The sequence below is a fragment of the Terrabacter tumescens genome, assembly GCF_014646815.1.
In the GTDB taxonomy this organism is placed as follows: Bacteria; Actinomycetota; Actinomycetes; order Actinomycetales; family Dermatophilaceae; genus Terrabacter; species Terrabacter tumescens.
The window spans coordinates 792,869-847,427 of the sequence record NZ_BMNZ01000001.1; the positions used below are offsets into that span (position 1 = coordinate 792,869).

A 54,559-nucleotide genomic window follows, 5' to 3' on the forward strand; every position below is an offset into this window, starting at 1 on the left:
GCCTCGGCTTCACCGTCGGGCTCGTCAGCGGCGGCTTCATCGAGATCGTCGGCGAGCTCGCCGACGACCTCGGGATCGACCACGCCCGCGCCAACCGGCTCGAGATCGTCGACGGGCACCTGACCGGGCAGGTCGTCGGCGAGGTCGTCGACCGCGCCGGCAAGGCCCGCGCCCTGCGCGAGTTCGCCGACGAGGAGGGGCTGCCGCTCAGCCGCACCGTCGCCATCGGGGACGGCGCCAACGACCTCGACATGCTCGACATCGCGGGCCTCGGGGTCGCCTTCAACGCCAAGCCCGTCGTGCAGGAACAGGCCCAGACCGCGGTCAACGTGCCCTACCTCGACTCGGTGCTCTACCTGCTCGGGATCTCGCGCGAGGAGATCGAGGAAGCCGATCTCGACGACGGCACGCCGACCCAGGCTCCGCCCGTCCCACACGCCGGTCACTAGGCTGGCGCGATGCAGTCCGTCGCTCCACCGTCCACACCCCCGAATGCCAGCGGCGTCCGCCGCACGTTGCTCATCATCGGCGGTGCAGAGGACCGGATCGGTCGCTCGGTCGTGCTCAAGCGCTTCATCAAGCTCGCCGGGGGTCGGCGCTCGCACATCGTCGTCATCCCGACGGCCTCGTCGTACGCCGGCGAGGTGTCCGAGGCCTACCGCGACGTCTTCACCCGCCTGCGTGGCGGTGACGTCTCCGTCGTCCACCCCGAGACGCGCCGCGACTCGAACGACCCCGCCATGGTCGAGGCCCTCGACACGGCGACCGGTGTCTTCCTCACCGGAGGCAGCCAGGTCAAGCTCGCCCAGAACATCGTCGGCACCCCCGTCGGCGCCGCCATCCTGCGGGCCTACGAGCGCGGCGCCGTCATCGCCGGCACGTCCGCCGGTGCCTCGATCATGAGCCGGTTCATGATCTCGCTCGGCGACGAGGGCCTGACGCCCAAGCAGCGCGCCAGCCAGATCTCGGCCGGGCTCGGCCTCGTCGAGGATGTCATCATCGACCAGCACTTCGACCAGCGCGGTCGCTACGGGCGGCTCCTGTCGATGGTCGCCGCGTCGCCCAACCTGCTCGGCATGGGCATCGACGAGAACACCGCCGCCGAGATCCGTGACGGCAAGGTCATGTCGGTCATCGGGGCCGGTTCGATCTTCCTCGTCAACGCCCGCAACGCCATCACCGACGCCCCCGACGCGCGTCGCGGGGCGCCCCTGCTCGTTTCGGGCGCGGTCGTGCACTCGCTGCCCACGGGCAGTACGTTCGACCTGGACCACGTCGAGCTGACCGCCTTCGTCGAACGCCACCCGGACATCGAGGGCGCGGTCGTCCCCGCCAAGGTCCGTGCGGCGCGCTCGACAACGAGCAGCGCCGCTCACTGAGTCCCGCCCGCCCCGATCAGCACGTCGCACCAGCACGCCGCACCAACGGTCGGGGGCCTGCCGCACGGCACGCCCCGCACGACCCCCCGTAGGAGGAGACCCATGGCCGTCGAGGTACCCACCCCCACAGGACCGGCCCGACCGGACCTGAAGATCCTCGAGACCCGGATCTACCGCGGACCCAACGTGTGGTCCTACCAGCAGGCGATCCACCTCGTCGTCGATCTCGGCAGCCTCGAGGAGTACCCCACCGTCTCGCTCCCGGGCTTCACCGACCAGCTCGTCGAGCTCGTCCCGGGCCTCGAGCGGCACACCTGCTCGCTCGGCCGACGCGGCGGCTTCATCGAGCGCCTGCACGAGGGCACCTGGCTCGGCCACGTCGCCGAGCACGTCGCGCTGCAGCTGCAGACCCTCGCCGGCCACGACTCGCGCCGGGGCAAGACCCGCGCAGTCAAGGGCAAGCCCGGGCACTACAACGTCGTCTACAGCTACACCGACGAGACGGTGGGGGTGGCTGCCGGCAAGCTCGCGCTGCGCCTCATCAACCACCTCGTCGACGCCGAGGACGGCTTCGACTTCGAGACGGAGTTCAACGCCTTCCTTCGCCAGGCGGAGCGTGTCGCCTTCGGGCCGTCCACCGCGGCCATCCTCGAAGAGGCCGCCTCACGCGACATCCCCTTCATCCGACTGAACGCGGCCTCGCTGGTCCAGCTCGGCCAGGGAGTCCACGCCCAGCGCATCCGCGCCACCATGACCTCGAAGACCGGCGCCCTCGCCGTCGACATCGCGAGCGACAAGGACCTCACGACCAAGCTGCTCGGCTCGGCCGGCCTGCCCGTGCCTAAGCAGGAGGCCGCGCGGACGCTGCGGGGCACGCTCGACGCCGCGCGACGCATCGGGTTCCCCGTCGTCGTCAAGCCGCTCGACGGCAACCACGGGCGCGGTGTGTGCCTCAACCTCATGAGCGACGAGGAGGTCGAGAAGGCATACGACATCGCCAAGGCCGAGTCCCGACGCGGCACGATCATCGTCGAGTCCTTCGTGACCGGCCGCGACTACCGGTGCCTCATCGTCGGCGGACGCATGCAGGCCATCGCCGAGCGCGTGCCCGCCCACGTCGTCGGCGACGGCACCCACACTGTCGCCGAGCTCGTCGACATCACGAACGCCGACCCGCGGCGCGGCGTCGGTCACGAGAAGGTGCTGACGAAGATCAAGGTCGACGCGAACGCGATCGACATCCTCGCCGGCCAGGGGCATACGCTCGAGTCGGTGCCGCCCGAGGGCGAGATGGTCAAGCTCGCCCTGACCGGCAACATGTCCACCGGCGGCATCTCGATCGACCGCACCTTCGACGCGCACCCGGACAACGTGGAGATCGCCGAGGAGGCCGCGCGCATCGTCGGGCTCGACGTCGCCGGCATCGACTTCATCTGCCCCGACATCACCTACCCCGTGCGTGAGACCGGCGGCGCGATCTGCGAGGTCAACGCCGCCCCCGGCTTCCGCATGCACACGCACCCCACCGTGGGCGAGCCGCAGTTCATCGCCAAGCCCGTCGTCGACCTGCTCTTCCCGCCGGGCGCCCAGTCGCGCGTGCCGATCGTCGCCGTCACCGGCACCAACGGCAAGACGACGACCTCGCGCATGATCGCCCACATCTTCAAAGGCCTCGGGCGCAAGGTCGGCATGACCTCGACCGACGGCGTCGTCATCGACGAGCGCCTCGTCATCAAGGCCGACGCGTCCGGTCCCCGCTCGGCCCGCATGGTGCTGCAGAACCCGCGCGTCGACTTCGCCGTCATGGAGGTCGCCCGCGGCGGCATCCTCCGCGAGGGCCTCGGCTACGACCGCAACGACATCGCCGTGGTCACCAACGTCGCCCCGGATCATCTGGGCCTCAAGGGAATTGACACGCTGCGCCAGCTCGCCGACGTCAAGGCCGTCATCGTCGAGGCCGTGCCTCGCGACGGCTTCGCCGTGCTCAACGCCGACGACGTCAACGTGCGCAACATGCGCCGGCGCTGCTCGGGCGGCATCGTCTGGTTCACCATGGCCGAGCCGGGCAGCGAGGTCCGCGAGTTCGTCGACGACTACTGCCGTCGCGGCGGACGCGCAGTCGTGCTCGAGCCGAGCGACCGCGGCGAGATGATCGTCATCAAGCACGGTCGCCGAAGCATGCAGCTCGCGTGGACGCACCTGCTGCCCTCGACGTTCGGCGGCGCGGCGCGCTTCAACGTGGCCAACGCGCTCGCTGCCGCCGGCGCGGCGTTCGCCGCGAGCGCGCCGCTGCACGACATCCGACAGGGACTGCGCACGTTCGCGACGACCTACTACCTCTCCCCCGGACGCCTCAACCTCGTGCAGGTGGGCAACGCCGACGTCTTCGTCGACTACTGCCACAACGCCGCCGGCATGAAGGAGCTCGGCGCGTTCGTCGACCGCTACGCCGCCCAGCGGGAGGGTCAGTCCGACCTCGGCCGCAGCTCACGCATCGGCATGATCGGCGCGGCCGGCGACCGCCGCGACGACGACATGCGCGAGCTCGGCGCGGTGGCCGCCCAGCACTTCGACGTCATCGTGGTGCGGGAGGACGAGCGCCTCCGCGGCCGCAAGCCCGGCGAGACCGCCGCACTCGTGGCCGAGGGAGCCCACGCCGCCATGAAGGACGGCGCCCGCTGCCGTCAGGTCGAGGTGGTGCTCGACGAGCTCGAGGCCGTGCGCCACGTGCTCGCCAGGACCAACCCCGGCGACCTCGTCGTCATGTGCGTCGACCAGCACGCGCTCGTCGTCGCCGAGCTCGAGGAGCGCACCAAGCACGCCCAGGCCGGTGCCCGCATCGGCACGCCGGCTGCTGCGACGAGCGACCCCGACCTCGACCCGACCAGCCTCACCGAGACGGCCGAGGCAGAGGGCGAGGAGGCCGAGGGCGAGGCCCTGGGCGCCGTGCCGACGGACGCGCAGCCCACGCCGGCGGACGACACCGCCATCTGACGCTCGGTCGACGCCCGACCGACCGCCCGAATGGGCACCCCGGGAACTCCGCCTCGGCGGGGCTCCCGGGGTGTCGCGTTCCGGGAAGCAGCTCGACAGCGCCGCCGGTCAGTCGGCGGCGGGAGCCAGCTCGTCGGCGTAGGCCCGCAGGGCGCGGCGGTAGGCCTGCGTGTCGACGTCGGTGGTCGCCTCGAGCGTGGCGCGGATGAGGTCGGCGACGGCTTGGCGCTCCTGGCCGAGGTCTGCCTGCACGAGCGCCCGCAGCATCAGAGCCGCGGGGTTGTGCGGACGGGCCTCGAGCACGTCGGCGACGAGCGGCTGCGCCTCCGAGGCGCGTCCGACGACGCGCAGGCTCGAGGCGAGCTGGAGCTGGGCACGGTGGCGGTGCGGCTCGCGCAGGCCGCCCTCGAGCGCCTCCTCGTAGAGGCCGATCGCGCCCTGCTCGTCGCCCAGCGCGTCCTTGGCGCCGGCGAGCTCGAAGACGAGGCGCGGGTCACCGGGGTGTCCGTCGACGAGCCCCTGGGCCGCGACGAGGCGGGCCTGCTCGTCGGTCATCTCCCAGAGCGCCGAGATCTCGGCCTCGAGCTCGTGCTCTCCACGGGCGGCGACGACCTTGCGACGGATCGAACGCGCGTCGTCGACCTTGCCCCCGTGGGCGCGGATCCACGCGTCGACCTCGGCCCGCTCGGCGTGGCACATGAGCGCGATGACGTCCCCGCCCAGGGCGTGGGGCACGAGGGCCTCGAGGGCCTCGAGCTCGGTGTCGTGTCCCGGCACGTCGAGGACGCCGACCTTGGCGAGCCCCTCGCGGAAGAGACCGAGCAGCTCCTCGGGCTCACGGCCGCGCAGGTAGTGGCGAGCGATCTTCAGCGCCACCTCCTCGGCTCCCCGACCGGCGATCTCACCCATGGCGATGATGGCGTCGTCGGCGCGGTCGCCGGCGCAGCCCAGTCCGAGACGCACGGCGCCACCGGGCGCGGCGAGCCCGCGGGCGACCTCGAGCAGCGCCTCGAGCCCTGCCTCGTTGTGGGCCATGTCCATGATGACCGTGGCCTTGCCACCGCTCGGCAGCGGCAGGGAGTAGGTGTTGAGACGGCCCCAGTTGTGCTCGGGGTCCGGTGCGAAGGTGCGCAGGCCCTCGACGACGGCCGACCGCGGGACGCCGAGGCCGAGCGCCGCGGCAGCACCGGCCAACGCGTTGGCGATGTTGTTGCGGGACAGCCCGCTCAGCGTCATCGGGACGTCGACGATCTTGACGAGCCGGTCGGGGTCGCCGTTGGGCGAGAGCACGACGATCTCGCCATCCAGGACGGTGATGCCGCGACCACCGGAGTTGATCGACTCCCAGAGGGCCGGTGACGCCGGGTCGAGGCTGAAGGCCCACGGCTTGGCCTTGATGCCGAAGCGCATGGCCCACACGCGCGGGTCGTCGCCGTTGAGCACGACCCACCCCTGCGCCTTGGTCACCGTCGTGACGATGGCCTTGACCTCGGCGAGCTGGTCGAGCGTGTCGATGCCCTGCAGGCCGAGGTGGTCGGCGCTGACGTTGGTCACGACGCTGACGTCGTTGGCGGTGACGCCCATCCCCTTGAGGAGCATGCCGCCACGCGCGGTCTCGAGGATGCCGATGTCGAGACCGGGCGTCTCGAGGACCCCGCGCGCGCCGGCAGGCCCGGAGAAGTCGCCCTCCTCCTTGGTCTCGCCCATGACGACGACGCCGTCGGTCGAGCTCCACGCGGTGGTGAGGCCGGCGCTCATGCACATGTGGGCCATGAGCCGCGTCGTCGTCGTCTTGCCGTTGGTGCCGGTCACGGACGCGACGGGCACCGTGGGGGTGATGACGCTCGGCCCCGGACCGTCCGGAGCTTCGAGGATGACGGCGGCGGCCGCCTCGATGACCTCGTCGGCGCGACGTGACGGGTCGAGCAGCCCGGCCATGACGGCGCCGACCTGCTCCCCCGCGACGCGGCCGCGGGTGCGGTGCACCCACGGGAAGGCGAGCACGACGTCGTCGACCGTCTGACCGGCCCGCACGCGTACGCCCAGCCGTCCGGCACCGATTTCCGTGCCCACCCGACGCGTCACCGTGCGGATGACGCGCATGACGAACCGCTGGCGCAGGGCGGTGCCCCGCTTGCCGGGACGGGCCGAGCGCATGCCGAGTCTGCGGGCCAGCGCCTCGGCGTCCGTGCGCTTGAGCGCGAGGTAGCCGGGGACGTGCAGGATGACCTTGATCGTGGGCCGGGCGAAGTAGAGGTTGGGCCCGTCGAGCACCCGCACCTCGTCGACCCGCACGTCGGCCACGGGGGCCGGCACCGCCTCGGGGTGGTTCGTCGTCAGGGGGCTGGACTCGGTCCCGGCGTGAGGCATGGGCAGGACTCTAGCGAGAGCGCCGGAGGGCGGGCGACGTCACTGCCCCATGGCGTGGACGCCGCCGTCGACGTGGACGATCTCGCCGGTCGTCGCGGGGAACCAGTCGGACAGCAGGGCCGCGCAGGCCTTGGCCGCGGGCACCGGATCGTTGACGTCCCAGCCGAGCGGCGCGCGGTCGTCCCAGACCTTCTCGAACTGCTCGAAGCCCGGGATGGACTTCGCGGCCGTCGTGCGGATGGGCCCGGCGGCGACGAGGTTGCAGCGCACGTCCTTGGGGCCGAGGTCGCGGGCGAGGTAGCGGTTGGTGGACTCGAAGGCCGCCTTGGCGACGCCCATCCAGTCGTAGACCGGCCAGGCGAACTTCGCGTCGAAGGTGAGGCCGACGACGCTGCCGCCCTCGGACATCAGGGGCAGGGTGGCGACCGCGAGGGCCTTGAGGCTGTAGGCCGAGATGTGCACGGCCGTCGACACGTCCTCCCAGGTGCCCTCGAGGAAGTTGAAGGCGCCCTGCGGGGCGAAGCCGATCGAGTGCAGCACGCCGTCGAGGCCGTCGACGTGCTCGCGCAGACGCTCGGCGAGGGTGTCGAGGTGCTCCTGGTCGGCCACGTCGAGCTCGATCACGACAGGCGTCTCGGGCAGGCGCTTGGCGATGGTCTGGGTGATCTTCATCGTCCGGCCGAACGAGGTGAGGATGACGGTGGCACCCTCCTGCTGGGCGATCTTCGCGACGTGGAACGCGATCGAGCTGTCCATGAGGACACCGGTGATGAGGAGCTTCTTGCCTTCGAGGATTCCCATGCCTGCGACTTTCTCGTGTGGGTGGGGACGCTTGGTGCGCAACGCTGCTGACGGCATACGTGCGTATGCCGTGTAGTGGGCTCAGTGCCCCATGCCGAGCCCGCCGTCGACCGGGATCACTGCACCGGTGATGTAGGCGGCGTCGTCGCTCGCGACGAACCGCACGACAGCGGCAACCTCCTCGGGCGTCGCGAAACGGCCCGCGGGGATGTTGGCGAGGTAGGCCTTCTTCTGCTCGTCCGGCAGGACGGCCGTCATCTCCGTGTCGATGAAGCCGGGCGCCACGACGTTGGCCGTGATGCCGCGACCCCCGAGCTCGCGCGAGATGGAGCGGGCGAGCCCGACGAGGCCGGACTTGGACGCGGCGTAGTTCGTCTGGCCGGGCGAGCCGTAGAGGCCGACGACGCTGCTGATGAGGACGATGCGGCCGCGGCGCTTGCGGATCATGCCGGTCGCGGCCCGGCGGGCGCAGCGGAAGGCGCCGGCGAGGTTGGTGTCGATGACGGAGTCGAACTCGTCGTCGCTCATCCGCATGAGGAGGGTGTCGCGGGTGATGCCCGCGTTGGCGACGAGCACCTCGACGGGGCCGCCGAAGATCTCCTCGGCGGCTGTGAACGCGGCGTCGACGGAGGCCGAGTCGGTGACCTCGCAGATGACGCCCTGCAGGCCCTCCGGCGGCTCTCCGGAGCGGTGGGTGATGACGACATTGTCGCCGGCGTCGGCGAAGGCCCTGGCGATGGCCAGGCCGATGCCACGGTTGCCTCCGGTGACGAGCACGTTGCGCGCCTCGGTCGTTGACACAGTGCGTTCCTCCATCCGTCCGGCCGCTGCCGGGTCGTTGCCGGGTCGCTGCCCTGCACGGAAACCTAACGGACTACCGAAGGGTAGACAGCACCGCGGCACGCGGCCGGGACAGGCTTATGGTGGAAGGGTGCCAAGAGCCAAGAACGAACCTGTGGTGCACACCGTCACCTCGGCCTCGACGTCCAGCACGGACGACCAGGACCAGCGCGTCCGGCGCTACCTGACGATGATGGGCATCCGCATCGCGTGCTTCGGCCTCGTCTTCGTCACGTCGGGGTGGCTGCGCTGGACCGCCGTCGTCGCCGCCGTGTTCATCCCCTACGTCGCCGTGGTGCTCGCGAACGCCGTGAGCCCCCGCCAGCCCGGCAGCATCCAGTCGGTGGTCCCGCGGGACGACACCCAGCGCCTCGAGCGGTGAGCGCTCCGCCCTCCGCGGCGTCGTCCAGGGTGGACGGCGAGCACGTCTGCAGCGCCAAGGGCTGCCGTGCCACCGCCCGTCACGCCGTCATCTGGAACAACCCCAAGCTGCACACGGCGGACCGTCGCAAGGTCTGGCTGGCCTGCGACGAGCACGAGAAGTCGCTCGCCGACTTCGTGGCGCTGAGGGGCTTCCTCATCGAGGTCGTCCCCGTCGCGCAGCTCACCGACGCCGACGGCTGAGCGACCCCTCGTGCGTCGTGCCGGCCGTCGGCGCCCTCAGCCCCAGAGGCCCAGCTCGTCGGCCCGGGGCCCGGTGACGACGGACGACTCGACGTCGAACGCCATGACGGCCGGGTGCTCGGGCGTCCACCGGGGCCATCCGGCGTCACCGGTCCGACCGAAGTCGACCCAGGCCCGGTGGACCTGGTCGGCGAGGTGCTGGGGAGCATCCTGGCCGACCATGGCCGTCGCGGCCTCGAGGGTGTCGAAGACGAACGGCAGCTCGAGGGCGTGGGACGCGCCGAGCCCGGCCACGTCTGTCGCCCAGTCGAACTCGTAGAGCTGCACCGATCCGCCGGCAGCGTGGTGCGCGGCGGCCAGACGGGTCGTGGGCGCGCGGAAGGCTGCGTCGGTGAGGATCGCGGCCGCGACGTCGCCGGGCGCTGCGGTCGGCCGGTTCGCGGCATACGTCCTGACGGCCTGCTCGGGCCAGCCGTAGCGCTGCCCCAGGAGCGGCAGCACCTCGGCCGTGACACCGGCGGCCACGCCGGTGGGCACGAGGAAGAGTCGGAACTCGTCGCGCGTCGTGCCGATGAGCAGCGGGATGCCGGCCCCGGCGCCCTCGCGGAGACGGTCCTCGGGGACTCCAGGCACGATGTCGCCGTCGACGACGGGGAAGAGGCTCATGATGCCGAGACCCCCGCGGAGCACCGACGCACCCCACCGAGCCGGGTCGGGGTCCGCCTGTATGGCCAGCCCCACGGCCGTCTGCGCGGCGACGACCGCCTCGGGGTCGAGCGCGGCGAAGGCCTCGGCCGTGGCGGGCACACCCAGCCGGGCCGCGATCTCGGCGCTGACCAGACGGGCGTCGTCGAGCGTGCAGACCGCCGTGCCGCCGCCGCTCTGGATGACGGCCCGGCGGAACAGGCCATCGGCGCCCGGGGACGCCATGAGGGTCGCGACACTCATCCCGCCGGCGGACTCGCCGAACACCGTCACGTCGTCGGGCGCCCCGCCGAAGCCAGCGACGTTGTCACGCACCCACTCCAGCGCCGCGATCTGGTCGCGCAGCCCGAGGTTGGTCGGCGCACCGTCGAGGACGCCGAAGCCGGGCACCCCGAGCCGGTAGTTGACGCCGACGACGACGATGCCGTCGCGGGCGAACGCCGCTCCGTCGTAGGTGGGCACCGAGTTGGCGCCGCGCACGAACGCGCCGCCGGGGATCCACACCATGACGGGCAGGCCGTCGGCGCCCTCCGGCGCCCAGACGCTGACGTTGAGGTAGTCGTCGCCGGGCGCCACCGAGCTCGGCAGGACGGCATCGATGGGCGCCGGGTAGGGCGACTGCGCCGCGGTGGGACCGTGCTCGTGAGCCGCGCGCTCCCCCTCCCACGGGACGACAGGCTGCGGGGCGCGATAGCGGTCGGTCCCGACGGCCGGCGCGGCATACGGGATGCCGAGGAAGGAGCTGACGCCGCCGCGGTTCACACCGCGGACCAGGCCACCTGAGACACGCACCACGGGGTCCATGGGCTCATCAAACCAGTCGGTCGTGCCGTGGGCGCCCACCAGGGGTGTGGCGGGCGTGGTGCGGGTGGTGAGCGTGGTGAGCGCGGTGGGGTCGGGCCCGACCGCGTCAGCCGCCGATGGCGGACATCGGGCGGTCGGGCTGGACGAAGTCCGGGTCGCCGATGCCGTGCCCGCGGCGCTTGCGCCACATCTCGCCGCGCATGAGGCCGAGGAGCTCGTCGTCGGTCGCACCCTCGCGCATCGGCCCGCGCAGGTCGGTCTCGGTCGTCGAGAAGAGGCAGTTGCGCACCTGGCCGTCGGCCGTGAGACGCGTGCGGTCGCAGGCGGCGCAGAAGGGCGCGCTGACGCTCGCGATGATGCCGACGGTCTCGGGCCCGCCGTCGACGAGGAAGCGCTCCGCCGGGGCGCTTCCGCGGTCGGCGGCCGGCAGCGGGGTCAGCTCCCAGCGCTGGGACAGCCGCTCACGGATCTCGTCGGCCGAGATCATCCGGTCCCGGTCCCACGCGTGCTGTGCGTCGAGCGGCATCTGCTCGATGAAACGCAGCTCGTAGCCGCGCTCGAGGCACCAGGCGAGGACGTCGGCCACCGAGTCGTCGTTGATGCCGCGCATCGCGACGGCGTTGACCTTGACAGGGGTCAGGCCCGCGTCGGCCGCGGCCTTGAGGCCTGCCTCGACGTCGGCGAGCCGGTCACGACGGGTCAGCTGCGTGAACGTCTCGGAGTCGATCGTGTCGAGGCTGACGTTGACGCGGTCGAGCCCGGCCTCCTTGAGCCCGATGGCGACCCGCTCGAGACCGACGCCGTTGGTCGTCATCGCGATCCTCGGCCGGGGCTCGAGGGCCGCGATGCCTGCGACGAGGTCGACGAGGGAACGCCGCAGCAGTGGCTCGCCGCCCGTGAGGCGCACTTGGGTGACACCGTCGCGGACGAAGAGCCCGATGATGCGCAGCATCTCCTCGTCGGTCAGCATCTCCGCCTTGGGCATCCACGGCAGGCCCTCGGCGGGCATGCAGTAGGTGCAGCGCAGGTTGCAGCGGTCGGTCACCGACACGCGGAGGTCGCGCGCCACCCGACCGAACTGGTCGGCCAGGCCGGCCGGTCGTACGCTCGGGTCGGGAAGGCGGGTCATGGTCCCCACTCTAGGCCGGGTACTGCAGCGACCGGTCTGCTGGTGTCGCCGATGTTGCCCCAAGCCCTCTGACGTGCGGTGACGTTGCCTCGATCAGTTCATCGAGATGAGCGGGCGGGACCGCTTGCTCCTGTCCGCGCGCCGTCTCCGCCATTCGTCCGCCAACGCGCCGCCGCTTCATTCGTCACAAGATCTGTCGCGCAGAGACGTCGAGAACGCTGACCGGCTGCAGCGGGGGGCCGTCCGGCCGTTGGTCCTTGCCACCTCGGTCGGCGATGAAGTCGACCACCTCGCGCCCATAGGAGACGTGCCCCACGACGGAGTACAGCTGGCCTCCCGGTGGGACCTGGAACGTGTCATGCACGATGAAGAACTCTCCGGCTGTCGCGGCCGCGCGATCGCCGCGGGTCAGCCCGACGTCTCCGAGATGGTAGGTGCGGTCGACGGGGACGTTCTCCAGAGGTAGGGAGAACCCGGGATCCGCCGTGCCGCGGCCGGATGGGTCGCCGCACTGCAGAAAGTGCGTCGGAGCCCGCAGCGTCGTCAACCGGCGACACACGCTGTCCCCCCAGTACCCGGCTCGGGCAAGCATCACGAATGACGCGACACTGCGTGGGGCGGCACGTCCATCCAAGTAGATTCGGACGTCGCCGCACGTCGTCGACAGCAAGACGTCCCACGTGCTGCCCTGTGCGGCGCTCCCGGGCGGCGCGGCCGTGAAGGTCGGGTGGTCACTCGGCAGCGCACGGGGCGCTCCGCAGGCAACTGGCCGCGGGGTGAGGTTCGAGGCCCCTCGTTGCTTCTTCGGGCCCGAGTTCACGTACAACACGAGCGCAAAGCAGACGACGACGATGCAGACGAGGACGACCATGGACGCAGCAAACATGAGGCTACGGACTGGACCCCATTTCTCGCTTGACATGCGCTGAACCTAGACGCTGCCCGAGTGACCAGACTGGATATGCGCCGAAGAGGCTCCGCCTACCGATAACCGGACCGGCCGCGTCCTGGCCGTCGCGACGCGAGGTAATGCCGCGACAAGAGCGTTCAAAGCCGTCTCAAGCTGGCGAGGCTCGCGCCTCGCCCGCATCTCTCTCCATCCGCGCTGCTCGATCCTGGGTTAGGTCAGTCCGACCGGCGGTGCTGTCGGTATGCACGTACGGCGGCGTTGATCGTCGCGTAGTTGCGCAGCGTGCCGGTGGGCTCGAGCAGATCAGCACGGCGCAGCCGCGACACCACGTCGTCGTTGGCGCGGGCCACGGCGACGAGTCCGATGCGGATCCGAGCGAGCCGTTCGAGCAACTCGGAGAGGGTGTCCAGGGCGGTGGCGTCGAGCGTGCCGACACCCTCGAAGTCGAGCACCAGCCACTCCTCCACGCCGGGGTTCTCCTCGAGTGCCTCCTCGACACGGGTGCGGAAGCGATCGGCGTTGAGGAAGAACAGCGGGGCGTCGAACCGGTACACCAAGAGGCCTGGCTCGGGCACGGCCTGGGGGTAGGCGTCGACCTCGACCCAGCCGTCGACCGCCGGGTAGTCGCCGAGCACGGCGTCGTGCGGCCGGGCCATCCGTCCCAGGGCGGCGATGATCGAGAGCGACACCGCGACCAGCACCCCGATGAGCACGTTGAACACGAGGACACCGAAAGCGGCGACCACAGCCAGCAATGCCTCCTGCCGGCTCACCTGCCACAGTGACCGGTATCCGGGGATGTCGATGATCGCCAGCGCCGCCGCGATGATCACGGCGGCAAGTGCGGCCCGCGGGATCTGCGCGAGGACCCCGCTGAGGAACAGCAGCGTCGCGACCACGACAGCCGCTGCGACGATCGACACCACCTGGGTCTTGCTGCCCAAGGACGCGGGTACGACCGTGCGGCTCGCGCTGGACGACACCGGGAAACCCTGGGACAAGCCGGAGGTGAGGTTGGTGAGGCCCAGCGCCACCAGCTCCTGGTTGGGCTCGATGCTGTAACCATGGCGCCCGGCGATGGAGCGGGCCGTCAGGACGTTGTCGGTGAATCCGACCAGCACGATGCCGCCGGCAACCGGCAGCAGCCGGCCGACGTCGGCGAGCGAGACGTCTGGCATCCCCAGCGTCGGCAGGCCTTCGGGGACGGTACCGACCACGGGGACGAGCGGTTGGCCCGACGAGAGCGCCCAGACGAGGATGGTCGCGGCGGCCACACCGATGAGGGCGCCGAGCAGCTTGGGTGAGAGCTTGCGCAGCCCGAGCACGACCGCCAGGGTGCCGGCGCCGACCCCGAGGGTGGCGGCGTCGATGCCGCGGAGCTCGTGGACGAATTCGACGAGACGCGGAAAGAAGGTGTCCGCCTCGATCGCGACTCCGGTGAACGCGGCGACCTGGCTGCTCAGCAGGGTGAGCCCGACCCCGGTGATGTAGCCGACCAGCACCGGCTTGGACAGCACCGATGCGATGAACCCGAGCCGGGCGGCCGCCCCGAGCAGACACATGCCTGCGACCACCAGCGCAAGAGCGGCCATCAGCGCCGCATACCGCATCGGGTCGCCGCCGGCGATCGTGGCGACCCCGGTCGCTGCGAGGATCGCGGTGCCCGGCTCCGGCCCGACCCCGAGGTGTCGGCTGGTGCCGGCCAGCGCGTAGACGACCAGCGGACCGAGGACCGCATAGAATCCGTACTCCGGTGGCAGCCCGGCCAGTTCCGCGTACGCCATGGACTGGGGAATGAGCATCGCCCCGACCGTCAGGCCGGCCATCAGGTCAGGACGCCACCAGCCGCGCTCGTAGCGGCGCAGCACCGCGACACCGGGGAACAACGCAGCCGCACGGGACCGCGCTGTCATGGCGCCACCTCCCGGTCCAGAGCGGACCCCGGCTACCGCGGCGGCCACGGGTCAGGGAGCCGGCACTCAGCCGACATCCAGAGGATATCCACCCGCATGAGAACTGAACCGTCCGTCCCACGTCCGACCCAGGTGCGATAGCCCTCCGCGGATACGGCGACTCCCGCGGGACCCCCTTCCCCACTGGGCTCATTCGCGGCTCCCCCGGGCTGCGGTCGATGGCGTAAGGACGCCTCGGCGTCCTAGCGTCGTAGTACGTCGCGCACACTCACGGCGCACCGACCGCACGGCGAGGAACCACCGTGTCCGTCACTCCCGGCAGGCCGTCCGGCGGCGGTGACGCGGTCACCGACGCCGCGACTGTGCACGGGCGCCGTGGCCGGGACCTCGATGACGCGGCAGCGGGCGCGACGGGGCCCCACCCTCGCGACCGGTTCCTCGACCTGCTGCGTGGCGGCAGCATCGTCACAGTCGTCGTCGGCCACTGGCTGGTCGACGACCTCTACTGGAGCGGTGGCGCCGTCCGGCACCGCAGCACACTGGGCGAGGCGCCGGCCCTGTGGCCGCTGACCTGGGTCTTCCAGGTCGTCCCGCTCTTCTTCTTCGTCGGGGGCTATGCGAACCGTCGGAGCTGGCTCGGCGTCACCGAGCGCGGCGAGGCGGTACGCCGCCTTCGTCGACCGCCGGATGCACCGGCTGCTCGCGCCGTCGGCGGTGCTGCTGCTCGCCGTGCTGGGCGGCGGCGCGCTCGTGCTGCTCGCCGCCGGTCCGTACCCGGCCCGCATGGTGGGCGTCCCCGGCGACGAGCTCGTCAACATGAACCCGCCCACGGCCGCCCTCACGGCGCTCGCGGTGGCCCAGGTCGGCGTCGCTGTCCTGGCCCGCCATGTCCTGAACCGGTGGTTGCGGCGACCCAGGGTGTGGACGGTCGTGGTCGCGCTGAACCTGTCGATCATGTCGATCTACCTGTGGCACCAGCCGGTGATGGCCGTGGTGGCCCGCTTGCTGGCTCCCAGCGTTCTGCCCCACCCCGACCCGCCGGGTCTGTCGCGGTGGGGGCTCCGGCTCGTCTGGTTCGCGGCCGCCGGTCTGCTGCTCGCCACCGTGGTGCTGCTCGTGGGCCGCTTCGAGCGCGGTGCGCCACCGGCTCCGGCGCCGCGCAGACGCCCCGCGACGATCGCCGCCGTCACGTCGGTCGTCCTGGCCGAGCTCGGGCTGCTGGGCGTGGCAGGCACGGACGCGGGGAGCCCTTTCGCCGTGAGTCGGGTGCTGGGGGCGATCGACGTGGCACCGGTCGTCGCGATGGTGTGCGTCGGCGTGGCGATGCTGCTCCTGTGGGGCGCCCGTCGAGGCGACCGTGCTGCGAGACGGTCCCTCCTTGCCGGTGCGGCGGCGTTCCTCCCCGTCGGGTGCGCCTACGCCGTGGGCATTGGCGGGCTGACGCCGTCGACGCGGCTGCTCGGCCTGGTCGGCATCCTGTCGATCGGGCTCCTCGCCGCCGAGGCGGCAGCGACCGGCAGCGCGGACACCGACCGGGCCCCACGGGCCGGGAGGTGATCTGTCGATGCGGCCGCAGGTGCAACACTTCGACGGGTCGGGCTGCGTGCGCCGTCGCCGGACGTCTGTCGCAGTCCCGTCGGGGACACTCAGGGGACACTAGGGGGACACCGACCGTAGCTTCGACAAGGAGTCATCAGTGACCGAGGGAACCGTCCGCTGGTTCGATGCCGACCGAGGGTTCGGCTTCATCGACCTCGGGCAGGAGGAAGAGGACCTGTACGTGCATGCGTCCGAGATCGTCAGCGACGACGGGACGAAGCTGCTCCGGGAGGGGCAGGTGGTCGAGTTCGAGATCGGCGAGGGCGACCGCGGCCCGCAGGCACGTCGCGTCCGGGTCACGGCCGACCATTCCGCGGACACACCGCTCGGTGTGCTCGGCACGGTCTCCTGGTACGAGCCTGCCAAGGGGTACGGCTTCATCACGCCCGACGGCGACGGTGCCGAGATCTTCGTGCACAGCTCGGCCATCGTGGGTGGCGGTGTGGTCTCGGAGGGGCAGCGGGTGGCGTTCCTCGTCGTCGACGCCGAGAAGGGACCGCAGGCCGACCACCTGCTGCCGTTGGGAGCCCAGCCCGCCCAGCAGGCCGCGGCGTCCGACGGGGCGGACGGCACCGTGTCCTGGTACGACGCGGACAAGGGCTTCGGGTTCATCACGCCCGAGTCGGGCGGCCCCGATGTGTTCGTCCACGTCCGGGAGCTGGCCGACGGGCTCCCCGAGCTGATCGAGGGAGACCGCGTGACCTACGACGTCGTCGTGAGCGAGAAGGGCCCGCAGGCTCGCGACGTGCGCCTGGCGCGCAGCTCGACACCGCGGCGAGCACCCGCGAGGCCGGCGACCCGCGCGCGGTCGGGACACCGCGAGGCATCCGACGTCCCGGCGCGCGGCGGTGAGGGAGTGGTCGCGCGCTACGACGCGGAAAGGGGGTTCGGCTTCATCGCCCCGGACGCGGGCGGCGCGGACCTGTTCGTGCACGTGTCGGTCCTCAGGGGCGCCGAGGCCCTGCACGACGGCGATCGGGTCCGGTACCAGGTGCGACAGAGCGATCGAGGCCCACAGGCGGACCGCGTCGAACGGCTGTGAGCGGGACGGCGGTCCGGGCGAGGCCGGTGCATAGCCTGTCCCGATCTCGCCGCACGCTCATGCCGGGCCGCGCGTAGTCCTCAGCGGCTCCCCACCGGACTCATGTGTCCGGGTTGAGCGCATCCTCGAGGAGGCGACGGCCCTGGCGGCCCGGTCGTCGGGTGCGCCGTCAGGCCGGGTACCGTCGATGCGTGGTTCGACTCTGGCTGACGCGGCGCTGGCTGCTCTGGACCCTCGTCGCGGTCCTGTTCGGGGTCGCCTGCTTCTACCTCGGTCTGTGGCAGTGGCACCGCCACGTCGAGCAGCGCACCAAGGTCGACGCCATCGCGCGCAACTACGGCGCGGCGCCGGTGCCCTTCGCACCCGCCCTCGTGGAGTCGCCGCTGCCCGCCGAAGCGCAGTGGACGCGGGTCTCCCTGACGGGCACGTATGCCGTGGGCACCGACCTGCTCGTGCGCAACCGGACGCTCGACGCGACGGTCGGCTTCGAGGTGCTGACCCCGATGCAGACCGGCGGGCTGACGCTTCTCGTGGACCGCGGCTGGGTGCCCAACGCCGCCGATGCGGAGACGAGCCCCCCTGTGGACCCCGCCCCGTCGGGCCCCGTGCAGGTCACCGGCTGGCTGCGCACCGGTGAGGTGAGCCTCGGCAGGGACCTGCCGAGGCCGCAGCTCGCGAGCGTCAGCGTCGACGACGCACGGGCTCAGGTGCCCTCGCTGAGCCAGGTGGACGCATACGTCGTCCTCGGTGCGCAGCAGCCTGCGGCGGTCGCGGGCGACCACCCGCTGCGCCTGCTGCCCAAGCCGGAGGAGGACCTCGGACCGCACCAGGCCTACGCGTACCAGTGGTGGCTGTTCATGCCGGGTGGCCTGGCCTTCATCTTCTTCGCGATCCGGCGCGAGGCGGCCGCGGGCCGGGCCGAGACCGCCGGACTCGGTGACGCGCCCGTGCGCGCCAAGAAGGTCCGGATCTGGGACGAGGAGGACGCCTGATCCGCCGGCGCCCGGTGTCGTCCACGTTCGGCCTCGTCCACCGTTCCCCCGGGCGGCCGACCCGCGACTGACCCGCGGCTCACCCGGCTGACAGGCCGACCAGGACCTGCAGCTCGTCGGCCACCGCCGCGACAAGGCTCTCGAAGTCCGGCAGTGCCGCGACGTCCGCGGTGACCGCGATGGTCAGCCTCCCGGCATACGACGTCATGGCGGGTGCACGAGCGCACCTCCTGGGCCGTCGGCACGTACGGCAGCATCGCGAGGACCCGCCGGCCGGCGAGGTACTGCACCCGCCCCGGCCCGGGCACGTTGGATGCCACGACGTTGACTCGTCCCTGCCCCGACCTGCCGTAGCGACGCGCTCCCCAGGGGAAGAGCAGCGCCGGGATGTGGTCGGCCATGCGCACCACCGCAGCCGTGGCTGCCGGGATCCCGCGCGCCTTCTGCTCGGCGGTCCATGCGGCGACCGCCCGGAGGCGCGACGCGGGGTCCGGGAGGTCGACAGGCAGCTCGACGAACATCGCCGACGCCAGGTTGCCCACGTGGGCACGGCCGGTCACCGAGTCCGGGGTCCTGCTCGAGACGGGCACCATGGCCCTCAGCACGACGCCGTCGACCGGGTCGCCACGCTCGGTGAGGAAGCGGCGGTAGGCGCCCGCCAGGGCGGCCAGGTAGACGTCGTTGACCGTGCAGCGAGCGGCTCGTGCAGTGCGTCTCACGTCGGCCAGGTCAGCGCCGGTCCAACCCCAGCGTCGAGCCGCACCCAGCGGGCCCGCGAGCACGCTCGGTGGCAGGTCGGGCCGGAGCACCTGGGTGAGGCCGAGACGCAGCTCGCGGAGGCGACGACCGCTCGCACGACCGCCCGGACGGCGCGCACGGGGAGCATCGCCAGCCAGGTCAGGACGTCGGTCAGCACCGCTGTCGCCGCGGCATCGGGTCGGCTCGCGGCGGCCTGTGCACCTGGTGCTGGGAGCACCGGTACGTCCGTGAGCAGCATCCGCACCAGGTCCGCCCCGGTGCGCCCGTCCACCATCGTGTGGTGCGCCTTGAGCACCAGCGCCCAGCGACCGTCGGAGAGGCCGGCGGCGAGCTGCTCGTCGTCGCCGGGGCTGTCGAGCTCCGCGTCGTGGAGGTGGGCCCCGAGGTCGACCTCGCCGCCGTCCACCCAGACGGGCCGGCCGAGCTCGAGCGGCATCCGCAGCACCCGCCGGCGGTGCAGCTGCACCTGGGCGAGGCTCGCCTCGACCTGCTGCCGCAGCACGGGGGCCTCGGGACAGGGGCCCTCGAGGACCAGGACCGTGCCGACGTGCAGCGTCTGCGTCGCGGTGTCCATCGGCAGGAAGATCGCGTCGAGAGCGCTGAGCCGGTGCACCCGGTCCACGCCTCCAGTTTCGCAGGCACGGTGGCAGGCGTCTGCCGATCCACTGGTACCTGACCCACCTGCTCGCGACCGTGTCGTCGCCCACGGGCGACCGGTAGGTGAGAGGGTCGAGGCGCCGCCCGTCACCGACCCGTCGGGCTGACCTCGATGACGGCACCGCCACCCAGCAAGGAGCCCCCTGCCATGGACATGCGCCTGGAACTCGTCCCCCTCCCCACGACCGACGTCGACGCGAGCTTGGCGTTCTACACCGACGGCATGGGGTTCGGCCTCGACCACGACGTCGAGCCGGGCAACGGCATGCGCGTCGTGCAGCTGACTCCCCCGGGCTCGGGCTGCTCGATCGTCATCGGCGTCGGCATGAGCGCCCCCGACGCCCCTCGCGTGCAGAACCTCCACCTCGTCGTCGACGACATCGACGCGGCGCGGCAGCTGCTCGTCGGCAACGGCGTCGACGTGTCACCGGTGCAGGACATGGGAGGCGTCAAGTACGCCCACCTCAGTGACCCGGACGGCAACACGTGGGCACTCCAGCAGATCCCCCGGTGAGCGCGGGACGGCTGCTCGTGCGTCCGACGCGCGCCGAGGAGCGGGCCGTGCTGCCCGGGGACGAGCTCGTGGACGCGGACGTCGTCATGGACCGGGCCTTCACTCTGAGCGCTCCTCCCGACGGGGTCTGGCCGTGGCTCGTCCAGCTCGGCAAGGAACGGGCCGGGTGGTACCTCCCCATGGCCGTCGAACGGGCCGTCCGCCGCTCGCGCCGCGCCCTACGCCGTCTCGACCCGGCGCTGCAGGGGCTCGGCGTGGGGGACATCATCCCGGACTGGGGCGGGGCGCACGCGACCTTCACCGTCGTGTCGCTGGAGCCTGGGTCCCATCTGCTCTTCGGCTCGACCCGAGGCCGGATGCAGCTGACATGGTGCCTGCGGCTCCAGCCGGTCGGCACGGAACGGACACGCCTGCACCTGCGCCTGCGGCTCGGACCCGTGCGCCACCCGCGGCTGGCCACCGTGGCCGGCGGCTTCGTGGACCTCGTGACGGTGGCTGGTCTCGCCGCAGGCCTCGAGGAGCGCCTGACGCGCTGAGACGGGCCGGCCACCCGGCCACGAGCGAGCCCGCACCCCGCGCGACCCGCACCCCGCGCGACCTCACGGTGCGGGGGTGGCCCCCACGGTGGTCGACTCGAGCTCCGGTCGCTCGGGGCGCGGCGGGCGCTCGGCGGCCTGCTCGTCGAACTGGGTCGCGTGCAGGTCGGCGTAGAGGCCGCCCCGGGCGAGCAGCTCCGAGTGCCGACCCGTCTCGACGACTCGGCCGTGGTCGAGCACGACGATGAGGTCGGCCTGGCGGATCGTCGACAGCCGGTGTGCGATGACGATGGACGTGCGGCCCTCGAGCGCCGCGTCGAGGGCGCGCTGCACGGCGACCTCGGACTCGGAGTCGAGGTGCGCGGTGGCCTCGTCGAGCACGACGACGTCGGGGGCCTTGAGGAGCAGGCGCGCGATGGCGAGCCGCTGCTTCTCACCGCCGCTGAGTCGATGGCCACGGTCGCCGACGACGGTGTCGAGGCCCTCGGGAAGCTCGGCGACCAGGTCGCTGATCTGGGCCGCGCCCAGGGCCGCGTGGATCTGCTCGTCGGTCGCGTCGGGGCGGGCGTAGAGCAGGTTGGCGCGGATCGTGTCGTGGAAGAGGTGCGCCTCCTGCGTCACGACCCCGACGCGGTCGCGCAGCGACGTCATGGTCACGTCGCGCAGGTCACGGCCGCCGATGCGCACCGTGCCCTCGCTCGGGTCGTAGAGCCGGGACACGAGCGAGGTCAACGTCGTCTTGCCCGCACCCGACGGGCCGACGAGGGCGACGAGGTGGCCGGCCGGGGCAGTGACGGTGATGTCGTGGAGCACGACGCCGCTGCCGCGCCGGTCACCCGAGGCGACGGACTCGAGGGAGGCCAGCGAGACCTCGTCGGCCGAGGGGTAGCGGAACGCCACGTGGTCGAGCTCGACACCGAGCGGACCGTCCGGCAGCGGCTCGGCGCCGGGGCGCTCCTTGACGAGGGGCTCGAGGTCGAGCACCTCGAAGACACGCTCGAAGGAGATGAGCGCCGTCATGATGTCGACGCGGACGTTGGACAGCGACGTCAGCGGACCGTAGAGGCGGCCGAGCAGGGCCGCCAGCGCCAGGAGCGTGCCGACCGACAGCGTGCCGCTCACCGCCATGACGCCGCCGAAGCCGTAGACCATCGCCGTGGCGAGCGCCGCGACGAGGGTCAGGGCGGCCATGAAGACCGTGCGGTTGAGCGCGATCTGGATACCGATGTCGCGGACGCGGCCGGCACGCTCGGCGTACTCGGCCTCCTCGCGCGCGGGCGTGCCGAAGAGCTTGACGAGCAGGGCGCCGGCGACGTTGAAGCGCTCGGTCATCCGCGTGCCCATGTCGGCGTTGAGGGTCATCTGCCGGTGCGAGAGGCTCGCGAGTCGCTTGCCCATGACCTTGGCCGGGATGAGGAAGAGCGGGACGAGCAGGAGTGAGCCCAGCGTCAGCTGCCACGACAGGGCGAGCATCGCGCCGACGACGAGCACGACCGACACGACGTTGGAGACGACGTTGGACAGCACCGACGTGAAGGCCTGCTGGGCGCCGACGACGTCGTTGTTGAGGCGCGAGACGAGCGAGCCCGTCTGAGCCCGGGTGAAGAAGGCGATCGGCTGGCGCAGGACGTGCCCGAAGACCTGGGTGCGGAGGTCGTTGATGAGGCCCTCGCCGATGCGCGAGGAGTACCACCGCGAGACCACGGTGAGGCCGGCGTCGACGATCGCGATGGCCGCGACGACGAGAGAGAGGCGCACGACGACGGACGAGTCCTTGGGGATGACGCCGTCGTCGACGAGGCTCTTGAGCAGCAGCGGCACGGTGACGACGAGCACCGAGTCGAGGACCACGACCGCGAGGAAGGCGATGATCGCCTTGCGGTAGGGCCCGGCATACGTCAGGACCCGTCGACGGGTGCCCGGAGCGAGGCTCCGGTCGGCCACCGACGAGTCACGCGACATCGATCGCATCGCCATCCACGGCTGCATGCCCACTGCACAGACCTCCTGTAGTCCCTTGATCCAACCGCGCGGGACCGACAGCGATTCCCCGGGCCGCCGATGTCAGGCTCCGGAGCCCCCGAGCATCGCCTGGAGCAGACCGGTCTGCGCCTCGCGCTCGCGGGCGAGCTGGGCGTCGCGGTCACCGGCCATGGCCCCGCGCAGCAGGGGCTTGAGCGCGCGCAGGGCGGCGTCCGGCGCCGCGAGCAGTGCCTCGACGAGCGACTCGGTCGCCTCCTCCAGGTCTGCCGCGGGCGCGAGCGCGCCGACGAGCCCCATGGCGTGCGCCTCGGGGGCCGAGACCTTGCGACCGGTCGCGCAGATCTCGAGGGCCCGGGCGTAGCCGACGATGTGGACGAGGGGCCCGGTGCCGCCGAGGTCGGGCACGAGCCCGAGGCTCGTCTCGCGCATCGCGAACCATGCGTCGAGCGCCGCGATCCGCAGGTCGGCGGCCAGGGCGAGCTGGAAGCCGGCGCCAATCGCGTAGCCGTGCACCTGGGCGACGACGACGGCCGGGCAGTCGGCCCACGCCGTGAACCCCTCCTGGTAGGCCGCGATGCCCCGCTGGATCGCCTCCGCGCCTCCACCGGCGAGCTCGACGACGCTCTCCTCGCCGGGCACGCCCTCCGGCGTGAACATGCCGGTGTCGATGCCGGCCGAGAACGCGTCACCCGCTCCGCGAAGGACGACGACGCGTACGTCCTCGGGGACGGAGCGCGCCTCGTCGGCCAGCGCGGCCCACAGCGACGGGGTCTGCGCGTTGCGCTTCTCCGGGTGGTCGAGCGTGAGGGTGCGGACGGGCCCGTCGGTCTCGACGAGGAGGTGCGGATGCGTCATGCCCGCAGGCTACCCGCGGGTCACCGAGCCGTCCCGCGGGACTCAGGCTGCCGCGGACACGCCCGCGTGGGTGGGCACGACGACACGCAGAACGCCCCAACCGGTGACGGACGCCGGCTGCACGATCTCCACCCGGAAGACGCGCGCACAGTCCAGGCACGACCAGGCCGCGGTCGGGTCGGGGAACGGCGTCACGTCGTCGCCCGAGCAGAACGGGCAGCTGAGGTGGTGGTCGGCTGGCATGACGACCAGTGTGCTGACGTGCCCCGCCACATACAATAACCGTCCATTATGTGAGTCAACAGCAATGCTTATGCATGCCGGGGCGTCCGTCACTGCCCCATGGCACCGATGGCACGTGCGATCACGAGCAGCGAGGTCAGCAGTGCCGCCGTCGCCTCGAGCCCCATGAGCGCCTTGGCGCGCGCGGTCAGGGGCATCGTGTCGGTCGGGCTGAACGCGCTCGAGTTGGTCAGCGACACGTAGAGGTAGTCGATGAACTCCGGCCGCCAGTTGGTGCGCACGCTCGAGGTGGCCGAGACCTCGAGCACCGCATCCTGGTTCTCGTCCTGGGAGAAGCGCCAGTCGGCCGGGGGCATCCGGTCGCGGGCGACGGTGTGGCGCACGACGGGACCGCCGCGGTCGATCTCCCAGAACAGCAGCCCGAAACCGATGACGTTGGTGAGCCACACCTGCATGCCCGCCAGCAGCAGGGGCATCCCGTCGGGCTTCCCGGAGGTCAGCGCGCGCACGAGCATCGCGAGCGCGACGAGGTTGGTGGCGATGACGAGGCAGGCCAGGACGATCGACACGCCACGCGACCAGCGGGTCTGGCGGACCAGCCGCCGGGGGTTGGTGACGAGCAGCGCCACCAGCAGGACGAGCTCGACGGCCGGGATGGCGAGACGGGGACCGACGAGCAGGCTCTCCGGGAGGACGGCATACGCGAGCGCCGCCACGACGACGGCGAGGGCCGGCCACAGACGGTTCTCCCCCGCGCTCGAACGGGTCTCGTGCCGGCGTCGAATCGTCCTGCTGGCTGCCATGGCGACAACGTACCCACAGCGGCGCCTGCGCGAGGGTCAGGCGAGGGAGATGAGGTCCTTGTAGTCGGGGCCCCACAGGTCCTCGACGCCGTCGGGCAGCAGCAGGATGCGCTCGGGCTCGAGCGCGTCGACGGCTCCCTCGTCATGGGTGACGAGCACGACGGCACCCTCGTAGGTCTTGAGCGCGCCGAGGATCTCCTCGCGCGAGGCCGGGTCGAGGTTGTTGGTGGGCTCGTCGAGGAGCAGCACGTTGGCCGCCGAGACGACGAGCAGCGCCAGCGACAGGCGCGTCTTCTCGCCACCGGACAGCACGCCCGCGGGCTTCAGCACGTCGTCGCCGGAGAAGAGGAACGAGCCGAGCACCTTGCGCACCTCGGTCTCACCGAGCTCGGGCGCGGCCGACTTCATGTTCTCGAGCACCGAGCGCGTGACGTCGAGGTTCTCGTGCTCCTGGGCGTAGTAGCCGAGGCGAAGGCCGTGACCCGGCTCGACCTCTCCCGTGTCAGGGGTGTCGACGCCGGCGAGCATCCGCAGCAGCGTCGTCTTGCCGGCGCCGTTGAGGCCGAGCACTACGACCTTGCTGCCGCGGTCGATGGCGAGGTCGACGTCGGTGAAGACCTCGAGCGAACCGTAGGAGCGGGACAGGCCCGAGGCGCGTAGTGGCGTCTTGCCGCAGGCGGCGGGCTTGGGGAAGCGCAGCTTGGCGACCTTGTCCTGGACGCGCTCGCCCTCGACCCCGGCCAGCAGGCGCTCGGCACGCTTGGCCATGTTCTGCGCAGCCGTCGCCTTGGTGGCCTTGGCGCGCATCTTGTCGGCCTGGGCGAGCAGGGCGCCGGCCTTCTTCTGGGCGTTCTGCAGCTCACGGCGTCGGCGCTTCTCGTCGGTCTCGCGCGACTGGAGGTAGATCTTCCAGTTGACGTTGTAGACGTCGAGCGCCGAGCGGTTGGCGTCGAGGTGGTAGACCTTGTTGACGACTGCGTCGAGCATCTCGGCGTCGTGGCTGATGATGATGAGCCCGCCCTTGTAGGCGCGGAGGTACTCCCTCAGCCAGACGATCGAGTCGGCGTCGAGGTGGTTGGTCGGCTCGTCGAGCAGCAGGGTCTCGTTGCCGGAGAAGAGGATCCGCGAGAGCTCGACGCGACGGCGCTGACCACCGGAGAGCGTCTTGAGCGGTTGGCCGAGGATGCGCTCGTCGAGACCGAGGGCGCTCGCGATCGCCGCGGCCTCGGACTCCGCGGCGTAGCCGCCCTGGGCCTCGAACTCGACCTCGAGCCGGGCGTACTTGCGCATCGCCTTGTCGCGCGTCTTCTCGTCGTCGCTGCCCATCCGGGTCTCGGCCTCGGACCGCTCGCGGACGATGGTGTCGAGGCCGCGCGCCGAGAGAATGCGGTCGCGGGCGAGGATCTCGAGGTCGCCGGTGCGCGGGTCCTGCGGGAGGTAGCCGACGGCGCCGGTGCGTGTCACGGTGCCGGCGGCGGGCTGGCCCTCGCCGGCGAGCACCTTGGTCAGGGTCGTCTTGCCGGCACCGTTGCGGCCGACGAGGCCGATGCGGTCGCCGGAGTCGATCCTGAAGCTGGCGTCCTCGACGAGCAGGCGTGCTCCTGCACGCAGCTCGATCCCGGTGGCGACGATCACGGCATTCCTCCTATCGGTGCCGCACTACGTCAGCGGCCGGACAACCCCACCAGTCTAGGAGCCGCGGAGGGGTGCTCTCGACGCGTCATCGCTTCGGCGCCCTCGTGGCACTGCGCACAGTCGCACGTCCGGGACGCGTGCATCGTGCCCGCGTTGCGCTGGGTGCCCGGCTCCCACAACGGCTCGCGAATGCCGTGTGGCGAGCTGTACGTCGGCAGCAGGGTCGGCGCGGGGTCGGGGTCGGCGCTCCCGGCCCGGCAGCAGCGGCACGAGGTGTAGCCGCCGTTGCCGGCCTCGTGCCAGGCGGACTGGTGACCGCACCCGCGGCAGAGATGGACGAGCACGCTCACGGGCGCACGCCGTCGGGCGCCACGGGCATGAGCACGGAGAAGCCGGCGCCGTCGCCGCGGATGGCGAGGGGCCGGTGGGGCCCGTCGAGCACGAGCGTCGGCCGCGTCCCGGCGACGGCGAGCGCCTCCTGGAGGAACGTCGGGTCGACGAGCACGTCGGCGACGGCGTCGTCGTCCGGCGGGGCGAGCTGCACGCGGCCGTCGAGGACGACGAGGCCCACGGACTCCGTCCCGATCGGCAGCTGTGACCGGAGCCCTCCGGCGTCGGCCGCGCCCCGGTCGGGGCCGCCACCGACGACGGCCCGGTAGTCCGGGAAGGAGCCCGGCACCACGGCGGTCGCGAACAGCTCGCCACCCACGCTCGCACCGACCTGCTCGGCGGTCACGTCGAGGTCCACCTCGGTGTCGTCCTCGCAGTCCCGGCACGCGTCGGCGACGCGGTCGGCCCAGTCGACGGGGACGACGGCCGTGAGCCGGTCGCCCACCGGCACCGAGGACCCGACCACCGAGGACCCGACGACCGGAGCCCAGCCGACCGCGAGCCGGTAGCGGTCCGAGGCGACGCAGCGCACCTCCCCGTCGCCCACCTCGACGAGCATCCCGGTCAGCACGCTGAGGTCGGGTCCGCCCGGCGCACCGGCGACCGGCTCCCCCGGGGCCACCGCGAAGCGGACCGACCCGATCGCGGCCGCGAGCTCTCCGGCCCGCACGGTGACCCGGCGCGACGCGCCGACGGCCCGGTCGCGCTCGGCGAGCAGCGCCAGGGTGCGGCGGATCTCCGCCCGGGCGTCGGCGAGCCCGTCGACGAGCCGCTGCTCGTGGGCGGCGACGACGTCGGCGGCGGCACCCGAGGCACCGCGGGCGTCCTCGTCGAGCACGAGCGCGACCTCGGCGAGCGGCATGCCGACCCGGCGCAGCGACGCGAGGAGGCGGGCGGCGCGGACCTGCGACACGGCATACCTCCGGTAGCCCGTCAGGGCGTCGACGTCGGCGGGCACGAGCACGCCCTCACGGTCGTAGAAGCGCAGGGCGCTCGCGGTCAGCCCGCTGCGGCGGGCGACCTCTCCGATGGTCAGCAGGCGGTCCGGCTCGGACGCGGCGGGGGCGGGCATGAGGAGAACACTGGGCCCTCGACCGGGTCGAAGGTCAAGACCCGTAACGACGTCGACACATCGATGCAGCACCATGTCCCCATGAACAGCCCCCTGCCCCCGGGTGAACCGCTCAGTGCGGAGCACGCGCGGCTCATCGACTCCCCCGGCCACGACGCCCCGTGGCGCCTCTGGGGGCCCTACCTCTCCGGCCGGCAGTGGGGCACGGTCCGGGAGGACTACTCGGCCGAGGGCAACGCGTGGTCCGAGTTCCCCTTCGACCAGGCCGTGTCGCGCGCCTACCGGTGGGGCGAGGACGGGCTGGGCGGCATCAGCGACCGGTTCGGCTTCCTCAACTTCTCGGTGGCCCTGTGGAACGGCAGGGACCCGATCCTCAAGGAGCGCCTCTTCGGGCTGACGAACGAGGAGGGCAACCACGGCGAGGACGCCAAGGAGTACTGGTGGGCCCTCGACGGCACGCCGACCCACTCGTGGATGCAGTGGCTCTACCGCTACCCGCAGGCCGAGTTCCCCTACGAGCAGCTGCGCCGCGAGAACCGCGAGCGCACCCGTGACGAGAGGGAGTTCGAGCTCGGCGACACCGGCATCCTCGACGCGAACGAGTTCTTCGACGTCACGATGACGTATGCCAAGGCCGGGCCAGACGACATGTGCATCCGCATCTCGGCGACCAACCACGGGCCGGCCGCCGCACCGCTGCACGTGCTGCCGACCGTGTGGCTGCGCAACACGTGGAGCTGGGGCGTCGACGACCGCGTCACCGAGCTGCACGAGATCCGCCGCAACGGCAGGCCGCCCCGCGGCTACCGGGCCGCCGAGGTGACGCACGGCTTCCTGGGCCGCTACGTCCTCGCCGCGTCCGGCTCACCGACGGCGCTCTTCTGCGACAACGAGACCAACGCCCGGGCCGTCTTCGGCGAGGCGGCCCACGCGAGCCACTCGCTCTACCCGAAGGACTCGATCAACCAGCGCGTCGTCCACGGCCGCCGGCACGCCGTCAACCCCGGTGGCTACGGCAGCAAGTGCTCGTTCTGGTACCGCTGGGAATCCGTCGAGCCCGGCGAGACCGTGAGCGTCGACCTGCGCCTCGCCCCGGGCGACCCGTCGCTCGAGTGGTTCGGCGAGCCGTTCGAGCAGGTGCTCGGCGCCCGCGCGGCCGAGGCCGACGAGTTCTACGGCCACGTCATCGACGCCTCCCTCGACGAGGCGGACCGGCACGTCGCCCGCCGGGCGTATGCCGGCCTGCTCTGGGGCAAGCAGCTCTACCGCTACGACGTGCGCCAGTGGATGGAGGGCGACCCGGCGGGGCCTGCCGTCGCCGAGTCGCGCAGGCACGGCCGCAACGAGCACTGGAAGCACCTCGCGCTCGCCGACGTCATCTCGATGCCCGACGAGTGGGAGTACCCGTGGTTCGCCGCCTGGGACCTGGCCTTCCACACCATCCCGCTCGCCCACGTCGACCCCGAGTTCGCCAAGGAGCAGCTGCTCCTCATGTGCCGCGAGTGGGCGATGGCCCCGAACGGCCAGCTGCCCGCCTATGAGTGGGAGTTCGGCGACGTCAACCCGCCGGTTCACGCGTGGGCCGCGTGGCACGTCTACCGGATCGACGGCTACCGCGACCGCGAGTTCCTGACTCGGGTCTTCACCAAGCTGCTGCTCAACTTCGCGTGGTGGGTCAACCGCAAGGACGCCAACGGCTCCAACCTCTTCGAGGGCGGCTTCCTCGGGATGGACAACATCGGCCTGTTCAACCGGTCCGCTCCCCTGCCGCCCGGCTTCCGGCTCGAGCAGTCCGACGCGACGAGCTGGATGGCCTTCTACTGCCAGCAGATGCTCAAGATCGCGCTCGAGCTGTCCCGCACCGACAAGGCGTGGGACGACGTCGCGACGAAGTTCCTCGAGCACTTCCTCTCCATCGCCCAGGCGATGCGCCACTTCGGCTCCAGCGACAAGAGCCTGTGGCACGAGGAGGACGGCTTCTACTACGACGTCCTCGTCCAGCCCGACGGCCGCGCGCCGCACATGCGGGTGCGCTCGATGGTCGGCCTGCTGCCGATCCTCGGCGCCACGGAGATCCCGTCGTGGGTCGTCGACGAGTGCCCCGACGTGACGAGCCGCTTCCACTGGCTCCAGCAGCGCCGGCCCGAGCTCGTCAAGCCGCTCCTGGCCCGCGACGACGGCAAGATGCTGCTGACTCTCGTGCCGCCCAGACGGCTGCGCCGCATCCTCGAGCGGATGTTCGACACCGACGAGTTCCTGTCCGACTACGGCATCCGCTCGCTGTCGGCGTCCACGCGCCAGGCCGTCACGGCCACCGTCGGGCACGAGACCGTCTCGATCGAGTACGAGCCCGGCGAGTCGCGCACCGGCATGTTCGGCGGCAACTCCAACTGGCGCGGGCCGGTCTGGTTCCCCACCAACGTGCTGCTCGCCGACAAGCTGCGCACCTACGGCCGCTACTTCGGCGACGACTTCCGCATCGAGATCCCGACCGGCTCCGGCGACTGGCGCACCCTCGACGAGGCGGCCGACGTCATCGACGGCGGGCTGACGGCGCTCTTCCGTCCCGTCGACGGCCGCCGCCCGTCCGACGGGAAACGCATCGAGTCCTCGCCCGACCCGCTGTGGTCGGCGCACCCGACGTTCTCCGAGTTCTTCGACGGCGACACCGGGGAGGGCCTCGGCGCCACGCACCAGACGGGCTGGACCGCCCTCGTCGCGCACCTGCTCAACCCGCGGCTGCCGCCCGACCCACGCACGATGGGCTGGGCGTGAGCGACACGGCATACGCCCTTGGTGGGGTGCTCGGTGTGGTGCTCGGTGGGGCGCTCACGTCACCCGACGGCGTATGCCGCGTGGCGGGCGAGGCGTGTCGGGCGACCCGTCGCGCTCGGGTAGCGTGAGCCAGCGTGACCGCGCCCATCTCCGTCCGTGACATCACCGCCGCCGAGCACCTCGCCTGGCTGCGCACCCAGCCCTCGGCGAGCTTCCTGCAGACGCCGGCGTGGGCCGACGTCAAGAAGGAGTGGCGCTCCGAGTCGGTCGGTTGGTTCGAGGGCGAGCGGATGGTCGGCGCCGCGCTCGTGCTGCACCGCTCGCTGCCGCGGATCAAGCGTTCGCTCGCCTACGTGCCCGAGGGACCGTGCATCGACTGGTCCTCGCCACGGCTCGTCGAGCTGCTGCGCGCCCTGCGCGACCACCTCAAGTCCAAGGGCGCCTTCGCGCTGCGGATCGGGCCCCCGGTCGCGACCCACCGCTGGCACACCGCGACGATCAAGAGCGCCATCGCCGACCCGGCCGTGCGCCGCTACGACGAGGCGACGCCTGACGTCGTCGAGCCGGTGGGGACGGCCGTCGTCGCCCAGCTGCAGCGGCTCGGCTTCAAGCACCTCAGCCCCGACGACGGCTTCGCCGCCGGGCAGCCCGAGTACGTCTTCCAGGTGCCGCTCGCGGGACGCACCGAGGCCGACGTGCTCGCCGGGATGAACCAGCTGTGGCGGCGCAACATCAAGAAGACCGTCAAGAACGGCGTCACGGTCCGCGTCGGTGACGCCTCGGACCTGCCGGCCTTCCACCGCACCTACGTCGAGACCGCCGAGCGTGACCGCTTCACGCCGCGCGGGCTCGCGTACTTCGAGCAGATGTATGCCGCGCTGTCGGCCGAGGACCCCGAGCGGATCCGCGTCTACCTCGCCGAGCACGAGGGCGACGTCCTCGCGGCAACGGTCTTCATCCGGGTGGGCGAGCACACGTGGTACTCCTACGGCGCCTCGACGGCCGCGAAGCGGGAGCTGCAGGGCTCGACCGCCATCCAGTGGAGGATGATGCGAGACTCGCTGGCTGCGGGCGCGAGCGTCTACGACCTGCGCGGCATCACCAACACCGTCGACGAGGCCAACCCCCACATCGGCCTCATCCGCTTCAAGGTGGGCACCGGCGGTGAGGCCGTGCGGCTCGCCGGCGAGTGGGACCTGCCCCTGAATCGCTTGCTCTACAAGGCTTTCGACCTCTACATGAAGCGGCGGTGACCGATCGTGTCTTTCGTGCTCCACGTCGACGGTGAGCGCTGGCGCGCCGGTCACGACCGGTTCGTCGCCGACCACCCGGGCATCGTGCCCGTCATCAAGGGCAACGGCTACGGCTTCGGTCGTGACCTGCTCTGCGCGGAGGCCGCCCGTCTGGGCGTGCCGATGGTGGCGATCGGCGCCTACGCCGAGCTGCCCTCTGCTCTGGCGACCTTCGGCGGTGACGTGCTCGTCATGGAGCCCTACCGCGCCGCGATCCACGCAGGACTACCCGACCTCGCGAACCGGCGCGTCGTGCACACCGTGACGACCGAGTCCGACCTCTCGAGCCTGCGCGGCGTGCTGTCCGATGCGCGCGTCGTGGTCGAGGGGCTCACGTCGATGAACCGCTACGGGACGCCCGTCACCGACGTGGCTGCGCTCGCCGGAGCCGCGGACGCCGTCGGGGTGACGCTGCACCTGCCCCTCGGGACCGGTCACGTCGAGGAGATCACGCGCTTCATCGCCGCCGTGCCGGGCGAGCTCACGTGGTACGTCTCGCACGTGTCCGCGTCCGAGCTGTCCACTCTCGCAGCGCGATTCCCCGAGCACGAGTTCCGGCCCCGCATCGGCACCGACCTCTGGTACGCCGACAAGGGCTCCTACGAGGTGCGGGCCCACGTCCTCGACGTGCGGCCCGTGGCCAAGGGCACCCGGGTCGGCTACCGCCAGCGCGCCGTCGCGGCCGGCCACATCGTCGTCGTCAGCGGTGGCACGTCCCACGGCGTCGCCATGGAGAGCCCGTCGTCGGCCGCGACCGCCCGCACGCGCGCCATCGCCGTCACCGAGGGCGTGCTCGAGGCGGCGCACCGCGTGCGTTCGCCCTACACCGTCTCGGGCGTCATGCCGCGCTTCGGCGAGCCGCCGCACATGCAGTGCAGCCTGCTCGTGCTGCCCGCCGGCGTCGCTCCCCCGCGGGTGGGCGACGAGGTGCCGGTGCGGATGCGCCTGACCACCACGACGCCCGACGCCGTCGTCGTGGCCTGATCGCCCGGAGCCGCCCCGCGGGGTGCTCTAGGGTCGAGACGACCCGCAACGGCGGCCCACGAGGGGAGCCAGCATGCCGAGTCCCCTCGTCCGGACCAAGCTCTACGTGCCTCGCGCCCGCCACACGGTCGTGCCGCGTGCCCGCCTCCTCGACCGCCTCGTCGACCGCCTGGGCACCGGTGGCCAGCCGCGGCTGACCGTGGTCTCGGCACCGGCCGGCTTCGGCAAGACGACGCTGCTCGCGGCCTGGGCGGCCGCCGCACCCCGCCCTGTCGCGTGGGTCTCGCTCGAGGCGTCGGAGCAGCACCCCGGGACGTTCTGGACCTACGTCGTGACGGCTCTCGACACTGCAGTGCCCGGAGTCGGCGCCGGGGTGCTGCCCCTGCTCCAGGCGACGGCGCCGCACCCCGGCGCGGTCGTCGCCACGCTCCTCAACGCGCTCGAGGCCGTCACCGGCGGGGTCGACCTCGTCCTCGACGACTACCACCTCGCCGACGCGCCCGCGATCGCGGACGACGTCGCCTACCTCGTCGAGCACCTGCCCACGGACGTCCACGTGCTCCTGGGCACGCGAGCCGACCCCGACCTGCCGCTGGCGCGGCTGCGGGCCCGCGGCGAGCTCGTCGAGGTCCGCGCGGCCGACCTCCGCTTCACGCTCGCCGAGGTGACGGCATACCTCAACGACGTCGCGGGCCTCGACCTCGATGCCCGCGAGATCGCGGTGCTGGAGGACCGGACCGAGGGGTGGGTCGCGGCCCTGCAGTTGGCGGCCCTGTCGCTCCGGGGCCGCGAGGACCCCGCCGGTTTCATCGCCGGCTTCGCCGGGGACGACCGCTACGTCGTCGACTACCTCGTCGAGGAGGTCGTGCGCCGCCAGCCCGAGCACGTCAGGAGGTTCCTGCTCGAGACCTCCGTGCTCGACCGGCTCGGCGGCCCGCTCTGCGACGCCGTCACCGGTGCGGGCGACAGCAGGTCGGTGCTCGAGTTCCTGGAGCGCGCCAACCTCTTCGTCATCCCGCTCGACGACAGTCGCCAGTGGTACCGCTACCACCACCTCTTCGCCGACGTGCTGCGCGCCCACCTCGCGCAGGAACGGCCGCTCGAGGTCGCAGGCCTGCACCGGCGGGCGGCGGAGTGGTACGCCGCCGACGGCGAGCCGGAGCCGGCCGTGCGGCACGCGCTCGCCGCCGGTGACGTCGAGCTGGCCGCCGACCTCGTGGAGCGGTCGGCCATCGAGCTGCTGCGCCGGCGGCAGGAGGCGACCGTGCGCGGCTGGATCGACGCGATCCCCGACGCCGTCGTGCGGGTCAGGCCGGTGCTCGCCATCGCGTTCATCGGGGCACTGATGTCGCGGGGTGAGTTCGACACCGTCCCGGACCGCCTGGCCCACCTCGAGGGCCTGCTCGCCGACCCGGCCGCCGAGGTCGTCGTGCTCGACGAGCGAGAGGCGGCCCGCGTCCCCGGCGCCATGGAGACCTACCGCGCTGCCCTCGCCCTCGTCGCCGGCGACCCGGCCGGCACCGTCGAGCACGCCGATCTGGCCATCGAGCGCGCCGCCCCGGGCGACGACCTGACCGTGGCGGCCGCGTCGGCCCTCGCCGGACTGGCGTCCTGGGCGGCCGGGGACCTGGAGTCGGCCCATCGCGCCTACTCGGGAGCGGTCGAAGGCCTCGAGCGGGCCGGAAACATCTCCGACGTGCTGGGGTGCTCCATCACGCTCGGCGACCTGCGGATCACCCAGGGCCGGCTCGACGACGCCCGACGCACGTACGAGCGCGCGCTCCGGCTCGCCGCCGCCCACGAGGCCGACGGCGCGGGTGGGACCGGCGGCCCGCTGCGCGGGGTGGCCGACATGGAGGTCGGCCTGAGCGAGATCGCCCTGGAGCAGGGCCATCTCACCGAGGCCGCCGCGCACCTGGGCCGCGTCGCGGCCCTCGGTGAGCGCCTCGGCCTGCCCCAGCTCCCCTACCGCCGACGGGTCGCGGAGGCACGCCTGCGCGAGGCCGAGGGTGACCTCGCCGGGGCCGTCGCGCTGCTCGAGGAGGCCGAGAAGGTCTACGTCGGGGACTACTCACCCGACGTGCGCCCGCTCCCCGCGCAGCGAGCACGCGTGCTCGTGGCACAGGGCCGCGTCGACGAGGCGCGCCAGTGGGCCCGCACCCGGGGGCTGGCACCCGACGACGAGCTCTCCTACGTCCGCGAGTACGAGCACGTAACCCTCGCCCGCGTGCTCATGCACGGACGGGACACGTCCGGCGCGACGACGCGCACGGCATACGACCTCCTCGAACGCCTCCGGGTGGCCGCGGAGGAGGACGGGAGGACCGGCAGCCTGATCGAGATCCTCTCGCTGCAGGCGCTCGCGACCCTCGCCGGAAGCGAAACCCCTGATGTGTCAGCGGCGCTCGCACCCCTCGAGCGCGCGCTGCGGTTGGCCGAACCCACGGGTCACGTGCGCGTCTTCGTCGGCGAGGGTGCACCGGTGGCGGTGCTGCTGGCCGCGGTCGTCGAGCGAAACCCCTCGTGGGCCTACCCCCGCCGCCTCCTCGACGCCCTCCGCCCCGAGTCGTCCGGCGCGAGCGGTCACGGTCTCGTCGACCCACTCAGCTCACGCGAGCTGGAGGTGCTCCGGCTGCTCGCCACCTCGCTCGACGGGCCGGAGATCGCCCGCCGGCTCTTCATCTCGCTCAACACGCTGCGCACCCACACGAAGAACGTCTACGCCAAGCTCGGCGTCAACCGGCGCCGCGACGCGGTCACCAGAGCCGGCGAGCTCGGGCTGCTCTGAGCCGGCCACCCCGTCCGCCGCGCAGCCCCGTCGAGGAGGCCGTCGAGGATCACCACCTCGCTCACCAGATGGGGTGATCCGGGCTCACCACCTCGCTGCCTAGCGTGCAGAGCATGAACACCGCAGCCAGCAACCCGGACGGGTCCGGTCGCTACGAGATCCGCCTCCGCGGACGGCTCGACCCCCGGTGGTCGACCCGGCTCGACGGCATGACGCTCTCCACCCGGGACGGCCTGACCGTGCTCGTGGGGCCGGTCGCCGACCAGGCGGCGCTCCACGGCCTCCTGCACCGGCTGCGCGACATCGGCCTGCCCCTCGTCTCCGTCCGCCGGCTCGAGAACGACACGGAGCCGCTCCCACCCCATCACCCTCACCACCCTCACCACCCTCGACAAGGAGCCTGACATGACCGTCACCGCACCCGCCGTCACCGCGGCGCACACCGACCCCACCCCCCCGTGGTCGACCCGCGCGAACTCCCGCGCAGCCGGCATCCTCTACCTGCTCACCTTCGCGTCCTCGATCCCGGCGCTCGCTCTCCTCGGACCGGTGCTCAACGACGCGGGCTACGTCACCGGCACCGGCCAGGACACCCGCGTGCTGTGGGGCTGCCTGCTCGACACGGTCAACGCCTTGACCGCGATCGGCACGGCCGTGGCCGTCTACCCGGTGGTCCGGCGCCAGAACGGCTCGCTGGCGCTCGGCTTCGTCACCTCCCGCCTCGTCGAGGCGGCCGTCGTGATGATCGGCGTCGTCAGCCTGCTCGCCGTCGTTACGATGCGCCAGCAGCTCGCCGGCTCCGGCGCCGACGCCGCCTCGGCCACCGTGGCGGCCAACGCCCTCGTCAGCGTCCGCGACTGGACCTTCCTCTTCGGCCCCGGCCTCATGCCGGTCTTCAACGCCCTGCTGTTCGCCACGCTGCTCCACCGCTCACGGCTCGTGCCCCGCATCATCCCGAAGATCGGCCTCATCGGGGCACCACTGCTCTTCGCCGCCTTCGTCGCGAACCTCTTCGGCGGCTTCGCCCAGGTGTCGACGGCCTCCTTGCTCCTCACCCTGCCCATCGCCGCGTGGGAGCTCAGCGTCGGGATCTGGATGACCGTCAAGGGATTCCGTCCGCAAGCTGTCGCGGCGCTGCAGGCTCGCGACGCCGTGTGACCAGTGCGCGACTCGCGGCACGACCCGCGACGCGACGGGACCAGCCCTGCTGGTCCCGTCGCTCGTTCGCGCGTCAGCAGGCGAAAAGCCCATGACCTCGCACGGGCTCGGCGGGCACCATGGCGGGGTGCAGCTCACGACCTCGCGTCTCGCCGACCGACCGGACCTCGCCGACGCCCTGTGGGCGATGCCGAGCTCGTGGCCGGAGTTCATGCGGCACGACCCGATCGGCGGGCTCTACTACGGCAACGTCGAGACGCGCTTCGCCGAGTTCGTCGTCGTCGCGCAGGACGACGCGGGTGAGGTCGTCGCGGTCGCCCACTCGATCCCCTTCGTCCTCGGCGACGACGACCTGCCCGAGAACGGCTGGGACTCCGTCATCCGCAACGGCCTGCTGACGAACCTCCAGGGCCGCGAGCCCGACACGGTCTCGGCGGTCGAGATCGCCGTGCGGCCCGACCACCAGGGACGGGGCCTGTCCGGGCAGATCCTCGCGGCTATGCGCGAGAACGCGGCCCGGCTCGGGTTCGCCACGCTCGTCGCACCCGTGCGCCCCAACGGCAAGGTCGACGCGCAGGAACCGATGAGCACGTATGCCGTTCGGCTGCGTGACGACGGACTGCCCGTCGACCCGTGGCTGAGGGTCCACGTCCGGGCGGGCGGGCGCATCCACGCGGTGGCCTCGCGCTCGATGGTCGTGCCCGGCACCGTCGAGGAGTGGCGCGAGTGGACCGGCCTGCCGTTCGACCGGACCGGACCGGTCGTCGTGCCGCGGGCGCTCGCCCCGGTGCACTGCGACCTCGAGCACGGGGTCGCCGTCTACGTCGAGCCGAACGTCTGGGTCGTGCACGCGACCGGGGCCGATGGTGCCCGCCGGCCCGGGAGCGACTAGACAAGACAGGTGCACAGCGACCCGATCGACCACTTCGTCCACGTCCGCGGCGCCGCGGAGCACAACCTCAAGACGGTGGACGTCGACCTGCCGCGCGACGCCATGGTCGCCTTCACCGGCGTCTCCGGCTCCGGCAAGTCCTCGCTCGCGTTCGGCACCCTGTACGCCGAGGCGCAGCGCCGCTACTTCGAGTCGGTCGCGCCCTACGCCCGCCGCCTGCTCCAGCAGGTCGGTGCGCCGCACGTGCAGGAGGTCACCGGGCTGCCGCCCGCGGTGGCCCTGCAGCAGCGCCGCGGCGCCCCGAGCTCACGCTCGACCGTCGGCACCCTGACGACGCTGTCCAACCTGCTGCGGATGCTCTACTCCCGCGCCGGCCGCTACCCCGAGGGCATGCAGCGGCTCGAGGCGGAGGCCTTCTCCCCCAACACCGCTGCCGGCGCGTGCCCCGAGTGCCACGGCCTCGGCGAGGCGCACGACGTGGCCGAGGACCTGCTCGTGCCCGACCCGTCGCTCACCGTCCGCGAGGGAGCCATCGCGGCGTGGCCGGGCGCGTGGCAGGGCAAGAACCTCGTGCGGGTCACGCGGACGGTCGGCATCGACATCGACGTTCCGTGGCGCGACCTGCCGAAGAAGGACCGTGACTGGCTGCTCTACACCGACGAGCAGCCGCGGGTGCTCATCGACCGCAAGGGCGAGCCCGACGACTCGACGGGCCGCGACTACTACGGCACCTTCTGGAGCGCCCGCAAGCACATCCGCCACACGCTCGCCGACACGAAGAGCCAGATGATGCGCGACAAAGCGCTCCGCTTCGTCCGCAGCGTGCGGTGCCCCGCATGCGGCGGCACCGGACTGCGCGCGGACGCGCTCACGGTGACCTTTCGCGGGCTCAGCATCGCCGAGGCGAACGCGCTGTCGTTCACCGACCTCTCGGCGCACCTGCGGCCAGTGGCCGAGCTCACCGAGGCCGGCGCGGCGACGTCGTCGGCGACCTCTGGCGAGGCCACCGAGGTGGCGGTGCGCCTCAGCGCCGACCTCGTCGAGCGCATCGCCGTGCTGCTCGACCTCGGCCTGGGCTACCTCTCGCTGGGGCGCAGGTCGACGACGCTCTCCCCCGGCGAGGCGCAGCGCCTGCGCATCGCCACGCAGCTGCGCTCCGGACTCTTCGGCGTCGTCTACGTGCTCGACGAGCCGTCGGCGGGGCTGCACCCGGCCGACGCCGAGCCGCTGCTCGACGTCCTCGACGCGCTGAAGCGCTCGGGCAACTCGCTCTTCGTCGTCGAGCACGACCTCGACATCGTGCGCCGCGCCGACTGGGTCGTCGACATCGGTCCGGGCGCCGGCGAGCAGGGCGGCGAGGTGCTCTACTCCGGTCCGGTCGAGGGGCTCGAGCAGGTCACGGAGTCGGTCACGAGCGCACACCTCTTCGGCCGCGCCGACGTCATGCAGTCGCACGGGCGCACGCCGCAGAGCTGGCTGCACCTGCGCGGCGTGAGCCGGCACAACCTCGACGGGCTCGCGGTCGACGTGCCGCTCTGCGTCCTCACCGCCGTCACCGGCGTCTCGGGGTCGGGCAAGTCGACACTCGTGACGCAGGTGCTCGCGGAGCTCGTGCGCCGCCACCTCGGCCAGGCCCCCGACGACGCCGAGGAGACCGAGCTCGAGATCGACGTCGACGACGCGACCGGGCTCGAGTCGTTCGACCGGCTCGTGCGAGTGGACCAGCGCCCGATCGGGCGCACGCCGCGCTCGAACCTCGCGACCTACACCGGCCTCTTCGACGCGGTGCGGAGGTTGTATGCCGCCACGCCCGAGGCGCGCGAGCGCGGTTACGGGCCGGGGCGCTTCTCCTTCAACGTGGCCGAGGGCCGCTGCGAGACGTGCCAGGGCGAGGGGTTCGTCTCGGTCGAGCTGCTCTTCCTGCCGGGCACGTACGCGCCGTGCCCGACGTGCCACGGCGCGCGCTACAACGCCGAGACGCTCGAGATCACCTACGACGGCAAGTCGATCGCGGATGTGCTCGGCCTCACCGTCGACGAGGCTGCCGACTTCCTCGCCGACGTGCCCACCGCTGCGCGCAGCCTGCTGACGCTGCGCGAGGTCGGCCTCGGCTACCTGCGCCTCGGCCAGCCGGCGACCGAGCTGAGCGGCGGCGAGGCACAGCGGATCAAGCTCGCGACGGAGCTGCAACGGGCGCGGCGCGGGCACGCGCTCTACCTCCTCGACGAGCCGACGTCGGGGCTGCACGCGGCCGACGTCGCGCTGCTGCTGCGCCAGCTGCACGCCCTCGTCGACGCCGGCAACACCGTCGTGCTCGTCGAGCACCACCTCGACACCATCGCCAGCGCCGACTGGGTCATCGACCTCGGCCCGGGTGGCGGCGACCAAGGTGGTCACGTCGTCGCGGCAGGCACGCCGGAGCAGGTCGCGGCCGCCGAGGACGGCGTCACGGCGCCGCACCTCGCGCGGCGTCTGGAGGCGCGGGCATCGGCTCAGTGACGGCTCAGTGACGGCTCAGTGACGGCTCAGTCACGGCTCAGTGACGGCTCAGTGACGGCTCAGTGACGGCTCAGTGACGACTCAGTGACGGCTCAGTGACGGCGCGGCGCCGGCACGAGATAGACCGGCACGGGGGCCGAGCGGACGATCTTCGAGGCGCGTGACCCGAGGAAGATCCGCGCTGCGGGGGCCGACGAGCTCGGCCCGACGACGAGCAGGTCGCCGTCGGCCCACTCGACGTCCCAGATGGCGTGGGCCCAAGAGACGCCGTCGCCGACGACGAGCGAGCGCGACAGGCGGTCGGCGAGCCGGCCGGGGTCGAGCTGCTGCACCTGCTTCGTCAGGGCGTCCTTCATCCGCGTCACCCAGCGGTCGATGACGAGCTCGTCGGCCGACTCCTCGACCCCGCCGAAGAAGCGCTTCGGCGGACGCACGGCGAAGGTGACGACCCGCGTCGCGGCGCCGAGCGACTCGGCCAGTCGCGCGCCGGCGACGGCGACGTGGCCGCCGTCCTTCGAGCCGCCGTAGCCGATGCTGACCCGGCGGATCCGCGTGGACGGTCCTGCGCGGAAGCCGAGCGGGGCGAGCACGACGGGCACCGGCGCGGAGTGGACGAGCCGGTCGGTGACGCTGCCGAGCGAGATGCGGCCGAGCGGGCCCTTGCTCGACGAGCCGATGACGAGCGCGGACGCCTTGACGCGAGAGGCGATCTCGAGGAGTCCCCCGGGGATGGACGACGCGCGGTGGACCTCGTACGACGCGACGACGCCGGACGGCATACGTTCTCGGGCGGAGTCGAGCACCGTATCGGCCCACTGCGTCAACGGGGCGAGGTAGTCGCCGTCGACGAACTCGGGCGCCCCGGCGGCGTGCGGGGTCGTGACGACGACGGCGACGACGAGCGGCTCACCGGTGGATCGGGAGAGCACGCTCGCGAGCTCGAGCGCGGAGGTGCCGCTGTCCCCCTCGGTGTAGGCGACGACGATCGGCATGGCTCAGACCGCGCCGACGAGCGAGGCCGCCTCGACGTGCGTCACCGGGAGGCCGAGCTCCGCGGCGCGGTCCACCACCTCGAACCTCTGCCAGATCGACTCTGCCGCAGGGAGGGTCACGATGACGATCTGGTCGGGGTCGAACTCCTGCACGGCGGCACGCAGGGCCCGCAGCGGCCGCTGGTCGCCGACGGTGCCGGTGGCGTCGAGCTGGTGGGCGATCAGTGTCTCGAGCGTGCGCTCGAGCCTGCGTTGCGCGGCCTCGGTCGTCGCGTCCTTGACGGACACGGCTCCGTGGGTCGCGGCGGTGCCGGTCTCGACCGGACTGGCCGGCACGCAGACGTAGTAGGTCGCCGCGCTCTGGGCGTCGATGCGCTGCAGCTCGGAGACGAGCTCGTCGGACTCGAGCGTCTGGTTGGCGAGGACGAGCACGCGGCGGGCCTCACCGGTGTGCTTGGGAGCGACGCGGGCGGGCAGGCGCGCGATGCGGGCCCGGTTGATGAAGAAGAGGATCAGCACGATGCCGAACGAGACGAGGCTCAGCACGAGCTGGATGCGGACGTCGGCCGTCAGGCCCATCTGGATGAGCACGAGCACGATGCCGAGGGTCGTGATGACCGACAGCGTCGGGAAGAGCCACATCTTCACCTTGAGCGTCGAGGGGTCGGCGCGGCGGCGCAGGATGATCTGCGAGATGGCGATGAGCAGGTAGACGAAGAGGATGACGGCGCCGGAGGAGTTGAGCAGGAACGAGAACACCGTGTCGGGCGAGACCGCGGCCATGATGACGGCCAGGAAGCCGACGACCGACGACGCGAGGATCGCGACCATCGGCACGCCACGCGAGTTGACCGACACCATCGAGGCCGGAGCCTCGCGGCGGGCGGCGAGGACGAAGAGCATGCGCGAGGCCGTGTAGAGGCCGGAGTTGAGGCACGAGAGGACGGCCGTCAGCACGACGGCGTTCATGACGTGGTCGGCGTACGGGATCCCCATCTCCTGGAACGCCGCGACGTAGGGCGAGGCTTCGAGCGTCGAGGAGTTCCACGGCAGGATCACCGCGAGCAGGAAGATCGAGCCGACGAAGAAGATCGCGATGCGGGTGATGACCGAGTTGGCGGCCTTGCTCACGGCGCGCTCGGGGTCGTTCGACTCGGCGGCCGCGATCGTCGCGATCTCGGCGCCGACCATGGAGAAGATCACCGTGACCACGCCTGCGGTGACGGCGAGTCCGCCGTTCGGGAAGAACCCGCCGTGTGCCGTGAGGTTGCTGAAGTCGAGGTCGGCGTTGGGCCAGATGCCGAAGACGAAGAGGCCGCCGCAGACGAGGAAGACGATGATCGCCCCGACCTTGATGCCGGCGAACCAGAACTCGAACTCCCCGAACGACGACACCGAGATGAGGTTGGTTCCGGTCATGAGGAGCATGAGCACGAGGCTGAGCACCCACGTCGGCACCCCGGGCAGCCAGAAGTTGAGGACCTTGGCTCCTGCCACCGCCTCGAAGCCGACGACGATGACCCAGAAGTACCAGTAGAGCCAGCCCACTGAGAAGCCGGCCCAGTCACCGAGGGCCTTGCGGGAGTAGTCGGCGAACGAGCCCGTCGACGGGTTGGCCACCGCCATCTCGGCGAGCATCCGCATCACCATGATGATGAGGACGCCACAGAGCGCGTAGGTCAGGAAGGCGCCAGGACCGGTGGCCTTGATGACGGTGCCCGACCCGACGAACAGGCCCGCGCCGATCACACCGCCCATGGCGATCATCGTCAGCTGGCGCTGGTTGAGGGCCTTCTTCAGCTCCGGACCGCCGCCAGACATCTCAGGCCTCCTCGTTGGAGGTGGACGGGCTCTGGATCGGCACTTGACGAGACATGGCGCATCCCTCTCGATCGGCTCGAAAGGGGTGAACTCCCTCCCGACGATCCTCCGAAAGTAGTAGCGGCAGGGTCCGCTGTCCACGCGGACTGCCGGGCCGGCCCGGCCTTCGCGCAGCCTGACAAGCACGGAGCAGAGGTGCGCGCGCACCACGCACCTGGTCGCTCACCGAGCGAAGCGCAACGGGCACATCTCGCCTCGTTCAAGCACGTCACACCGCCCACTATGGGCACGTCATAGGGGACCAAGCGGCGGGCGTGGAGATCCCGCAGGGGATGTGGCGGCGTGCAGTGCCGACAGCCGAGTCTGGACCGCACGGGCGAAGTGCCGCTCCGACGCCTCGTCAAGGACGCGCTTCGGATGCGCCCTTCACGCATCGTCGTCGGCAGGTGGGTCAGGAGAAGTGCCTCGTCCTGCTGATCGCCCTGAAGCGCGGCGTGTCGGAGCGTCTCAGAAACGGTATTTGAATCTGCTGGCACGGACCCGCGGCGTGCCTTCAGGTCGCTGGAAAGACGGCACAATTCGGAAATAGCGGTCACCCACGGCAGAACTGTCCACAGGCGCCCAAAGAAGGGCTGGGGAGTGTCCGCACGCGGAGGTAGGATCCTGCTATCTGACGGTTACTTACAATGATGTAAGACGTCCACGTGTAGTCCCCATTGGGCCTGTGGACGGGCGCCAGAAACGTGATCGCGCAGCGAAGCCCCCAAACGGAGGCTGAGCCAGTGTTCGGGGGCTGGGCTACAAGTTGTCGAGGCTTGTCTGGCCACCATAGCGCACCGCGTTTGTACGTACCCCAGAGGGGGGTGGGTCCGGCGCAGTACGGGGCGTATTGGTTCGCGCGTCTGCCGTCACAGAAAGAAGATCAAGATGGCACACACGCCCGCTAACCATCGAGTGCGCGTGAGGTTCACGTGTCATGGCGGACACGATCATGAGCTCTGCGTGCAGATCCGCCGAGAGGTGCATCCCGATCTGCGCTGCCAGGCGCAACAGTCGGACGGCTACGGTTACTCCAGCGGCGGTACAGGATGCACCCTGCCGGCTGAGTTGCCGGAGTTGGTGGAGCGCGAGCTCCAGGATCACTTCCAGGAGTCACGGCGACGTGGCTGGGTGTTGATAGCGGCCTAACGGCCCCGAGGCGGAAAGCCTCGCCTTCCGGTTGGGAGGCGGGGCTTTCGTCACGGTCAGACCTCGCGGAGGCCGCTGATCCGTAGGTCGCGGGGAGTTGCGACGGTGTGAGTGATGGCGGCCGTAGCACCGCGCGTCGCGGGCGCGCTCGAGGCCGGCGAGCACGGCGGGCGCCCGATCCCGCTGCCGCCGTATCCGTGCGGGGGCAGGCACGTCATTTCGTCCGAGGGGTCCGCCACGAGTGGCAATCCCGCCTTGCTCAAGGTCGCTATGCGCGAACTCGGACAACCCTGCGGCGCGAGGCGGGCCGCATGTGGTGAACTCGTCGCCATGGAGGAATCACTGCTGATCGATCAGCCGGCGGCGTCCACAACAATTTCAGACGAGGAGGTTCAGGCTTGGGCGAGCGGGCGACGCTTCTTCGTATCTAGCCTCATCACCGACATGCCGTCAGAGCGGTCAGCCGTTCGGGCGGCAATCGAGGGGCTTGGTGCCGTCCCGGTGATGTTTGAGGACCTCGGCGCTCAGGACGTTTCTGCGGAACAGGCGTATTTGTCCGGCGTTCGAAGTGCCGACGTGTATATCGGCATGTGGGGTCCACGTTACGGCGTGAGAATGTCAAATGGCTTCTCGGCTACTCATGCAGAGTTCCTGGAAGCTGAGCGTCGTGGCTTGCGCCTGTGCCTGTTCGTTCACGGCGAGGCGTCCGGCGACATGGATGGGGCGCAGCACGACTTGATCCAAGGCGCCCGAAATCTCTACACCACGGGGTCGTGGCATGATCCAGCAGACCTCCAAACTCGTGTGCGTCAGCGCATCAAAGGGCTGGCGGCGGAGGAACTAGCCCCATGGGTGCGCCTCGGCAGAGCGATCTTCCGTGCCCGAGAGATCATGCACAATGGCAGGACCGTCGAGATTGTTTCTCTGGTCAGGAGCAATGCGGTGCACGCTCAGCTTGTGCGGCTCCGCGATCAGCATGCGGCCGGTTTAGCTTTTGCCTCACCGAGCTACGCCAGTACCGTGCAGGTGAGCGAAGTGTCCACGCGTACCGTTTCCACGGTTGCACATGAGGAGCGTATTCTGCTGACCGAACAAGGGCGCCACGCGTCATCAATGCGCGTCGCAATGAACGGCATCTCGGCGGACGAACTTGCCCGACGAGCACTCGCCGATGGCTTGTTCGGAACTGCGACACTCGGTGACGCCTCATGGGGCGCGACGCCGATCAATCCGTTGGCACCCCTGCGTTCCCTGGCCCTCGATGATGTCATTCTGCGCCCGGTTGCGCGGCTCCTCATCGAGGAACACCTGCTCGGGAACGGATTGGCGTCCACGGTCGACTCATTCGCTCTTGGGCCTGACCATCAGGGTGAACGCAGGCTGCGCGCGACCTGGAGCCCACCGGCGGTATACGCAAACGAGCAGGATCCGGCTCCGGTATCGATCGACGGGACAATTAGGGGCCTGTGACCGAACGCCGAACGCGATCTGTGCTTACAACTCGTCCGTCCAGAGAACTCCAAGTCACCCGAAGCAATGATCCCCGCCCGATAAGGATTCAAAGTAGACGGGGATCCCACTGCCCGGCACTATGACGCCCGGCACGAATTTTCTAGGGCAAGGAGGATTTAGTTGCGTACTTCACCTGATGAATACCGTCGACTCGCTCAACATTTCAGCGTACGGGGTGAGGCTCCACCCAGGGCCTTTATGGGAGCTCTAGCCGCCCTCCTTCCCGACAACGCACTGAACGATGACCTCGAGCCAGACCTCCTTATCGCTCATGTGACAGACTGCATTCGTCCAAATACAGGAGGCACAACTTGGGTAACAACAGGCCTGATCGGTGGGGCTATCTTCCACGTACTTGTTGAGGCGGCGGACGGTTGGTGGGCTTGGGACCATCACCGTGACGATCAGATGGAGATCGAATCACTCACTGCATGGATCAGGCCGCTGCGTTCACTTAGCAGCATTTCGCTGGTTTCGGCGAGGCTGGCAACACCGAGAGATCGCGACTTCATACCCCACGCAAAATGGAGTTTGAACTTTGGAGCCGATGCCGTGGAAGTGCCGCACTCAAGCACGCTAGAGGCGCAGGGCCGACTGCATGCGTGGAACCTCATCGAGGCGATCCGCGAGGCAAGGTTTACCGACTGATGGTAGTGAAGTGCGCCCGATCGGTCTCAGAAACCCACCCCGACCACATAGACCTCCGCCAGGCCGAACGGTGGCCGAGAGGGCGCGAAGTACTGGGTCGGCGTGCCGACCGACATCACGGCCAGCCAGGTCGCCGACCTGCGCTAGGAGGTGTCCAGCGCGGTAGCGTCTCGTCGTCCGAACGAGCGCCATCGACGTCAGACAATCACGATCTTCTTCTCTATGTCGTTGGCCGAACCACCGGTAGCCCCGCTGGGGACGATTCGAGTAACGCGACCGGAGCAGCGTCCTGGAGTGCCTCGGCCCTGGGGAGTTAGCATCACTCTCTTGCCGCGGTCCGGACCTCCGCGCAGAATGCGTCTTTTCGCCGCGTGCCGGGGAGCTCTGGGGACATGCCGGGGGGATCGATGTGCTGGCCCCGCGTGCGCGAGCCAACGACGGGTAAGGACCGGGTGCGAACGTGCAGCTTGGGTAGGTGACAGGCACAGCACGCAGTTGTTGTTCGCGCTGAGCAAAGGGGTCATCGACATGACAAAAGACTTGAGTGGCGGCAAGAACCGCAAGAACCTGAAGAAGTCATCCTTCGCGCTGCCGGATCAGGAGAAGTACCCCATCCCGGACCTAGAGCATGCGCGGAATGCCTTGGCTCGGGTGGCACAACACGGCACCGCGGCCGAGCAAAAGAAGGTCCGCGCGGCCGTGGAGAAGAAGTACCGGAGCCTGAAGAAGGACGACTGAACGCAACCCTCCCGGCGTGTACGACCAGCCGTACAACTCCCCGATCAACTTCCGCGAGCACGCTTGTGAACCGTCCAACGGGTTGAGCCGACCGCCATCTCGTCTGGACCGTTCGTCCTCAAGCCGCAGTCAGACAATCGCAAACCTGCCTCTATCCGCCGCTTGTGAGGGCGATCTTCAGTGGCGTCGGGCGACACAGGTTGCCGCCATGAGCGGCTTCCGCAATCTCAAGCGAACCGCTGGCCGAGGGAGTGTTGGCTCACTCTCCGCTTCGCCGAGCACTTGCAGCACGGGCAATCAGTTCAGCCGGGAATCGGGATGCGAACCGAACGTGGGCGGCAGTCCTGACGCCTCGCTCGGTAACCACGAGGCTGTCTCCCAGCGCCCAGTTGCACCATCGATGTGCGGCTCGCAGATTCTCCATCCCGTCGTCTCCCCCAAGTGCGACAGGCGTTATGTGATCTGCTTGGGGATAGAGGTCATCGACCATCGAGGCATCAGGGTCGAGTGGGAGCCAGCAGATCTGGCAGGTCCAGTCGTCCCGCTCGAGCACTGCCTTGCGGTGGCGAAGGTACTCCGGCGAACGGGCGGGGCGTCGCTTGCCGCGGGCTGAGCGCAAGCCAGGAAGTCCTGGATGGTAGCGCTCCCCACGCTCAAGCTGGCACGACTTGCAGCTACATGCACGACGCGCCTCACCCTCCTCACGGTCAACTAGCTCCCTGAGGCAGGCTCGGTGTGTTGGCTCGAAGTCAGAGTGAAGGCGCCAGTACCGCTCAGGCGACAACAGCTCATTGGACTCCGGGTCTCGCCCGCTCAGGCCAGCGCCGCACACGTAACAATGTGGGTCAGACCAACGCAGCTTTGGGCCGAAGATGCGGCAGGTATCGCTGCAATACACAACATTCTTGCGTTGGCTTTGGAACGTAATTCCACAACCTCGGCAGGCGACCTCCCTCACCTCCCGGCCACTCGACATGTATCGAACGTTAGTGTCTCAAGACCAAGGTCTGCCTCCGCCTGACCGTGTCGCCCGTAGCTGCGTAGTCGCCGTCGTTTGTGTAGCCGCTCCGTCGGGTGCGTCAAACCGCCGCGTATCGGGCTCGCCGAACGTCCGGCAAGCCCCTCAGATTGGACATAAGGCGGACATCAAGCTGTTGCGCGATTGGTGCTCGGAGGCCAGGAGCCGTATTCGTCATAAGCGATGTTTGCCGAGTCTGTCTATCTGACGCTGGGCGGCCCCCCTTGGTGTGAGGCCTGCCCGAAGTTCCATCAGGTAGTTGGCGGCTCCTGCTTGCCGGCGGAGACTTCTCCGCCTTTGGGCCTCAGTGGCCAGGGCGGAGCCAACCACAGCGATCGCGGCCAGTGGTGTCGCGAGTACGGGCGTGGTGTTCAAGGCGATGTAGCCGCCCACAGTGCTGGTAAACGGCAACTGAAGAGTTGTAGCGCTGTGTAGAGTGTCAAAACCGAACAGTCGCATTGCCTTTTCGAGGTCGTTGTGCGGCCCAAGAAGGAACTTCTCAGTGGCTTCTGCGACGGCCTGACGCAGTGTCGCCGGGTCTACGTCGGGAGACAACGCCGCGAGATCCGCGCCGGCAGCGGACACGGCCGCTTGAAACGCGCCGAGTTCGCTCTCGTGTTCGAGGCGAAATCGAATGATGTCGCCTACTCCTATTGAACCAAGGGATCTGGGAAGTACCGATTGAATCGCCAGTGTCGCGACTCGCTGCTCGCGTTGAGCCCTGGGGTCGCGCTCCTGCGCGGGTGTGTCTCCGATCAAGGCCGACGCGATAGCGTCGACGCTCAGACCTTCCATTGCGACGTGAGCTACGGGCTCATCTGTTACAGGACTCAGGTTGAAGTGCTCAGCCGTGAACCGGGTCAAGACCGTCATGTACGTGGCGGCCAGGCGACTGTCCATCCCGATCCAGCTGGCTGATCCGTAGTTCAACGAGACGCGGCGACGCCCGTGCATCTCCCCCGATGCGCCGAATGCCATCCCCTGAGCCGCCAGAGCCTCAATGAGATCGCCGGTCAGCTTCTCGGCGAATATGTAGCCGATGGTGCCTCGATTGCTGAGCCCGCCATCCCTGGGCATGTGGAGACTCTCCGACAGATCGAACTCGGATGGCTGGACCCTGAGGCGGGCGCATAACTCGGCTCCTCGATCTCGAAGTAGGTCAAGAAACAAGCGAGACGTATCGAGCGCCGCTTGGCCCGGATGACGGTCTTGAATGAAGCCCAAGCCATCTATCAGCGATCGGGCCGTCAGACTGTCTCGGGTCGGGTATTCCTGTGGGACGATACGGTCGACCCGTTTCCAGTAGAGGGCGGAGGCCTTGAGCCAGCTGTCCTTGCGAATGTGGATGTACGGGTAATAGAGCCCTGATTGTTTGAGCATGGCCTTCCCCTCGCATCGTCCTGAAGACCCTATTCGGTCAGGCGGCACACCAGCATCATTTCAGTACCAGGCTCTTCGGCTGGTCATCGAAGGTGCGTCATAGCGCCGCGTGCCGGGAGCCGAGAGGCGTGGGGTGTACTTACGGACGGGCGGCATCCGCGCGACGACCCGCCGACCGTGTGGCACCGTGGGAGCGTGATCCGCCCACCGCCTCCGCTCCTGGCGATCGCTGCAGCCCTCACCCAGTCAGCGCTCACGAAGGGTGCGCATCGCCCGCACGCCGCCGGTGCCACAGTGGCATTTGCCTCGCCGCCGCTTCCGGGATCCTTGCGGGTTCTGCTGCTGTCCAATTTCGTCGCAGCGGAACGACCCTTGAACCGTTCAACCCGGCGCGGGCCTCCGTCTTAGTGACCAATGGTGCGAACTCCGTGAGCCGGAATCCCATGTATGTCGGCCTGGCGGGGCTGCTCATCGCCAACTCGGGAGACTTGGGTCCTGGAAGGCTCTCCTCCCCGCAGCCGCCTTCACCTTCGCGATCGACCGACTCCAGATCGAAGCCGAGGAGTCAGCGTTGCTGTCCCGGTTTGGAGCCGACTACGAGGCTTACTGTGCCGCTGTGCCTCGATGGCTAGGACGCGGATCGGTGATCCCGCCGCAGTGATGGCGTGCATCCTTTCGGCGCGTGTCATGCGTGCACTACGCCCACGCTTCACCGGCCGCGGAAGCGTGTGACATCGGCCTGCTGAACGGCTAGCGACCGCGGCCCTGCCACTTGCCCACAGCCCACTTGAAACCTTCGATCACGAACGGGGTCATTTCTGCGACGAAGCTCGACGAAGATCGCTCCATCAGGGGGTTTTCCGCGAGGTATTCGACGACATCGTCATTACGGAGGGATGCCTCTTGGGCTATCAGGTCCCAGACTTCTCCGCTCGATATGCCTTGGTCGATGGCGAACGACAGAACGCGCCGATCGGCCTCCTCATATCCCGCGACGAGCTCAGATCGCGCTTCCTCGTACAAGCTCTGGAACGAGGCATCCATCTGCAGGTCCATGGCCAGAGGTTGCCATACATCGCCTCCGTGCCCGGGGATGACCGCGTTCCATCGCGTCTAGCCTCGGTCGCGTGCTGTCCGACATGCCTCCGAGCCGTGAGAGGGGGCGCGTCCATTCGCCGCGAGCCGACCGACGTTTCGGATCAAAGGTGGGTGCCTCCCGATCGCGGCCATAGGTCCCGCGGCCGTTGCGTCAGGGGCGGCCATCGTGGACGAGGTCCCGGGTTCTTGCTGGATGTGGCGACGGGCATCATTGCCATGGGGGCTTGGAACTGTCATCCGTACGCGCTTGCTCTATCTCAAAAGAGCATGGCCGGTTCATCGCGTCACCCAACGATGAGTTTCCGTTCGGCCCTTAAACCCGGATCGCGGGGACAAAACTGACGCATAGCGCTAACTTGGAGGCAACCTGGACGAGCGGGGGCTTCATGACACACTTGGCGCTCCTACCTGGAGCTGGCTCGCTACCTGATGCGGCAAGTGCCTTGCGGCTCGCCGCACCTGCGTCGCCCGACTGGTCGCTGCTGAAAATGTCCAGCCTTTACGCGCTCATCGCGGCGCTAGCTCTTGTATTGGCCATCGTGCTCAGTTCAGCCAAGGGGAGTCAATGGCATTGGTCCGTGAACCCCGGGGACGACTGGAACTTCTCCGACTCTTGGGCGAGTAACGCAACGATTGGAGCGTCCGCCCTGGCGGCAGTGTTCGGGTCGTCAGATGTCGTGACGGCTGTCGGCGGGGAGGACGCGACGGTGGCCCCGCTGATCGTTGTGGCCAGTGCCTTGGCTCTGGCCGCCGTCACGTCGGCACCGTTAGTAGTGAAGGTGTGCACAACCGGAAGCAAGATCTGGAGCGTAGGCATAGCGGTTGCTGCGGCTATTACTTTATGGGCGGCCATGTTCGAAGGGCTGGTGATTCTTCGGCTCGCGGCCACCTTGTCGCTCGGGGGGATCGAGGCTTCCGCCACGTGGCTTGGCATCGTCTTGGGCGCACTGCTCGCGGCCTATGCCTGGAGAAGTCTCCATGCAATCTTCGCCGTGGGCGACTCCGCGCTGGACGATAGGGGCTTCGCCCCCGGAACTCGTCGTCGCGCGGCGATCCTCTAACGGCAACGACGCACCTTCCCGTTCAACACTGCGAGCTTGGCACTCAGGGCAGTGCGTCTATCCGCCGCGAAGCGGCAGTGTCCTTCCGCCGCTGATGCCCTTCACCTGCCGTCGACAGCCAACTTTGACCTCTCGCGCCTGTGTCGCCGCGTCCTTGCACCGGTGACGCGCTTGTCAGCCGGCGTGGCCCTCAGGGTCTTCTTCCGGCTCGAAGGTGCTGCCACCGCCGTCGGTGTTGCCGATCTCCACGCCGACAGCTTCCTCATCCTTCGCTGTATCCGGATCCGGCTGCTCCACGTCCGAGTCGTTCGACTGGTCGCTCATCCTCATCTCCTTGCCTCGGGGTCATCTGCACCCCCACGATGCGGCCAATTCGAGGCGCACACAAGGCCCCGCCGGAGGCGGCTGAGGCACGCTACGACCGTCCAAGGGGTGGCTGCTGCTTCTCGCCGCCACGGGGGACCACACGCTCGTCGCACGCTTTCAATCGAGGTCGGGCATGCCGCCAGGCTCAGGGAGGCCTTCGCCAGCATCGCTCTCGATCTCAAGCGAACTCTCGCCTGCAGCGCGCTCCCGCTCCACGGAGGCTTCCTCCGACCAGTTGTGGGCCCCGGGCTGCACGGCTCGGTAGGTCGCCTCGAGTAGTTGGTGAACGGCCGTGTCAGTCAGGTCCTTGCGACGGAGCCGGACCGCAACAGGGTTGGCACCAGCGTTGTACGTCGTCTGCCAGTTAAGCGTGTACCCCCGTTCAGCGAGTACCTCCCGAAAATGGGCGAAGGCGGGCGACTCGTCACCGCGAGACTGGTCCGGGTCCGGTAAATAAATCTGCGCACCGTCCTTGCGCGGCCGCAAGGGCGCCCAAACCCGTCGTCCGACCCTGATCCCGATGTAGGACTTGGGCGAGTAGTCGACGACAATGGGGCCGAGGTGCTTGCGGGCCCATTCTGCGAGATCCAAGTGGAAGAGCCATGCGTCCTCAGTCAGTGCATCCTTCCAATCAGTCTCGGTACGCGACTGACCGGCGGTCACCGCCAAGGGAGTCCCGCTCACGTCGACACTGTCGTTCGTCACGACAAGGTCTGGGACGATGACGACTTCGCTGGACCCTTGCCAAGAGCGCAGTTCCACCACGAGAAGCGGCACGTGCTCAGCGAGTTCCTCCAACGCAATGCGGAACCTGCCCCCGGTGCTCTCGGCAACCAAGACCGCAACGTGAGTCTTGTTCGGGAACCGACGTCTGTTCCGCGCCCAGTAATCAAAGACGCGGAAGCTGTGGGACGCGTCAACCTCGCCCAATGGCCACCGCCCCGTGCCGGTCACCGGGCCTTGAGCAGGGCGCTCGTCAGGCTCCGCGCGAGCCATCGTTCGTAGCTGGTGTCGGTCCAGCCGCGCTCTAGCACCAACATCCGGTACACCTCCGGTGAGATCAGCGTCCACACGACGTCCCGGGCGCCCTCGACATTGAGGCCGGGGGCGAGCGCGCCGAGGGCGGCGAGGCGGTCAGTGAAAGCGGTCGCACCCCAGAGCCGTTCGCGTCCCAGAGTGTCTGCGATGGCGGTGATGTCGCCGTGCCCGCTGTGCCCCGCAGCCAAGAGGACCGCAGCCAAGGGGCCCATGCGCGACACCAAGTCCCGGCTGATGTCAGCGTAGCGCTGCACCGCCGCGTAGGGGTCGGTCTCGGCGGCGAGTGCCTGGAACGGGGGACGCTCCGCGATGGGCACCGGGTCCAGGTCGCCGGCCATGAGCACGTCGTAAACGCGTTTGACCAGCTTGGGCTTCGGACCGAAAGCCTTGTAGAGCCAGGGAACGGAGACCTGCGCGGCTTCCGCGATGTCCGCCACGGTCGTCGCGGCGTAGCCACGCTCGACCAAAAGCCGCCCGGCGACCTCGACCACCCGAAGCTGTCGTTGCGCGGAAGACCGGAGGCGGCCGGAACCATCGTAGGAGCGGGCTGAACCCTTGACGCCGGAGCTCATTTAGCGAGAACCTCTTTCTACTGAAACTACTCAACAGGAGCATGCCATGTCCCGACGCCCTGACCCGCACGCCACGACGACCGTCGGCCAGACAGCCACACCACCGACTGAAGACGTGCAGCAAGCGCACCAGCTGCTCACCCGCGGCTTCCACCTCATGGAGAGCTGGGACGACGCGGAGGCCTCCGCAATCATCGCCCCGCATTACACCAACGCGGAGGCATCACCCGAACCGCCCCCGGCCCGCCAGCCCGGAATCGCCGGCGTCCGCGCCACGTACGACTGGCTGCACACGGCATACGAGGACCTGCACTGGACCATGGACAAGATCGTCGCCGAAGGCGAATGGGTCGTGGCGCGGACAACCATGTCGGGCCGACACAGCGGCCCGTTCACCACGTACTCGCCCGATGGCCAGGTGGCTTCTGAGATCCCCGCCACCGGACTGCGATTCGCCGTCTCCCAGAGTCACTGGTACCGGATCGCCGACGGGCAGCTGGTCGAGCACGAAGCAGACCGTGACGACCTCGGCCAAGCGATGCAGCTCGGCTGGTTCGCCGCCACCACTCCCTCCGCGGGCAAGGCCGCCGGCTGACAGCCTCCACCAGAAGCGTCGCGCGCCGGTCTGGCACCCGTCAGCAACCCCACGACGCAGACAAGGCCTATGCCGCATTCGGCTTCGGGGGCCGGAGCGGCTCTCGGCGTGGCGAGGAATCGTGGACGGCCGACTTCACGGGGGCCTCCGCGAGTTTGCGCTTACCTTCACCTACGAGCACGACAGCGGGGTGGACGCAGAGTTGGTCGCACGAGCTCGCAAATCGGACTCCGCGCGGGGGGTGAGTTCAGGAAGGCACACCGGGTCTCGTTCAACCTACGTGGCGAATTCCCGCCACTCCATGGAACAACTTGCGAGCCCGTCGACGAGCTTGGGGAAGGGCGTAGCCAGTAAGGCCTGGACAGCCTCCCACCTGGGCAGTCCCATGAGTCATTCCGGCTCCCTTCTGTTGTCAACCGGCCGCGTCGAGGTGGGTCTTCCGCGTGGTGGCTGCGCGGCGTAGCGTCGTTGAGGCGGGTCCGGGAAGTGGCTGATCCGAAGCGCTGGTGAGCGGGTTCGAGCCGGCCGCGCTGGATAACTGAGACGCCCCGTAGTGCCCTCCCGGACCCGCGTCTCGTTCGACCACCTTGACCTC

General features: G+C 70.2%; 46 protein-coding genes and 2 pseudogenes (1 of these 48 only partly in view). 24 read left to right on the forward strand and 24 right to left on the reverse strand.

Annotation, left to right across the window (positions count from 1 at the left end; genetic code table 11):
* The 3 genes from serB to cphA all read left to right on the forward strand — a co-directional run.
* On the forward strand, positions 1–449 hold the 3' end of the coding sequence (serB, locus tag IEY30_RS03750) for a phosphoserine phosphatase SerB (RefSeq protein ID WP_052358060.1). It extends 799 nt beyond the left edge of the window; 449 of the gene's 1,248 nt are visible here — the last part of the coding sequence; the start codon falls outside the window, past its left edge; it ends in the stop codon at positions 447–449.
* 9 nt (positions 450–458) lie between these two features.
* Entirely contained in the window at positions 459–1,379 is a 921-nt protein-coding gene (locus IEY30_RS03755) for a cyanophycinase (protein WP_030146004.1), read from the forward strand.
* Positions 1,380–1,481: 102 nt separating this feature from the next.
* Positions 1,482–4,373 carry a cyanophycin synthetase gene (cphA, locus tag IEY30_RS03760; RefSeq protein WP_030146003.1) on the forward strand — a complete coding sequence of 964 codons (2,892 nt, stop codon included), beginning with the start codon at positions 1,482–1,484 and terminating at the stop codon, positions 4,371–4,373.
* Between the two features lie 108 nt (positions 4,374–4,481).
* On the opposite strand, the gene IEY30_RS03765 is transcribed toward cphA, so the two are convergent.
* The 3 genes from IEY30_RS03765 to IEY30_RS03775 all read right to left on the reverse strand — a co-directional run bounded on the left by IEY30_RS03765 (position 4,482) and on the right by IEY30_RS03775 (position 8,360).
* A complete protein-coding gene (locus tag IEY30_RS03765) occupies positions 4,482–6,743 on the reverse strand; it encodes a tetratricopeptide repeat protein (RefSeq protein WP_030146002.1) in 2,262 nt (753 codons plus the stop codon).
* A gap of 39 nt (positions 6,744–6,782) precedes the next feature.
* Positions 6,783–7,544, reverse strand: a complete 762-nt coding sequence (gene fabI / locus IEY30_RS03770; protein ID WP_030146001.1) for an enoyl-ACP reductase FabI — start codon at positions 7,542–7,544, stop codon at positions 6,783–6,785.
* 81 nt (positions 7,545–7,625) lie between these two features.
* Positions 7,626–8,360 (reverse strand): beta-ketoacyl-ACP reductase, encoded by a 735-nt coding sequence (locus IEY30_RS03775; protein ID WP_030146000.1) that lies wholly within the window; start codon positions 8,358–8,360, stop codon positions 7,626–7,628.
* 142 nt (positions 8,361–8,502) lie between these two features.
* On the opposite strand from IEY30_RS03775, the gene IEY30_RS03780 reads away from it, so the two are divergent.
* Together IEY30_RS03780 and IEY30_RS03785 are read left to right on the forward strand one after the other, a co-directional pair.
* Complete coding sequence (locus tag IEY30_RS03780) at positions 8,503–8,766, forward strand: DUF3099 domain-containing protein (protein ID WP_229674821.1); 264 nt, start codon at positions 8,503–8,505, stop codon at positions 8,764–8,766.
* Positions 8,763–9,008, forward strand: coding sequence for a hypothetical protein (locus tag IEY30_RS03785; protein WP_052358057.1), 246 nt, complete (start codon positions 8,763–8,765; stop codon positions 9,006–9,008). Before IEY30_RS03780 ends, IEY30_RS03785 begins: the two co-directional genes overlap by 4 nt.
* Before the next feature lie 36 nt (positions 9,009–9,044).
* Here IEY30_RS03785 and IEY30_RS03790 read toward each other — a convergent pair whose 3' ends face one another.
* From IEY30_RS03790 to IEY30_RS03805, 4 genes are all read right to left on the reverse strand, one after another.
* Entirely contained in the window at positions 9,045–10,517 is a 1,473-nt protein-coding gene (locus tag IEY30_RS03790) for a carboxylesterase/lipase family protein (protein ID WP_030145997.1), read from the reverse strand.
* Between the two features lie 106 nt (positions 10,518–10,623).
* Positions 10,624–11,646 carry a GTP 3',8-cyclase MoaA gene (gene moaA / locus IEY30_RS03795; RefSeq protein WP_030145996.1) on the reverse strand — a complete coding sequence of 341 codons (1,023 nt, stop codon included), beginning with the start codon at positions 11,644–11,646 and terminating at the stop codon, positions 10,624–10,626.
* Positions 11,647–11,830: 184 nt separating this feature from the next.
* The gene (locus IEY30_RS03800) at positions 11,831–12,517 is read right to left on the reverse strand and encodes a peptidylprolyl isomerase (protein WP_162180965.1); all 687 of its coding nucleotides are present in this window, start codon (positions 12,515–12,517) and stop codon (positions 11,831–11,833) included.
* 254 nt (positions 12,518–12,771) lie between these two features.
* Positions 12,772–14,469, reverse strand: coding sequence for a SulP family inorganic anion transporter (locus tag IEY30_RS03805; protein WP_030145994.1), 1,698 nt, complete (start codon positions 14,467–14,469; stop codon positions 12,772–12,774).
* Positions 14,470–15,084: 615 nt separating this feature from the next.
* On the opposite strand from IEY30_RS03805, the gene IEY30_RS03810 reads away from it, so the two are divergent.
* The 3 genes from IEY30_RS03810 (at position 15,085) to IEY30_RS03820 (ending at position 18,102) form a co-directional block, all read left to right on the forward strand.
* Positions 15,085–16,026: an acyltransferase family protein gene (locus IEY30_RS03810; protein WP_030145993.1), complete on the forward strand. Its 942-nt coding sequence runs from the start codon at positions 15,085–15,087 to the stop codon at positions 16,024–16,026.
* Positions 16,027–16,165: 139 nt separating this feature from the next.
* A complete protein-coding gene (locus IEY30_RS22160) occupies positions 16,166–17,110 on the forward strand; it encodes a cold-shock protein (protein ID WP_030145992.1) in 945 nt (314 codons plus the stop codon).
* Positions 17,111–17,301: 191 nt separating this feature from the next.
* A complete protein-coding gene (locus tag IEY30_RS03820; RefSeq protein WP_030145991.1) occupies positions 17,302–18,102 on the forward strand; it encodes an SURF1 family cytochrome oxidase biogenesis protein in 801 nt (266 codons plus the stop codon).
* Between the two features lie 79 nt (positions 18,103–18,181).
* Here the strand turns inward: IEY30_RS03820 and IEY30_RS03825 are convergent, their stop codons facing one another.
* From IEY30_RS03825 to IEY30_RS03835, 3 genes and pseudogenes are all read right to left on the reverse strand, one after another.
* Positions 18,182–18,310 (reverse strand): WS/DGAT domain-containing protein, encoded by a 129-nt coding sequence (locus IEY30_RS03825; protein ID WP_188960096.1) that lies wholly within the window; start codon positions 18,308–18,310, stop codon positions 18,182–18,184.
* Positions 18,311–18,392: 82 nt separating this feature from the next.
* Positions 18,393–18,695, reverse strand: a pseudogene (locus tag IEY30_RS22235) (WS/DGAT domain-containing protein); the annotation flags it as partial.
* Between the two features lie 122 nt (positions 18,696–18,817).
* Positions 18,818–19,483 carry a wax ester/triacylglycerol synthase domain-containing protein gene (locus IEY30_RS03835; protein ID WP_030145989.1) on the reverse strand — a complete coding sequence of 222 codons (666 nt, stop codon included), beginning with the start codon at positions 19,481–19,483 and terminating at the stop codon, positions 18,818–18,820.
* A gap of 183 nt (positions 19,484–19,666) precedes the next feature.
* On the opposite strand from IEY30_RS03835, the gene IEY30_RS03840 reads away from it, so the two are divergent.
* Positions 19,667–20,032 (forward strand): VOC family protein, encoded by a 366-nt coding sequence (locus IEY30_RS03840; RefSeq protein WP_030145988.1) that lies wholly within the window; start codon positions 19,667–19,669, stop codon positions 20,030–20,032.
* Positions 20,029–20,568, forward strand: coding sequence for a hypothetical protein (locus IEY30_RS03845; RefSeq protein WP_030145987.1), 540 nt, complete (start codon positions 20,029–20,031; stop codon positions 20,566–20,568). Before IEY30_RS03840 ends, IEY30_RS03845 begins: the two co-directional genes overlap by 4 nt.
* A gap of 63 nt (positions 20,569–20,631) precedes the next feature.
* Here IEY30_RS03845 and IEY30_RS03850 read toward each other — a convergent pair whose 3' ends face one another.
* The 6 genes from IEY30_RS03850 to IEY30_RS03875 form a co-directional block, all read right to left on the reverse strand.
* The gene (locus IEY30_RS03850; protein WP_229674822.1) at positions 20,632–22,545 is read right to left on the reverse strand and encodes an ABC transporter ATP-binding protein; all 1,914 of its coding nucleotides are present in this window, start codon (positions 22,543–22,545) and stop codon (positions 20,632–20,634) included.
* Positions 22,546–22,632: 87 nt separating this feature from the next.
* Positions 22,633–23,406 carry an enoyl-CoA hydratase/isomerase family protein gene (locus tag IEY30_RS03855; RefSeq protein WP_030145985.1) on the reverse strand — a complete coding sequence of 258 codons (774 nt, stop codon included), beginning with the start codon at positions 23,404–23,406 and terminating at the stop codon, positions 22,633–22,635.
* A gap of 42 nt (positions 23,407–23,448) precedes the next feature.
* Positions 23,449–23,649, reverse strand: a complete 201-nt coding sequence (locus IEY30_RS03860) for a hypothetical protein (RefSeq protein ID WP_030145984.1) — start codon at positions 23,647–23,649, stop codon at positions 23,449–23,451.
* An 89-nt stretch (positions 23,650–23,738) separates the two neighbouring features.
* Complete coding sequence (locus IEY30_RS03865) at positions 23,739–24,452, reverse strand: hypothetical protein (RefSeq protein WP_030145983.1); 714 nt, start codon at positions 24,450–24,452, stop codon at positions 23,739–23,741.
* A gap of 36 nt (positions 24,453–24,488) precedes the next feature.
* Positions 24,489–26,087: an ABC-F family ATP-binding cassette domain-containing protein gene (locus IEY30_RS03870; protein ID WP_030145982.1), complete on the reverse strand. Its 1,599-nt coding sequence runs from the start codon at positions 26,085–26,087 to the stop codon at positions 24,489–24,491.
* 346 nt (positions 26,088–26,433) lie between these two features.
* The gene (locus IEY30_RS03875) at positions 26,434–27,549 is read right to left on the reverse strand and encodes a DNA polymerase III subunit beta family protein (RefSeq protein ID WP_030145980.1); all 1,116 of its coding nucleotides are present in this window, start codon (positions 27,547–27,549) and stop codon (positions 26,434–26,436) included.
* An 81-nt stretch (positions 27,550–27,630) separates the two neighbouring features.
* On the opposite strand from IEY30_RS03875, the gene IEY30_RS03880 reads away from it, so the two are divergent.
* From IEY30_RS03880 to uvrA, 8 genes are all read left to right on the forward strand, one after another.
* Entirely contained in the window at positions 27,631–30,324 is a 2,694-nt protein-coding gene (locus IEY30_RS03880; protein ID WP_030145979.1) for an MGH1-like glycoside hydrolase domain-containing protein, read from the forward strand.
* A 134-nt stretch (positions 30,325–30,458) separates the two neighbouring features.
* Positions 30,459–31,577, forward strand: coding sequence for a lipid II:glycine glycyltransferase FemX (locus tag IEY30_RS03885; RefSeq protein WP_030145978.1), 1,119 nt, complete (start codon positions 30,459–30,461; stop codon positions 31,575–31,577).
* A gap of 6 nt (positions 31,578–31,583) precedes the next feature.
* Positions 31,584–32,600: an alanine racemase gene (locus tag IEY30_RS03890; RefSeq protein ID WP_030145977.1), complete on the forward strand. Its 1,017-nt coding sequence runs from the start codon at positions 31,584–31,586 to the stop codon at positions 32,598–32,600.
* A 73-nt stretch (positions 32,601–32,673) separates the two neighbouring features.
* Positions 32,674–35,388 carry a winged helix-turn-helix domain-containing protein gene (locus IEY30_RS03895; RefSeq protein ID WP_030145976.1) on the forward strand — a complete coding sequence of 905 codons (2,715 nt, stop codon included), beginning with the start codon at positions 32,674–32,676 and terminating at the stop codon, positions 35,386–35,388.
* 113 nt (positions 35,389–35,501) lie between these two features.
* Positions 35,502–35,792: a DUF8691 family protein gene (locus IEY30_RS03900; RefSeq protein WP_030145975.1), complete on the forward strand. Its 291-nt coding sequence runs from the start codon at positions 35,502–35,504 to the stop codon at positions 35,790–35,792.
* A gap of 1 nt (position 35,793) precedes the next feature.
* On the forward strand, positions 35,794–36,546 hold the full coding sequence (locus IEY30_RS03905) for a DUF4386 domain-containing protein (RefSeq protein ID WP_030145974.1): 753 nt from the start codon (positions 35,794–35,796) through the stop codon (positions 36,544–36,546).
* A gap of 127 nt (positions 36,547–36,673) precedes the next feature.
* Positions 36,674–37,438 carry a GNAT family N-acetyltransferase gene (locus tag IEY30_RS03910; protein ID WP_229674823.1) on the forward strand — a complete coding sequence of 255 codons (765 nt, stop codon included), beginning with the start codon at positions 36,674–36,676 and terminating at the stop codon, positions 37,436–37,438.
* Positions 37,439–37,447: 9 nt separating this feature from the next.
* A complete protein-coding gene (gene uvrA, locus IEY30_RS03915) occupies positions 37,448–39,937 on the forward strand; it encodes an excinuclease ABC subunit UvrA (RefSeq protein WP_030145972.1) in 2,490 nt (829 codons plus the stop codon).
* A 92-nt stretch (positions 39,938–40,029) separates the two neighbouring features.
* On the opposite strand, the gene IEY30_RS03920 is transcribed toward uvrA, so the two are convergent.
* Both IEY30_RS03920 and IEY30_RS03925 read right to left on the reverse strand, forming a co-directional pair.
* On the reverse strand, positions 40,030–40,929 hold the full coding sequence (locus IEY30_RS03920) for a universal stress protein (protein ID WP_030145971.1): 900 nt from the start codon (positions 40,927–40,929) through the stop codon (positions 40,030–40,032).
* Positions 40,930–40,932: 3 nt separating this feature from the next.
* Complete coding sequence (locus tag IEY30_RS03925; RefSeq protein WP_030145970.1) at positions 40,933–42,750, reverse strand: amino acid permease; 1,818 nt, start codon at positions 42,748–42,750, stop codon at positions 40,933–40,935.
* A 342-nt stretch (positions 42,751–43,092) separates the two neighbouring features.
* Here IEY30_RS03925 and IEY30_RS21765 point away from each other — a divergent pair.
* The 4 genes and pseudogenes from IEY30_RS21765 to IEY30_RS03940 all read left to right on the forward strand — a co-directional run.
* Positions 43,093–43,247, forward strand: a pseudogene (locus IEY30_RS21765) (CpaF family protein); the annotation flags it as partial.
* Between the two features lie 805 nt (positions 43,248–44,052).
* Positions 44,053–45,408, forward strand: a complete 1,356-nt coding sequence (locus IEY30_RS03930; protein ID WP_081920223.1) for a DUF4062 domain-containing protein — start codon at positions 44,053–44,055, stop codon at positions 45,406–45,408.
* A 240-nt stretch (positions 45,409–45,648) separates the two neighbouring features.
* Positions 45,649–46,098 carry a hypothetical protein gene (locus IEY30_RS03935; RefSeq protein WP_188960089.1) on the forward strand — a complete coding sequence of 150 codons (450 nt, stop codon included), beginning with the start codon at positions 45,649–45,651 and terminating at the stop codon, positions 46,096–46,098.
* Between the two features lie 528 nt (positions 46,099–46,626).
* On the forward strand, positions 46,627–46,836 hold the full coding sequence (locus IEY30_RS03940; protein ID WP_030145967.1) for a DUF6582 domain-containing protein: 210 nt from the start codon (positions 46,627–46,629) through the stop codon (positions 46,834–46,836).
* Between the two features lie 259 nt (positions 46,837–47,095).
* Here the strand turns inward: IEY30_RS03940 and IEY30_RS22240 are convergent, their stop codons facing one another.
* From IEY30_RS22240 to IEY30_RS03955, 3 genes are all read right to left on the reverse strand, one after another.
* Positions 47,096–47,812, reverse strand: coding sequence for an HNH endonuclease (locus tag IEY30_RS22240; protein ID WP_081920222.1), 717 nt, complete (start codon positions 47,810–47,812; stop codon positions 47,096–47,098).
* A gap of 216 nt (positions 47,813–48,028) precedes the next feature.
* Positions 48,029–49,234 (reverse strand): DUF6236 family protein, encoded by a 1,206-nt coding sequence (locus IEY30_RS03950; RefSeq protein ID WP_030145966.1) that lies wholly within the window; start codon positions 49,232–49,234, stop codon positions 48,029–48,031.
* Between the two features lie 750 nt (positions 49,235–49,984).
* Positions 49,985–50,290 carry a hypothetical protein gene (locus IEY30_RS03955; protein WP_030145965.1) on the reverse strand — a complete coding sequence of 102 codons (306 nt, stop codon included), beginning with the start codon at positions 50,288–50,290 and terminating at the stop codon, positions 49,985–49,987.
* A gap of 620 nt (positions 50,291–50,910) precedes the next feature.
* Between IEY30_RS03955 and IEY30_RS03960 the strand changes: the two genes are divergently transcribed.
* Positions 50,911–51,393, forward strand: coding sequence for a hypothetical protein (locus tag IEY30_RS03960; RefSeq protein ID WP_162180963.1), 483 nt, complete (start codon positions 50,911–50,913; stop codon positions 51,391–51,393).
* A 174-nt stretch (positions 51,394–51,567) separates the two neighbouring features.
* Here IEY30_RS03960 and IEY30_RS03965 read toward each other — a convergent pair whose 3' ends face one another.
* From IEY30_RS03965 to IEY30_RS03975, 3 genes are all read right to left on the reverse strand, one after another.
* Positions 51,568–51,717 (reverse strand): hypothetical protein, encoded by a 150-nt coding sequence (locus tag IEY30_RS03965; protein WP_156035025.1) that lies wholly within the window; start codon positions 51,715–51,717, stop codon positions 51,568–51,570.
* Positions 51,718–51,876: 159 nt separating this feature from the next.
* Positions 51,877–52,596, reverse strand: a complete 720-nt coding sequence (locus tag IEY30_RS03970; RefSeq protein WP_156035024.1) for a hypothetical protein — start codon at positions 52,594–52,596, stop codon at positions 51,877–51,879.
* Between the two features lie 113 nt (positions 52,597–52,709).
* Complete coding sequence (locus IEY30_RS03975; RefSeq protein ID WP_030145962.1) at positions 52,710–53,369, reverse strand: TetR/AcrR family transcriptional regulator; 660 nt, start codon at positions 53,367–53,369, stop codon at positions 52,710–52,712.
* A 46-nt stretch (positions 53,370–53,415) separates the two neighbouring features.
* Between IEY30_RS03975 and IEY30_RS03980 the strand changes: the two genes are divergently transcribed.
* Positions 53,416–53,964, forward strand: a complete 549-nt coding sequence (locus tag IEY30_RS03980; protein WP_081920221.1) for an ester cyclase — start codon at positions 53,416–53,418, stop codon at positions 53,962–53,964.
* Positions 53,965–54,559 lie beyond the last annotated feature (595 nt).

What these genes read in the sequence shown, in the direction of transcription:
- IEY30_RS03925 (WP_030145970.1), bottom strand. Translation starts at nt 42,750, where the DNA reads ATGTCTGGCGGCGGTCCGGAGCTGAAGAAGGCCCTCAACCAGCGCCAG.
- IEY30_RS03875 (WP_030145980.1), bottom strand. Translation starts at nt 27,549, where the DNA reads ATGCCCGCCCCCGCCGCGTCCGAGCCGGACCGCCTGCTGACCATCGGA.
- IEY30_RS03790 (WP_030145997.1), bottom strand. Translation starts at nt 10,517, where the DNA reads ATGGACCCCGTGGTGCGTGTCTCAGGTGGCCTGGTCCGCGGTGTGAAC.
- IEY30_RS03855 (WP_030145985.1), bottom strand. Translation starts at nt 23,406, where the DNA reads ATGACGCATCCGCACCTCCTCGTCGAGACCGACGGGCCCGTCCGCACC.
- cphA (WP_030146003.1), top strand. Translation starts at nt 1,482, where the DNA reads ATGGCCGTCGAGGTACCCACCCCCACAGGACCGGCCCGACCGGACCTG.
- IEY30_RS03850 (WP_229674822.1), bottom strand. Translation starts at nt 22,545, where the DNA reads ATGGCGATGCGATCGATGTCGCGTGACTCGTCGGTGGCCGACCGGAGC.
- IEY30_RS03825 (WP_188960096.1), bottom strand. Translation starts at nt 18,310, where the DNA reads ATGACGTCGTATGCCGGGAGGCTGACCATCGCGGTCACCGCGGACGTC.
- IEY30_RS03965 (WP_156035025.1), bottom strand. Translation starts at nt 51,717, where the DNA reads ATGAGCGACCAGTCGAACGACTCGGACGTGGAGCAGCCGGATCCGGAT.
- IEY30_RS03920 (WP_030145971.1), bottom strand. Translation starts at nt 40,929, where the DNA reads ATGCCGATCGTCGTCGCCTACACCGAGGGGGACAGCGGCACCTCCGCG.
- IEY30_RS03950 (WP_030145966.1), bottom strand. Translation starts at nt 49,234, where the DNA reads ATGCTCAAACAATCAGGGCTCTATTACCCGTACATCCACATTCGCAAG.
- IEY30_RS03865 (WP_030145983.1), bottom strand. Translation starts at nt 24,452, where the DNA reads ATGGCAGCCAGCAGGACGATTCGACGCCGGCACGAGACCCGTTCGAGC.
- IEY30_RS03775 (WP_030146000.1), bottom strand. Translation starts at nt 8,360, where the DNA reads ATGGAGGAACGCACTGTGTCAACGACCGAGGCGCGCAACGTGCTCGTC.
- IEY30_RS22240 (WP_081920222.1), bottom strand. Translation starts at nt 47,812, where the DNA reads ATGTCGAGTGGCCGGGAGGTGAGGGAGGTCGCCTGCCGAGGTTGTGGA.
- IEY30_RS03980 (WP_081920221.1), top strand. Translation starts at nt 53,416, where the DNA reads ATGTCCCGACGCCCTGACCCGCACGCCACGACGACCGTCGGCCAGACA.
- IEY30_RS03975 (WP_030145962.1), bottom strand. Translation starts at nt 53,369, where the DNA reads ATGAGCTCCGGCGTCAAGGGTTCAGCCCGCTCCTACGATGGTTCCGGC.
- IEY30_RS03940 (WP_030145967.1), top strand. Translation starts at nt 46,627, where the DNA reads ATGACAAAAGACTTGAGTGGCGGCAAGAACCGCAAGAACCTGAAGAAG.
- IEY30_RS03860 (WP_030145984.1), bottom strand. Translation starts at nt 23,649, where the DNA reads ATGCCAGCCGACCACCACCTCAGCTGCCCGTTCTGCTCGGGCGACGAC.
- IEY30_RS03880 (WP_030145979.1), top strand. Translation starts at nt 27,631, where the DNA reads ATGAACAGCCCCCTGCCCCCGGGTGAACCGCTCAGTGCGGAGCACGCG.
- IEY30_RS03930 (WP_081920223.1), top strand. Translation starts at nt 44,053, where the DNA reads ATGGCGGCCGTAGCACCGCGCGTCGCGGGCGCGCTCGAGGCCGGCGAG.
- IEY30_RS03805 (WP_030145994.1), bottom strand. Translation starts at nt 14,469, where the DNA reads ATGACAGCGCGGTCCCGTGCGGCTGCGTTGTTCCCCGGTGTCGCGGTG.
- IEY30_RS03800 (WP_162180965.1), bottom strand. Translation starts at nt 12,517, where the DNA reads ATGGTCGTCCTCGTCTGCATCGTCGTCGTCTGCTTTGCGCTCGTGTTG.
- IEY30_RS03935 (WP_188960089.1), top strand. Translation starts at nt 45,649, where the DNA reads ATGGGAGCTCTAGCCGCCCTCCTTCCCGACAACGCACTGAACGATGAC.
- IEY30_RS03755 (WP_030146004.1), top strand. Translation starts at nt 459, where the DNA reads ATGCAGTCCGTCGCTCCACCGTCCACACCCCCGAATGCCAGCGGCGTC.
- moaA (WP_030145996.1), bottom strand. Translation starts at nt 11,646, where the DNA reads ATGACCCGCCTTCCCGACCCGAGCGTACGACCGGCCGGCCTGGCCGAC.
- fabI (WP_030146001.1), bottom strand. Translation starts at nt 7,544, where the DNA reads ATGGGAATCCTCGAAGGCAAGAAGCTCCTCATCACCGGTGTCCTCATG.
- IEY30_RS03900 (WP_030145975.1), top strand. Translation starts at nt 35,502, where the DNA reads ATGAACACCGCAGCCAGCAACCCGGACGGGTCCGGTCGCTACGAGATC.
- IEY30_RS03840 (WP_030145988.1), top strand. Translation starts at nt 19,667, where the DNA reads ATGGACATGCGCCTGGAACTCGTCCCCCTCCCCACGACCGACGTCGAC.
- IEY30_RS03765 (WP_030146002.1), bottom strand. Translation starts at nt 6,743, where the DNA reads ATGCCTCACGCCGGGACCGAGTCCAGCCCCCTGACGACGAACCACCCC.
- IEY30_RS03905 (WP_030145974.1), top strand. Translation starts at nt 35,794, where the DNA reads ATGACCGTCACCGCACCCGCCGTCACCGCGGCGCACACCGACCCCACC.
- IEY30_RS03895 (WP_030145976.1), top strand. Translation starts at nt 32,674, where the DNA reads ATGCCGAGTCCCCTCGTCCGGACCAAGCTCTACGTGCCTCGCGCCCGC.
- IEY30_RS03810 (WP_030145993.1), top strand. Translation starts at nt 15,085, where the DNA reads ATGCGAACCGTCGGAGCTGGCTCGGCGTCACCGAGCGCGGCGAGGCGG.
- IEY30_RS03955 (WP_030145965.1), bottom strand. Translation starts at nt 50,290, where the DNA reads ATGGACCTGCAGATGGATGCCTCGTTCCAGAGCTTGTACGAGGAAGCG.